We start from the raw sequence: 56,591 nt of genomic DNA on the forward strand, positions 1-56,591 counted from the left end.
GGCTTGTGGGAGCGGGCTTGCCCGCGAAAAGGCCACCACCAATCTTCAGCCCTTGAGGCACTTCAGCTCACTGAAGTCACGACGTACCTTGGCCAGCCGGTCCAGCAGGAACTGCCGCTGCGCCGGGCTGCTCTGCTGCATCAGGTCGACCAGCAGGCTGCGGGCCTGTAGCTCGGTGTTCTCGAAGGCCATGCGGTAGGCCGGTGACCACAGGCTCTCCTTGCGCTGCAGCAACTGCGCCAGGCGGGGCTCGAACGCTGGCGAGTGGCGTTGTTCCATGGCCAGCACCAACTGTTGCTGCCAGGCCTGGCGATTGGCGATCCATTCGCTGTTCTGATCGCCAAGGGCCTGGGACCAGGTCATCACCCGCAGGCGCTGGCGGGCATTGAGCTCGCCCAGCCACGGCGTCAGGCGTTTCTCCATGCGCGTGGCACGGGCCTGGATCTGTTTGGGTAGCGGGATGTCGACGTATTCCTTCTGCCGCTCGGCAATGTCGTCGCTGAATGCCTTGCGCATTTCACCGACCTGCGCGTCGCTCATGCCGCGCAGCAGTTCGGCGGCGGAGTGGGTGATCTCTTCAGCGACCCGGCCGATGGCCTGGCGCGCCTCGGCAGTGCGCTGCTGCAGGGCCTGGTCGGTCACGGCCTGGTTGGCGACCATCAGGCGCACCTTGTCGAGCCAGTCGAGGTAGCCGGGCAGTTGTGTCTTGCAGTGCCAGGCCAGGTGGCCCTTGAGCCGTTCGTCGAGCAGGGCCTTCTGCTGGCGATTCATGTCCAGGTAGTCGCCCAGCGACCAGGGCACCAGCCGGTCGAGGTTGCGATAGGCGAGGTCGATACGGCTGCAGGCCGCGAGCGTAAGGGCAAACGCGAGAATGAGCAGCAGGGCTCTGGGCAGACGGACAGGCATGAGCGAATCCTTGCAGGTTGCTTGCCAGGCAATAGATGCGCGCCGCGCTCGGCGGTTCCCACGGATCGGGCAGCCGGGCAGCTTCAGGTGTAGAATAGCCGCCTTGTCTTGAGGAACATCGGAAATGGCTCTGCTTGGGCGTTACAACAGTTTGCAAATCGTGAAACACGTGGAGTTCGGTCTTTACCTGGACGGCGGCGCCGACGGCGAGATCCTCCTGCCCAGGCGCTACTTTCCCAAGGACGCCGAGCTTGAGCTCGACGACTGGCTGAACGTGTTCATCTACCTCGACAGCGAAGACCAGCTGATCGCCACCACCGAGAAACCCAAGGTGCAGGTCGGTGAGTTCGCCAGTCTCAAGGTCAAGGACATCAACGGCGCCGGCATCTTCCTCGATTGGGGCCTGTCCAAGGACTTGCTGATGCCCTACTCGGAAGAGGCGCAGCAGTTGAAGATCGGCGATTACTGCGTGGTGCACGCCTACCTCGACAAGCGCACCCGGCGCATCACCGCCACCGCGCGCCTGGACCGCTACCTCGACCGTACGCCGGCCGACTACAAGGCGGGCCAGCCGGTCGAGCTGCTGGTGGCGGGCGAGACGCCGATGGGCTTCAAGGCGATCATCAACAACCGCCACTGGGGCCTGATCCACAAGAACGAGGTGTTCAAGTTCCTGCGCTCGGGCATGCACGAGAAGGGCTTCATCAAGGAAGTGCGCCACGACGGCAAGATCGCCCTGAGCCTGCAGCCGGTGGGCGCGGCCTTGGCCGACAGCCTGCAGGAGCAGATCCTCAAGCGCCTGGACGAAGCCGGAGGCGTGCTGCCGGTGTGCGACAAGAGCGCCCCGGAAGTGATCGCCAAGCTGTTCAACGTCAGCAAGGGCAATTTCAAGAAGGCCATCGGCGGGCTGTTCAAGCAAGGGCTGATCGTCATCCATGACGATCGTATCGAGCGGGCCTGATCAGGCCTGCACGAAGGTGCTGAAGTCCAGTTGTTCACCGCCTGGGCGGGTGTCGCGCAGCAGCGAGTCGCGGTCGGCGCTCAGCGCCAGGCTGATGGTCGAGCGACGCTTGCCGGGGTGGCGGACTTCCATCTGTTCCTGATGCGCGCGCAGGAAGTTGACCGGCACTTTCAAGTGCTGCAGTTCGTCGGTTTCCGGGGTGTGCAGCAGCAGGTTGACCCAGTCGGGCTGGCCTTTGCGCAGCAATGCCACTGGTACCTCGAACCACCACAGGTTGCGTTTCTTGTCGAGGATGGCGAACAGGGTGTTGTCGCGGTCGAGCACCGGCCGGTTCAGCGCTTGGTTGCGCCGGGCGATGGCGGTGGGTTTGTCGAGTTTCATGCAGGTTCCTGCGGGTTGACGCCAGAAAGGCCTGACATTGTGCGGGGTGGCGCGGGGCGCGGCAAGGGTTGCGGGGTGGGTTGCGCCGGCCTCCTCACGGGTTTGCCCGCAAAGAGGCCTTGAGCGTCAGCGCCGCAACGGCTGGCTCAACTCCGAGGTCGCGCCATCGGCTGTGGTCACCGTCGCGGTAAAGCTGTTCAGCCCCGCAATGGCATCCAGCGTCTTCTCGAACCGTGCCTTGCCCTGGGCATCGCTGCCCACCATCACCTCGCCCAGATACTGCTCCGCTTCCCGCCCATCCGCTGCCGCATTGCCGAACACTTCGATGCGCAACAGGCTGGATGCCGGCCCTTGCACTTCACCTTGCAGCACATGCCCGGCAAGCCCGGTCAGACGCGGCGCCTGTTGATTGTGATTGGGCAGCGGCTGGCACGGCTGGGGTTGCCCGCTGCCATCGCAGATGATCGCCTGGTCCTTCTTCGCCAGTTCCGCGCCGACACCGCGCGAGCCGACGTACAGCGCGTGGGCCTGGGCTGGCACACCGAAGATGATCGCGCCGGTGCGCTGGTCCGCTACGCACGAGCCACCCGCCTCGCAGCGCCGGATGTCCAGGCCATTGCCCCAGATGCGATTGGCAGTGACGCGTGTGGCGGTGACTTCCGGCTCCGGACGCAGGGCCACGCCGATGCGGTTGCCGTGGATCAGGTTGCCGTCGAGGATGTTGCCCTCGCCGGTCACGCTGATGCCGATGGAGTTGCCGGTGAAGGTATTGGCGCCCAGGTAGTTGCGCTTGCCCCAGTTGATCTGCAGGCCGTCGGAGTAGTTCTCGAAGCGGTTGCGCACCACGCTGTTGTCGTTGCCCAGCAGGATCTCGATGCCCTGGGAGGGCTCGGGGTTGGCGTCGGTGGAGCGGAACAGGTTGTCGGCCACCAGGTTGAAGGCGGCGCCGCGGGTCAGCTCCAGGCCGTCGCCGTTGTCAATCAACTGGTTGCGCAGCACCTTGTTGTTGACCGTGGTGGTGGCCGTCGGGTTGCCCGCGCCGTCATCGCCCGTGAGCATGATCCCGGCCCCGCCCTTGTTGGCGACGATGCGGTTGTCTTCGATGACGTTGCCGCTGGCGCGGTTGACCAGGATGCCGATGCAGAAGTTGCGCACCTCCAGGCCGCTCAAGTGCACGCCCTGGGTGTCGCGCAGCACCAGGCCGGGGTTGGTGGTGGTGCGCACATTGGTGCCGAACTGACCGGGCAGGGCGCCTGGGCAGGTGCGTACCCCCTGGTCCTTGATATAGCCGGCGCCGTCGATGGCGATGTACTGGCCGTCACGTGCCCAGGCCAGGCCGGTGATGCGTAGCGGGCCCTTGATTTCCGGCAGTGGCCGGCTCGGGCGGATCACGTAGGGCGGCTCGCCGACCGCGGCGATGTCGATGCGGTAGTGGCCGGGGTTGCGGTTGCTGGTTTCCAGGGCCCAGCGCAGGGTGCCGGGTTGGTCGTCGTCGGTGTAGCGCTCGACCCGCAAGGTTTGCACGGCGGCCGGGGCGGCGGCGAGGGCGGGCAGGGGAAGTAACGGCAGCATGGCCGCGAATAGGGGCATCAATCGCATGTGCAAGGTTTCCACGAACTGTTGTTTTTATAGATGGCCGGATTCTAGAGCTGCGCCTTCCGAGTGCGCAGCGGCGCTGGGACAATTCGGTGCGGTATTCGCCCGCTGTTTGCCGTTCGGCTTGGTGCCCGAAAAATTGTTGAAACTCTTGCGCAAGCGAACCGGTCCACCTTTTGTCGACACGGTTCACGTGTCTCTTTTTTGCAGGAGATTCGCCATGAGCGGCACTAAAGACAAAGCCAAGGGCCTGGCCAACGAAGCGGTTGGCAACATCAAGCAAGGCGTCGGTAAAGTGACCGGCAACGACAAGCTGCGTGCCGAGGGCAAGGCCCAGGAACTCAAGGGCGAAGGGCAGCAGGCGGTGGGCAAGGTCAAGGATGCGGTGAAAAAGCCTTGAACCGCGGTTGATGCACAGGGCCTTGTGGGCGCGCCGTTTGCGCCCATGAGGCCTTACCGTGTTGCCCCAACGTCCGCCGTAGCCGTTTTCCTGATTTCGCCAGTGAGCAGTACGCGGTGCGCGTGGTCTATTAGACTTGTCTGCACAGTTGCAACCACGACGATCAAGCGGCGAAAGGAGACGCTATGATTTTTCCCGCCCTGCAGGGCCTGCCTCTGCACCGCGTGCTGGTGCGCACCGTCAAGGAATTCCTCGATGACGAGATGTCCACCTATGCCTCGGCACTGGCCTACCAGATGCTGTTCTCGCTGTTCCCTTTCATTCTGTTCCTGATCGCGCTGATCGGTTTCCTGCACCTGCCCGACTTCTTCTCCTGGTTGCGCCTGCAATCGGAACTGGTGCTGCCGCCCCAGGCACTCGAGCAAGTCAATCCGGTGATCGACCAGTTGCAGCAATCGAAGGGCGGATTGCTCTCGGTGGGTATCGTCATCGCCCTGTGGACGGCCTCGGCCGGCGTGCGCCTGATGATGAGCGCCATGAACGCCGCCTACGATGTGCCCGAGGGCCGCCCGGTGTGGAAGCGCATCCCGCTGTCGATCTTCTACACCATCGGCATTGCCGGCATGCTGCTGGCCGCCGCCGCACTCATGGTGCTGGGGCCGCAGGTGATGGAGTGGATCGCGGCCCAAGTCGGCCTGCAGGAAGTGATCGTCACCATCTGGACCGTGCTGCGCTGGCCGGCGATCATCATCCTGATGATGGTGGCGGTGGCGCTGATCTACTACGTGATGCCCGACGTCAAGCAGAAATTCCGCTTCATCACCCCAGGCTCCGTACTGGCGGTGGTGGTATGGATCGTCGCGTCGCTGGGCTTTGCCTACTACGTCAAGACCTTCGCCGACTACAACGCCATGTACGGCAGCATCGGGGCGATCATCGTGCTGTTGCTGTATTTCTATATCTCCGCCGCCGTGCTATTGCTGGGCGCCGAGATGAATGCGGTGATCGAGCACATGTCGGCTGAAGGCAAGAACCCCGGCGAGAAGGAATTCGACCGCGAGCAGCCGAAGGAGACCATCACTGTGCTCGGCCATGAGCATCCCGCGCATGCCGAACCCCAGACCCGTGAGCCGAACCCCTGATGATCCGTGACATCCTCAAGATGGGCGATGAGCGCCTGCTGCGCATCGCACCGCCTGTGCCCGAGCACATGATCGGCAGCCCTGAGCTGCAGCAACTGATCGACGACATGTTCGAGACCATGCGCCACGTCGGTGGTGTCGGCCTGGCCGCCCCGCAGATCGGCATCGACCTGCAGCTGGTGATCTTCGGATTCGAGCGCAGCGGGCGCTATCCGGACGCCGAGCCCGTGCCGCAGACCATCCTGCTCAACCCGCTGATCACGCCGATGTCCACCGAGCTCGAGGAGGGTTGGGAAGGGTGCCTCTCGGTGCCGGGCTTGCGCGGTGTCGTGCCCCGCTACAAGCACATCCGCTATGAGGGCCTTGACCCTCAGGGGGCCCCGATCAATCGCTTCGCCGATGGCTTCCATGCGCGGGTGGTGCAGCACGAATGCGACCACCTTATCGGGCGGCTCTACCCATCGCGGATCCAGGATTTTGCCCGCTTCGGCTACACCGATGTGCTGTTCCCCGGGCTCGACGTTGCCGACGACTGAGCGCACACCATCGCTACCAGCGTTTTGCTGCGCTGGTAGCGGGCCAGCCGCGAGGCCAGTTCGGCGGGCAGGGCGCTCGCCGTTGTGAAAGCCTGCCGCGCATAGAAGCTTTGCAGTTCGGGGTGGCAGAACAGCCAGGTCGGGCCTGTGCTGTTGGCCAGCGCTGCGCTGACCAGCCCTGCGGCAACACCCTGGCCACGCCACTGCGGCGCCACGAACAGGCCGGTCAGCCAGTGGCCGTCGGCGACGGGCGTCAGGTTCAGTGCACCCACCATCGCCTGCGCGCGCGCAACCCACAGTTGGCCCTCTGCACTGGCGCGCATGCGCGAGCCGTGCTGGCGGTAGAAGTGGTCGAGCAGGCGGCGCTGCGAGCGGCAGAGCGGGAGGAATTCGGGCAGGGTCATGGGGGGCTTTTGTCGCAGATTGTTGCAAATCTGGCAAGGGTGAATATCCGACTGCAGGGTTCAAGTATTCGGTGGCGGGCGTAGAATTTCACTCATCCCTTCTGCAGTAGGACGATGCGGGATCGGTGCTTCGTGTCATCGCCGACGATGACAACTTCTCCGCGCCAGTGACGGCATAAGAAGTCAATCGATCAACGTGATTGCTCTCAAGGCCACAGACTCATGAAAACATTACTCATTCTTGCATTGGTCGGGATGTCTTCGCTCGCCCTCGCGGACGAGGCCAAGACCACCCAGACCCAGCCCCCGGTGCAGTACGATTACTCGATGAACCTGGATATCAAGCGGGTGATCAATCTGTCGACCATCCCCGATGTCTGCGAGGTGGTGCCGGCAACCATGACCTATGAAGATCATCAGGGTCAGGTGCACACCATTCAGTACCGAGCCATGGGCGAGGGTTGCCAGCAGGGGTGAGTGCTATCTGCCTGCCAGCTCGCCAAGTACCGCGCGCACGACGTCCAGCCCTTGCTTGAGCTGCGCGCGGCTGGTGGCGGCCGACAGGCTGATCCGCACTGCCCTCACTTCATCGCCCCCCACCGCGAAGACACTGGCCGGCACCACTTCGACCCCCCGTGCCCGGCACGCCCCTACCAAAGCTTCAGCAGGCCCTGGGGTGTTCACCCAGACATGCGGCGAGGGTTCATCCTGAGCACGCATCGCTTCACCGAATACCCGCCGCGCCAGGCGCCAGCGTTCCCCGATTTCCTCCCGTTGCCAAGCCAGTCGCCGCGCGGCTGTGCCATTGGCGATCCATTGGCAGGCAATGCGCAGGTTCAGCGGTGACACCGGCCAGTGCGTGGCCCGGGCATGCGGGTCGATGTGTTCCAGCACCGATGCCGGTGCGGCGATCCAGCCCAGGCGCAGCCCCGCTGCGACCGTCTTGGACAAGCTGCTGACGAGTATCCCCTGGCCGTCGAGCAAGGGGTACAAGGGCGCCCGCTCGCTCAGCGCGCCATAGACATCGTCCTCGATCACCCGCAGGCCGTGGCGCTTCACCACCTCAGCAACGGCCTCGCGACGGCTGTCGCCCATGCACGCCCCGGTGGGGTTGTGCAGGGTGGGTGTGGTCACCAGCACCTTGGCGCCGGTGGCCCGCGTCACCCGGTCGAGCTCATCCGGGCGCAGCCCTTGGTGATCCAGGGCCACGCCATGCACTGGCAGGCGCAACTGGCGACACGCTGCCTTGATTCCTGGTGCGGTCAGGGCTTCGACCATGACCGCCTCGCCGGGCTGGCACAGCGACTGCAGCACACAGGCCAGCCCTTGCTGGGCGCCGCCGCACAGCAGCAGGTCGTCAGCGCCCAGTGTCAGCCCGCGCTGGGCCAGCCAGCGTGCGCCGTGCAGACGAGCGAGCAGCAACTGGTCATGGTCGAGGTAGTGATCGAGCAGGTTGAGGTCGTCCGCCTGCAGCAATGCCTGGAGGCTGTGCTGCAGGTCGTGCGGGTGCGGATCGGCCACGGGTACGTTGGTCGACAGGTCGATCAGCGACGAATGCCGGTCGTGCTGCTTGAGGCGAAACAGCGTTGCTTCCTTGCTACCCGCCAATACGTAGGTACCTCGCCCGACTTCGCCGGCCACCAGATGTCGCGCGGCAGCTTCGCGATAAGCCTGCTGGGTGGTGCTCGGGTTGAGCCCCAGCTTCCAGGCCAGGCGCCGTTGTGGCGGCAGGCGTTCCCCTACCTTGAGCTCACCGCGTTCGATGGCGGCGGCGATGGCATCGACCAGTGCCAGGTAGCGGGGTTGGGCGTCGTCGATCAGTTCCGGGGTCCACACGAAATTGCTACCCATGCAATATAAGGTTTGACCCATACAATGCCCGGCGCTCAGGATCGTCGCAACTGCCCTCGATGAAGGATGATCGCCATGTTCGACCTCACAGCCCTGCGCGAAGCCGCCGATTTCGTTCACCAGCATGTGCCTGCGACGCCACAGCACGTCTGGCCGTTGCTCGCCGAGCGGGCCGGCTGCCAACTGTGGGTCAAGCATGAGAACCATGCGCCGACTGGCGCATTCAAGGTACGCGGCGGGCTGGTCTATGTGCGCTCGCTGCTGGCCAGCGGTGATGTGCCTCCGGGGCTGGTCACCGCCACCCGCGGCAATCACGGTCAGAGCATGGCCCTGGCGGCGCGCCAGGCAGGCTTGCCCCTGGTGATCGTGGTGCCCGAAGGCAACTCGCGGGAGAAGAACGCCGCCATGCGTGCGCTGGGTGCCGAACTCATCGAGCACGGTGTCGATTTCGACGTGGCCCGTGAGTACGCCGCCCATCTGGCCGAACAGCGCGGCTACCGGATGGTGCCCTCGTTCCACCCTGAGCTGGTGCGCGGCGTAGCGACCTATGCGTTGGAGCTGTTCGAGGCCGTGTCGGACCTCGACACCGTGTATGTGCCGATCGGCATGGGTTCGGGCATCTGCGGGCTGATCCAGGCGCGCAACCTGCTGGGGCTGCGGACCGAGATCGTTGGGGTAGTGTCCAGCGCCGCAGATGCCTATGCACAGAGCTTCGAGCTGGGGCGTATCGTCACCACGGCCACCGCCGACACCTTTGCCGACGGCATGGCCTGCCGCGTGCCGCACCCGGACGCCTTCGCCCTGGTGCGCGAGCATGCCGCGCGCATCGTGCGGGTGAGCGATGACGAAATCGCCCAGGCCATGCGCCTCTACCACGAAACCACCCACAACACCGCCGAAGGCGCGGGTGCCGCGGCGCTGGCCGCACTGTTGCAGGAGCGCGAACGCCAGCAGGGCAGGAGGGTTGCGGTGGTGTTGAGCGGGGCCAACGTGGACCGGGCGCGTTATGCGCAGGTGCTGGCTGGGTAGAGAGTGCGCAACGAAAAATCCTGAATCAGTATCGGCGAGAGTGGTGATATCTTAATTTGATAGCACTTTCTATAGGGCGGGAGTTGGGATATGAGTTGCATGCGCTACAAGGGCTATGTTGCCCGCATCGATTACGACGAACGCGACGACCTGTTCGTCGGCCGTGTGCTGGGGATGCGTGACATCATCAGCTTTCACGCAAGCTCGGTGCCTGCGTTGCACGAGGCTTTCGCTCAAGCCTTGGAAGATTATCTGGCGGATTGTGCCGAGCAGGGCATTGCCCCGGAAAAACCGGCCTCCGGCAAAGTGATGCTGCGTATTCGTCCTGAAGTGCACGCTGCCGCAAGTGTCGCAGCGCGAGCTGCAGGCAAGAGTCTCAACCAATGGGCCGACGAAGTGTTCGAGCAGGCGGCGCGGGCTTGAACCTGCGAAGGCCCGTCGGCACAGGCCGATAACGGAAAACCGCAAAAAGTTTTCCAGCGTTGTCGATTCCTCCCATCCCCAGTCGACCATCAGTGAAGGCGCCGCAAACACTCGGCGCCACCCACTGATGACCTGCTGGAGACTTGCCCATGAATACCCCCGCCGAAACCGAAATCCGTCAACTCATCGACGGCTGGATCCAGGCTGTGCGCGAGCGCGACCTGCCGGCCATCGTCGCGCCCTATGCCGATGACATCGTTGCCTTCGACGCCATCCAGGCCCTGCAATTCAAGGGTAAGGCTGCCTACCAGGCGCATTGGGAAATGTGCATGGGCTTTTGCACCGGTCCGATGGTCTTCGAGGTGGCCGAGCTGGACGTTCAGGCCGATGGCGACCTGGCCCTGGCGCATTGGCTCAACCGCTGCGGCCCGGCCGACGATGAAAGCCAGTGCGGCTTCATGCGCGTCACGGTGGGCTATCGTCGTAGTGCAGGGCGCTGGCAGGTGATCCATGAGCACTGGTCGGCACCGTTCGACATGGAAACCCAGAAGGCTCGCTTCGACCTCAAACCCTGAACCGCCCGTCGGCTGGAGACGATCATGAAATACCTGTGCCTGGTCTATTGTGACGAGGGGCTGTTGCACAGCCTGCCCGACAGCCCCGAAGACGCCGAGTGCATGGCTTACGCCGAGTCCCTGCACGGCTCAGGGCGGATGCTTGCGGCCGAGGCGCTCAAGCCGGTGCAGACGGCCACCACCGTGCGCATGCGCGCTGGCAAGATGAGCCTGACCGACGGGCCCTTCGCCGAAACCAAGGAACAACTGGCCGGCTTTTACCTGGTCGATGCCCGCGACCTCAACGAGGCACTGAACATCGCCAAAGGCATTCCGGCGGCGCGGGTCGGCAGTGTCGAAGTGAGGCCGGTGCGCGAACTGCAGCCGTGATGACGGGAGGTCAGCCACGATGACGCCGCGGACCGCAACACGATGACGGGTGATGAGCTGCATGCCCAGGTCGAGGTTATCTACCGGCGCGACTCGCGGCGCATCCTCGCGACCCTGATCCGTCTGTTGGGTGATTTCGACCTCGCCGAGGAGGCCCTGCATGATGCCTTCTTCATTGCCGTCGAACGCTGGCAGCGCGACGGCATGCCGGCCAACCCGCGGGCCTGGCTGGTCTCGGCCGGGCGTTTCAAGGCCATCGATGCCTTGCGCCGCCGCGCCCGTTTCGACCGTTCGCAGGCACAGCTGATCATGCAACTCGAAGACCCGGCGCAGGATCCGAGCGAGGAGGAACTGCTCGCTGACGACCGTTTGCGCTTGATCTTCACCTGTTGCCACCCGGCGTTGTCCGCCGATGCCCAGGTGCCTTTGACCCTGCGTGAGGTGTGCGACCTGACCACCGAGCAGATCGCCCGCGCGTTCCTGCAATCGCCCTCGACCATCGCCCAGCGCATCGTGCGGGCCAAGGCCAAGATCCGCGATGCACGGATTCCCTACCAGGTGCCCGCCATGGGCGAACTGGCCGAGCGCCTGGAAAGTGTGTTGCGGGTGATTTACTTGGTGTTCAACGAAGGCTATTCGGCATCGGCGGGGGAAGACCTGGTGCAGCGCGACCTGTGCGACGAGGCGATCCGGCTGGGGCGGCTGCTGGCGCAATTGCTGCCAGACCCGGAGGTGTTCGGCCTGCTGGCGTTGATGCTGTTGCAGACCTCGCGGCTGCGGGCGCGCATCGATGGCGAAGGCGAGCTGGTGCTGCTCGACCAGCAGGACCGTAGCCTGTGGGACAAGGCACAGATCGAGGAGGGGTGCGCCCTGGTGCGTCATGCGCTGGGCAGCCGTGATATCGGGCCCTACAGCGTGCAGGCGGCGATCGCTGCGGTGCATGCCGAGGCCGCCAGCGCCCAGGAGACCGACTGGGCAGAGATCGTCGGCCTGTATGACGTGCTGCTGCGGCACTGGCCGTCACCTGTGATCGAACTCAACCGCGCAGTGGCGCTGGCCAGTCGTGACGGCGCGGCGACGGGCCTGGCAGAGGTGGAGGCGATTCTGGGGCGGGGCGAGTTGCTCGACTACCATCTGGCCCATGCGGCCCGGGCTCAGTTGCACGGGCAACTGGGCCATGTGCAGCAGGCCCGGGAGGCGTGGGTCAGGGCGCTGGCGCTGGCCCGCCAGGAACCCGAGCGGCGGCATATCGAGCGCTGCCTCAGGGCGTTGGAGCCCTGTCGCAGGTAGATCCGCGACAGGATACTGCTCGGTCAGCCGGCGACAAAGTTCGGCGGCGATACCAGCTCCACCGTCTGCTGCTTGCGGGGTGCCAGGATCTCGGCCTCGCCCTCGACAACCAGTTCGTCGTTCTGGTTGTACACGTTGGTGGCGATGCGCACCTTGAACTTGGGCAGCTTCTCGAGGATTTCCAGGCGTACGGTCAGGGTGTCGCCAATCTTCACCGGCTTCTGGAAGCTCATCTTCTGCCCCAGGTAGATGGTGCCTGGCCCTGGCAGGGTGCAGGCAACCGCAGCGCTGATCAGTGCGCCGCTGAACATGCCGTGGGCGATGCGCTCGCGGAACATGCTCTTGGCCGCGAACTCGGCGTCCAGGTGCACGGGGTTGTGGTCACCGGACATGGCGGCGAACAGCTGGATGTCGCGTTCTTCCACCGATTTTTCATAGCTGGCTTTCTGGCCGACTTCGAGGGCTTCGTAGGGCGTGTTGGTGACCTGGGTCATCAGGGCTTCCTTGGAGGGACGAGGTGGTGCACATCATTCGCTGCGGGCAGGGCGGCCAAGGGCCAGTGCCTGCTCCAGCCAGGCAATGATGTCGTGGGTGACCTCGTCGCGATTGGTTTCGTTGAGCACTTCGTGGCGTGCCTGCGGGTAGACGCGCAATTGTACATGGCGATTGCCGGTCGCGCGCAGGGCGTTGGCCAGGTGGGTGAGACGCTTGCCAGCGCTGACCGGATCACATTCGCCGCCGATCACCAGCATTGGCAGGTTCGGATCGATCTGCGCCAGATGGCGCGGTTGGCTGATCTGTGCCAGGCCTTGCAGCAGGTCGAGCCACAGCTGGTTGCTGCAACGAAAGCCGCACAGCGGGTCGTCGACGTAGGCGTCGACCTCGGCCGGGTCGCGGCTGAGCCAGTCGAACGCCGTGCGGTTGGGTTTGAAGGCCTTGTTGAACGAGCCGAACGACAGCCAGTCGATCAGCGCGCTCTTGCCCTCCACCCCCTGGCGCCAGGCCTCCAGGCGGGCGATCAGGCGTGCTGCGCGATAGAGCGCAGCCGGCTGGAAGTTCGAGCCGCTGAGCACCGCCCCATGCAGGCTGCCACTGTGGTGCAGCAGGTACGCCTGAGCGATGTAGCTGCCCATGCTGTGGCCGAACAGGAACAGCGGCGTGCCGGGGAACTGCTGGCCGATGTGCTGGCTGAGCAGGCCCAGGTCGTTGACCACCGTGTTCCAGCCGTGGTGGTGGGCGAACAGGCCGAGGCTACCTAGCTCTGCGGTGCGGCCGTGGCCACGTAGATCAGGGGCGAACAGGGCAAAGCCGGCATCGTTCAGCGCATGGCCCAGGCGCCGGTAGCGCCCGGCGTGCTCGGCCATGCCATGGGCCAGCAGCACCACGGCCTTGACCGGCGTCTGCGGCAGCCACTGGTGGACGTACAGACTGCAGTGCTCGCTGGCGGGCAGCCAGAAGGCGTCGTGGGCCATGGAAAATCCTTTGTGCACGGGATTGAGCTCAGTGTATGCACAATGACCAGGATTGCAGCAGGGGCACAAATAAGATTCACAATGTTAATGGCAGGCCTTGGCGTATTTGCCACCTCCGGCTTACCTGCTAACGTCGGCTCAACGCCTTTTTGCCGTTGGGCAATCAGGTCATGGACGGTTCAGGCTGAGGAACAACAATAAATGCAAGCCGACTTCTGGAATGACAAGCGCCCGGCGGGCGTGCCGTCCACCATAGACATCACTGCTTACAAATCCGTCGTCGAAGTGTTCGAGCGTTCCTGCAAGCGCTTCGCCGACCGCCCGGCGTTCAGCAACCTCGGCGTCACCCTCAGTTACGCCGAGCTGGAGCGCCATTCGGCGGCCTTTGCGGCCTGGTTGCAACAGCACACCGACCTCAAGCCCGGTGATCGCATCGCCGTGCAGATGCCCAATGTCCTGCAATACCCCATCGCCGTCTTCGGCGCGATGCGCGCCGGGCTGATCGTGGTCAACACCAACCCGCTGTACACCGAGCGCGAGATGCGCCACCAGTTCAAGGATTCCGGCGCCCGTGCGCTGGTGTACCTGAACATGTTCGGCCAGCGCGTGCAGACGGTGCTGCCCGACACCGGCATCGAATACCTGATCGAGGCGAAGATGGGCGACCTGCTGCCGGCCGCCAAGGGCTGGCTGGTCAACACGGTGGTCGACAAGCTGAAGAAGATGGTGCCGGCCTACCGCCTGCCCCAGGCCGTGTCGTTCAAGCAGGTACTGCGCGAGGGCCGTGAACTCACGTACAAGCCGGTGGTGCAGACGCTCGAGGATGTCGCCGTATTGCAATACACCGGCGGCACCACGGGGCTGGCCAAGGGCGCGATGCTCACCCACGGCAACCTGGTCGCCAACATGCTGCAGGTGCTGGCCTGCTTCGCCCAGCACGGGCCCGACGGCCAGCCGCTGATCAAGGAAGGGCAGGAGGTGATGATCGCGCCGCTGCCGCTCTATCACATCTATGCCTTCACTGCGAATTGCATGTGCATGATGGTCACGGGCAATCACAACGTACTGATCACCAATCCGCGCGACATTCCGGGCTTCATCAAGGAGCTGGGCAAGTGGCGCTTTTCGGCATTGCTGGGCTTGAACACCCTGTTCGTCGCGCTGATGGACAACCCGGGCTTCAAGTCGCTGGATTTCTCGGCGCTGAAGGTCACCAACTCCGGCGGCACAGCGTTGGTCAAGGCCACCGCCGAGCGCTGGGAGAGCCTGACCGGCTGTCGCATCGTCGAGGGTTACGGCCTGACCGAAACCTCACCGGTGGCGAGCACCAACCCCTACGGGCAACTGGCGCGGCTGGGTACGGTGGGCATCCCGGTGGTCGGCACCGCGTTCAAGGTCATCGACGACGACGGCAACGAGATGCCGCTGGGCGAACGCGGCGAGCTGTGCATCAAGGGGCCGCAGGTCATGAAGGGCTATTGGCAACAGCCGGAGGCGACAGCCCAGGCGCTGGATGCCGACGGCTGGTTCAAGACCGGTGACATCGCGGTGATCGACCCGGACGGCTTCACCCGCATCGTCGACCGCAAGAAGGACATGATCATCGTCTCGGGCTTCAACGTGTATCCCAACGAGATCGAGGACGTGGTCATGGGCCACCCGCAGGTGGCCAGTTGCGCGGTGATCGGCGTGCCCGACGAACGCTCCGGCGAAGCGGTAAAACTGTTCGTGGTTCCTCGGGCGGGCGGTGTCAGCGTCGAGGAGCTCAAGACCTTCTGCAAGGCCAACTTCACCGGCTACAAGGTGCCCAAGCACATCGTGCTGCGCGATTCACTGCCCATGACGCCGGTAGGCAAGATCCTGCGTCGGGAGTTGCGCGACATCGCCTGAAATCCAGCGCATCTGTGGGAGCAATTGTCTTGCTCAGAATTTAAAGTCCAGCCCAATCCCTGTGGGAGCGGGTTTGTCCCGCGATCGGGCGCGAAGCGGCCGTAGAACCTGGCACCGAGATTTATCAGGACGATCTCGACTGCCTGGCTTGCGGCCGCTTCGCGCCCGATCGCGGGACAAGCCCGCTCCTACAGGGACCGAGTCGACTGCCGCACGCACCGCAATGCGACATTTTGATTAAATACTCTAGAAATGACTTATAGAGTTCATTGAGTCACTTTGGTGACTATTGAGGCTTGCTAAGCCCTCTAGGCGACCCCAGGCAAAGCTGTTACTCTCGGCGCGCTTTCAGATGATGCGGTTTGCAATGAATCCCTTCATCTCATATCAATAATAAACGCATCGACGCGTGAAGAATTCGCTGTTGCTAAAGGAGTGGGCTTCCATGATCGAACATTTTTGGAAGGATAAATACCCAGCCGGAATTACGGCGGAAATCAATCCTGACGAATTCCCCAACATCCAGGCCGTACTGAAGCAATCCTGCCATCGCTTCGCCGACAAACCGGCGTTCAGCAACCTCGGCAAGACCCTCACCTACGGCGAGCTGTATACCCTGTCCGGCGCTTTCGCGGCCTGGCTGCAACAGCACACCGACCTCAAGCCCGGCGATCGCATCGCCGTGCAACTGCCCAATGTACTGCAATATCCCGTCGCTGTGTTCGGTGCCATGCGCGCCGGCCTAGTCGTGGTCAACACCAACCCGCTGTACACCGCGCGTGAACTCGAGCATCAGTTCACCGACTCCGGTGCCAAGGCCGTGGTGTGCCTGGCCAACATGGCGCACCTGGTCGAGAAGGTCCTGCCCAAGACCCAGGTCAAGCATGTCATCGTCACCGAGGTGGCCGACCTGCTGCCACCGCTCAAGCGCGTGCTGATCAACAGCGTCATCAAGTATGTGAAGAAGATGGTGCCGGCCTACAGCCTGCCCCAGGCGGTGCGCTTCAACGACGCACTGGCCAAGGGCCGCGGCCAGCCGGTCATCGAGGCCAGCCCGCAAGCCAATGACGTGGCTGTGCTGCAATACACCGGCGGCACTACGGGTGTGGCCAAGGGCGCGATGCTGACCCACCGCAATCTGGTCTCCAACATGCTGCAGTGCCGCGCCTTGATGGGCTCGAACCTGCAGGAAGGCTCCGAGATCATCATCACGCCGCTGCCGCTGTACCACATCTATGCGTTCACCTTCCATTGCATGGCCATGATGCTGATCGGCAACCACAACGTGCTGATCAGCAACCCGCGCGACCTGCCGGCGATGGTCAAGGAACTGGGCAAGTGGAAGTTCAGCGGTTTCGTCGGGCTGAACACCCTGTTCGTCGCCCTGTGCAACAACGAAACCTTCCGCAGCCTGGACTTCTCGGCGCTGAAGGTGACGCTTTCCGGTGGCATGGCCCTGCAACTGAGCGTGGCCGAGCGCTGGAAGGCGGTCACCGGCTGCGCCATCTGCGAAGGCTACGGCATGACCGAGACCAGCCCGGTGGCGGCGGTCAACCCGTCCGAAGCCAACCAGATCGGCACCATCGGTATCCCGGTGCCGTCCACCCTGTGCAAGGTCATCGACGACAGCGGCCAGGAACTGCCGCTGGGAGAAGTCGGTGAGCTGTGCATCAAGGGCCCGCAGGTGATGAAGGGCTACTGGCAGCGCGAAGACGCCACCGCCGAGATCCTCGACAGCGAAGGCTGGCTGAAGACCGGCGACATCGCGGTGATTCAGCCCGACGGCTACATGCGCATCGTCGACCGCAAGAAGGACATGATCCTGGTCTCGGGCTTCAACGTGTACCCCAACGAGCTGGAAGACGTGCTGGTCGCCCTGCCGGGCGTGCTGCAGTGTGCCGCGATCGGCGTGCCGGACGAGAAGTCGGGCGAGGTGATCAAGATGTTCATCGTCGCCAAGCCGGGTGTCACGCTGACCAAGGAGCAGGTGATGGAGCACATGCGTGCCAATGTCACCGGCTACAAGGTGCCGCGTTTCATCGAATTCCGCGATGCCCTGCCGACCACCAACGTCGGCAAGATCCTGCGTCGTGAGCTGCGCGACGAAGAGATGAAGAAGCTGGGGCTGAAGAAGATCGCCTGATTCACACCGGCCCGCTCCTGCAAGAGCGGGCCGGTGTTGGTTTCAGCGCAACTTTTCCAGCATCTGGTAGTACCACATCCCCACCGATAGCAGCGGATTGCCCAGCAAATCCCCCATCGGCACCTTGATGTGCTTGCATGCGGCGAACGTGTCGAACTTCTCCAGCGTCCCGGTCAATGCCTCGGCCATGATCTCGCCCATGATGTGGCTGGTCGCGATGCCATGCCCGGAGTAACCCTGGCAGTACCAGACGTTGTCCGACAGCTTGCCCAGCTGTGGGATGCGGTTGACCACGATGCCCATGGCGCAGCTCCACTTGAATTCGATCGGCACGCCCTTGAGCGCCGGAAAGGTGCGCTCGATGCAAGGGCGCAGCTCGGCTTCGATGTCCCGCGAATCACGCCCCGAATAGTTGGCGCCACCTCCGAACAGCAGGCGCTTGTCTGCGGTCAGGCGGTAGTAGTCGAGCACGAAGCGACAGTCGTACACCGCCAGGTCCTCGGGGTTGATCTGCTCGGCCAGCTCGCCCAGCGGCGCGGTGGTGACGATTCCGCCCATGGCCGGGAAGATCTTGCCCTTGAGCTGGCGCTGCTCGAGCTTGTGGTACACATCGCCCGCCAACAGGATCTGGCGCGCCTCGATCCGGCCATTGGCGGTGACCACTGCCGGGCTCGGGCCGTGGACGATATCCAGCACTTCCGAATTTTCGAAGACCAGCGCGCCGAGGCTGTGCGCAGCCCGCGCCTCGCCCAGGCACAGATTGAGCGGATGCAGGTGCAGGTTGCGCGTGTTCTTCAGTGCCCCGAGATACAGCGGGCTCTGCAGATGGCGCGAGATGCCCTGGCGGTCGAGCAGTTGCACCTGGTCGCCCATGCCACGGCGCTGGGCCTCGGCTTCGAAGGCGCGCAGTTCCTCCAGGTGCGACGGCTTCATTGCGGCATGCAGGTGGCCGCGCTTGAGGTCGCACTGGATGCCGTAACGCGCCACGCGCTGCTCGATGATCTGGTGCCCGCGCCAGCGCAGGTGCCAGATGAAATCGTCCACCTCCCTGCCGAGCCGGTCACGCATCTGCGTGCGCATGGCCTCGTCGCCGGACAGGCTGCCAGTCACCTGGCCACCATTGCGCCCGCTGGCGCCCCAGCCGATGCGGTTGGTCTCGACGATGGCGACCTTCAGGCCGCGCTCGGCCAGCTCCACGGCGGTGGCGACGCCGGTGAAGCCGCCACCGATGATCGCCACATCAACCTGCTCGGTGCCGTTGAGCGTCGGGTACTCGGTCCGATCGTTGAGGGTGGCGCTGTAGTAGGACGGTGCGCGCTGGGCCGGGCCGTTGTTCAGTGCTGCGTTCATGGGATGTTCCTTGTTCTGAATAGGGTAGGGCTCAGGCCTGGTGCAGGTACCAGCGCCAGTCCTGTTCGCTGACTTCGGCCATGAACTGGCGGTATTCGGCGCGTTTGACCTTCAGGTATACCCCGAGGAACGCATCGCCCAGCGCTTCGCGAGCCCAAACCGAGTGCTCCAGTGCATCGAGGGCGGTGAGCCAGTCGGTGGGCAGGTGCTCGGTGGCCTGGGCATAGCCGTTGCCCTCGACCGGAGCGCCAGGGTCCAGTTGTTCGCGAATGCCTTGGTGCGTGGCGGCGAGAATGGCCGCGGCAGCCAGATAAGGGTTGGCATCGGCGCCGCAGATACGGTGCTCGATGTGTCGGCTGGGTGCCGGGCCGCCGGGTACGCGCAGGCTCACGGTGCGGTTGTCGACACCCCAGGTCGGCGCCAGCGGCGCATAACTGTTGGCCTGGAAGCGGCGGAACGAGTTGGCGTTGGGGCAGAACAGCAGCAGCGAATCGCGCAGGTGGCGCAGCATGCCCGCCACGGCCTGGCGCAGCAGCGGCGTACCGGCCGGGTCTTCGCTGGCGAACAGGTTGCGGCCTTCGCTGTCAGCCAGGCTCAGGTGCATGTGCATGCCGGTGCCGGCGATCTGGGCGAAGGGCTTGGCCATGAAGCAGGCCTGCATGCCGTGGGCATGGGCCACGCCCTTGACCAGGCGCTTGTAGCGCACGGCCTGGTCCATCGCTGCCAGCGCATCGCCGTGTTCCAGGGTGATTTCCACCTGGCCGGGGGCATACTCGGAAATCGCCGTGCGTGCCGGAATACCCTGGGCCTTGCAGGCGGCATACAGGTCGGCGAGGAAGGGCTCGATCTGTTCCAGCTCACGCAGGCCATAAACCTGTGTGCTGCGTGGTCGGCCGCCGTCGCTGTCGAGCGCCGGTTGCGGGCGGCCCTGGGCATCGCGCTGCTGGTCGAGCAGGTAGAACTCCAGCTCGCAGGCCATCACCGGGTGATAACCGTCGGCCTTCAGGGCCTCGATGGTGCGCAGCAGGACATGGCGCGGGTCGGCAATGCTGGCGGGCAGGCCTTCGCTGGGGTGCATGCTGACCTGCACCGCGGCGGTCGGCACCCGGCGCCAGGGCAGGCGTACCAGGCTGCCGTCCAGGGGGTAGGCGCGGCAGTCGATGTCACCGACATCCCAGACCAGGCCCGAGTTTTCCACATCGTCGCCATTGAGGGTCAGGCCAAGGATGGTGCTGGGCAGCGGCCGGCCGCTTTCATACACCGCCATCAGCTCGTCACGGTGCAGCAGCTTGCCGCGCGGCACGCCGTTGGCGTCGAGGATGAACAGTTCGATCAGGTCGATGTCGGGGTTTTCGGCCAGGAAACGGCGGGCTTGCTCGGGGTTGGCAAAGTGCATGGGGGCTCGCTCGCGCCCCTGTCGTTCAGGGGCGCACAAGACCACCGCGGGTTGGCGCGGTGCGTCGGACGGATTCAGGCAGCCGCAGGGCTGCGGTAGGCGTCAATGGACAGCGAGCGAGGTATCCGGCGGGCGAGCATGGCGGCAGTGCCACAGGGCCCAGAAGGCGAGGATGACGTGGACCAGCGGATTTTCACCGGCGCGGGCCCTGACCTTCGGCAGCGAAGGGCGTGACAGCGGGGGCGCGGTGATCGGGTCGGGAATCATGCCCTGGATACTCACATGGTGGGTAAGGTTGATTAAAGCAGTGAATGGCGACGTTCACTCCAGAGCTGGCTAAACATTTGCGCCGATTGGGGAGTGGATTTCAGAGTAGTCCTACGAGGTGTTCAGACCGTAATGGATAGGGGGCCACAGTCCAGAAGCCTGATGCTGATCATTTAATCCGGGGTAGTGATGGCTGACTTCTTTGCAATTGGCTTCATCTGCATTCTCGCGGTAGGCGTCGACTGGCTATTCCGGTCTAGCAGGCTCCGAGTGTTCATGTATCTGGTTTTCATGGCAGCAGCGATTACGAGTTGCACGAAACTGGGTGAGCACGAAAACCTGTTGTTCGACGGTTTGGTCTGGACCGTCTTTTTCACAGTGGCTGGCACACGACTGCTGTTCAAGCGTTCGCGGTATTTCGAACGGGATCGGGGCTGATCGGAAATTGCCGGGGTGCACGCTCGCGTAGGGGGTAACTGTCTTGTTCAAAATCTGACAGCCAGCTCAGTCCTTGTAGGAGCGGGCTCGCCCGCGAAGAGACCGGTACAGGCAGCAGAGAACCGGCAAATCTGCGACAATCGCGCATCCTCAAGAATGCCGATCATGCAAAAGCAGGCTCACCTGCATCATCAGAAAGCCCCATGACTGACCACGCCATCGACAAACTGCTGCAAAACCTCGACCACGCCATGATCGCCGACCGCCATCGCCTGCGGCGGCAACTGCACGAGCTGCGCAAGCGCCCCGACGAGGGCAAGCTGGCGCAGTGGGTGGAGAAGGTCCAGGCGTCCTGCGCCCAGGTCACCGCGCGCCAGCAGAGCGTGCCGAGCATCCGCTACGACGACAGCCTGCCCATCGCCGCCAAGCGCGACGAGATCAAGAAAGCCCTGGCCGAGCACCAGGTGCTGGTGATCGCCGGCGAAACCGGTTCGGGCAAGACCACCCAGTTGCCGAAGATCTGCCTGGAACTGGGCCGCGGCAGTCATGGCCTGATCGCCCATACCCAGCCACGCCGGATCGCCGCGCGCAGCGTGGCGACGCGGGTTGCCGAAGAGCTCGGCACACCCCTTGGGGCGCTGGTCGGTTACCAGGTGCGCTTCGAGGACCAGAGCGACTCCAACACCCTGGTCAAGCTGATGACCGACGGTATCCTGCTGGCCGAAACCCAGCACGACCGCTTCCTCGAACGCTACGACACGATCATCGTCGACGAAGCCCACGAGCGCAGCCTGAACATCGATTTCCTGCTCGGCTACCTCAAGACCCTGCTGCACCGGCGCCCCGACCTCAAGCTGATCATCACCTCGGCGACCATCGACCTGGAGCGTTTCTCCAAGCACTTCGATGGCGCGCCGATCATCGAGGTATCCGGCCGTACCTACCCGGTGGACACCTGGTACCGCCCGCTGACCAGCGAGCAGGACGAGGAGGGCAACCAGGTCGAGGACGACCTCACGGTCGACCAGGCGATCCTCGCCACGCTGGATGAAATCGCCCAGCACGAGCGCAGCCAGGGCAAGGGCCCGGGCGATGTGCTGGTGTTCCTGCCCGGCGAGCGTGAGATTCGCGATGCCGCCGAGATCCTGCGCAAGGCGCAGCTGCGCCACACCGAGATCCTGCCGTTGTACGCGCGCCTGACCCCGGCCGAGCAGCAGAAAATCTTCCAGTCCCACAGTGGCCGACGCGTGGTGCTGGCGACCAACGTTGCCGAAACCTCGCTGACCGTGCCGGGCATCCGCTACGTGATCGACAGCGGTACCGCGCGCATCAGCCGCTACAGCTACCGCGCCAAGGTCCAGCGCCTGCCCATCGAGGCGGTGTCGCAGGCCAGCGCCAACCAGCGTAAAGGCCGTTGCGGGCGGGTCGAGCCGGGTATCTGCATCCGTCTCTACAGCGAAGATGATTTCAACGGCCGCCCAGCGTTCACCGACCCCGAGATCCTGCGCACCAACCTGGCGGCGGTGATCCTGCAGATGCTGCACCTGCGCCTGGGCGAGATCGACGCGTTTCCGTTCATCGAGCCGCCGGATGGCAAGGCCATCAGCGACGGCTTCAACCTGTTGCAGGAGCTCTCGGCGGTCAACCGCGAGAACCAGCTCACCCCGCTGGGCCGCCAGTTGGCGCGCCTGCCGATCGACCCGCGGTTGGGCCGCATGCTGCTCGAAGGTGCCCGCCAGGGCAGCCTGCAGGAAGTGCTGATCGTCGCCAGTGCGCTGTCGGTACAAGACCCGCGCGAGCGTCCGCCGGAGCGCCAGCAGGCCGCTGACCAGGCGCACGCGCAGTGGAAAGATGTCGATTCGGACTTCGCCGCGCTGGTCAACCTGTGGCGCGGCTTCGAGGAGCAGCGCCAGGCGCTGACCGCCAACCCGCTGCGCAACTGGTGCCGCAAGAACTTCCTCAGCTACCTGCGCCTGCGCGAGTGGCGTGATGCGCATCGCCAGCTGTCGCTGATCTGCCGTGACCTGCAGCTGGCGGTGAACAAGGATGCCTCCGATTACCAGCGCATGCACAAGGCGATCCTCAGCGGCCTGCTCAGCCAGATCGGCCACAAGACCGAAGAGGGTGATTACCAGGGCGCGCGCCAGCGGCGCTTCTGGGTGCACCCTTCGTCCGGCATCGGCCGCAAGCGCCCGCAGTGGGTGATGGCGGCCGAGCTGGTGGAAACCACCAAGCTGTATGCGCGCATGGTCGCCAAGATCGAGCCGGACTGGATCGAGCCGCTGGCCGGGCACCTGATCAAGAAGAACCATTTCGAGCCGCACTGGGAGAAGAAGCGCGGGCAGGTGGTCGCCTATGAACAGATCACGCTGTATGGGTTGATCCTGGTCGGTCGACGCCCGGTGCACTTCGGTCCGATTGATCCGGTGACCTCGCGCGAGCTGTTCATCCGCGAGGGGCTGGTCGGTGGCGAGATCCAGTCCAGGGCCAAGTGCCTGTCGGCCAACAAGCGCCTGCTCGAGCAGCTCGATGAGCTGGAAGCCAAGGCCCGCCGTCGTGACATCCTGGCCGACGAAGAGACGCTGTACGCCTTCTACGAGGCGCGCCTGCCGGAAGAGATCCACCAGACCGCGACCTTCGACAGCTGGTATCGGATGAACAGCCAGAAGGACGCCAACCTGCTGATCATGCGCGAAGAGGACGTGCTCGCCCGTGAGGCCAGCGAAGTCACCGCCGCGCAGTACCCGGACCACCTGCAGGTGGGCGACCTGCGCCTGCCGTTGAGCTATCACTTCGAACCCAATCACCCGCGCGACGGTGTCACCGTCCGGGTGCCAGCGCCCTTGTTGCCGAACCTGCCGGGCGAACGCCTGGAGTGGCTGGTGCCGGGGCTGCTGGAGGCCAAGTGCGTGGCCCTGGTGCGCAATCTGCCCAAGGCCTTGCGCAAGAACTTCGTGCCGGTGCCGGACTTCGTCAAGGCGGCGTTGTCGCGCATGACCTTCGGCCAGGGCGCCTTGCCGCAGGCCCTGGGCCAGGAACTGTTGCGCATGACCGGCGCGCGCGTCTCGGACGAGGCGTGGGCCGAATCGGCGGGGCAGGTCGAAGGACACCTGCGCATGAACATCGAGGTGGTCGACGGCCAGGGCAAGTTCCTCGGCGAAGGCCGCGACCTGGCCGAGCTGACCGCGCGGTTCGCCGCTGCCAGCCAGGCCGCGCTGGCGTTGCCACGTAGCGAGAAAACCGAACAGCCGGTGCAGGCCAAGGCCTTCGCCCAGGTGGCGCAGACTGCCCAGCAGAAGATCGCCGGCCTTTCGCTGACGGTGTATCCAGCACTGGTGGAAGACAACGGCGCGGTGCGCGAGGGGCGTTTCTCGACCCAGGCCGAAGCCGAATTCCAGCACCGCCGCGCGCTGCAGCGCCTGTTGCTGCAACAGCTGGCCGAGCCTGCCAAGTTCCTGCGCGGCAAGCTGCCGGGGCTGACCGAGCTGGGGCTGCTGTACCGCGAGCTGGGCCGGGTCGAATCGCTGGTCGAGGATATCCTGCTGGCCAGCCTCGACAGCTGTGTGCTCGAAGGCGAGACGCCACTGCCGCGCGACGGCGCCGCGCTGGCCTCGCTCGCTGAACGCAAGCGTGGCGACTGGACCGAGCATGCCGAGCGGCTGGCACGCCAGACCCTGGAAGTGCTCAAGCTGTGGCATGGCCTGCAGAAGCGCTTCAAGGGCAAGATCGACCTGAGCCAGGCCGTGGCACTGAACGATATCAAGCAGCAACTGGGCAACCTGGTGTATCCAGGCTTCGTGCGCGAGACGCCGGCGCAGTGGTTCAAGGAACTGCCGCGCTATCTGAAGGCCATCGAGCTGCGCCTGGAGAAGCTGGGTTCGCAGGTGCAGAAGGACCGGGTCTGGAGCGGCGAGCTCGGCAACCTGTGGACGCAGTACACGACCCGCGCCGACAAGCATGCCCAGGAGGGCAAGCGTGACGCCGAACTGACCCTGTATCGCTGGTTGCTGGAGGAATACCGGGTGTCGCTGTTCGCGCAGCAGTTGGGGACGAAAGTGGCGGTTTCCGATAAGCGATTGAGCAAGCAGTGGAGTTTGGTGGAAGCCTAAATTCCCTGAGTTGTGGCAATATTGGTGCAATTTGGGCCGCGTTGCGGCCCATCGCATGACAACTCCGCTCTCACTTTGTGGGAGCGGGCTTGCCCCGCGATCGAGGGCGCAGCCCTCGCTGACGATCTCAAGTTGGCACTAAAGTGCCATTAATCACAGCCCATCCCGGCCAACGCCCGCCAGGCGCAGGCCACAGACCAGAGGAACGACCGTGCACAACGTCGTGATCAGCGGCACCGGCCTGTATACCCCGGCCCAGAGCATCTCCAACGAAGAACTGGTGGAATCCTTCAACACCTGGTCGCAACAGTTCAACGCAGACAACGCCGCCGCCATCGAGCGTGGCGAGGTCGAGCCGGCGCCGCTGTCCGACGCGGCGTTCATCGAAAAGGCGTCGGGCATCAAGAGCCGCTTCGTCATGGACAAGGTCGGCATCCTCGACCCGCAGCGCATGAAGCCACGCCTGCCCGAGCGCTCCAATGACGAGTACTCCATTCTTTGCGAAATGGCCGTGGCTGCAGCCCGCCAGGCGCTGGAGCGCGCCGGTCGTACCGCTGCCGACGTCGATGGGGTGATCGTCGCCTGTTCCAACCTGCAGCGCGCCTATCCTGCGATCGCCATCGAGGTGCAGCAGGCCTTGGGCATCCAGGGCTTTGGTTTCGACATGAACGTGGCCTGCTCCTCGGCCACCTTCGGCATCCAGAACGCCGCCAACAGCATCCAGCTCGGCCAGGCCCGGGCGATCCTGATGGTCAACCCGGAGATCTGCACCGGCCACCTGAACTTCCGTGACCGCGACAGCCACTTCATCTTTGGTGATGCCGCCACTGCCGTGTTGCTTGAGCGCGCCGACCAGGCGACATCGAAGCATCAGTTCGACATCGTCAGCACCAAGCTGCTGACCTCGTTCTCCAACAACATCCGCAACAACTTCGGCTTCCTCAACCGTGCGGCGGAGGAGGGTGAAGGCACCCGCGACAAGCTGTTCGTGCAGGAAGGACGCAAGGTGTTCAAGGAAGTCTGCCCGATGGTCGCCGAGCTGATCGGCAAGCACCTGGCCGAGAACGACCTGCAGCCTTCCGACGTCAAGCGCTTCTGGCTGCACCAGGCCAACCTGAGCATGAACCACCTGATCGTCAAGAAGCTGCTGGGGCGTGAGGTGAGCGAGCAGGAGGCACCGGTGATTCTCGACCGTTATGCCAACACCAGTTCGGCCGGCTCGGTGATTGCCTTCCACCTGTACCAGGATGACCTGGAGAGAGGATCGGTGGCGGTGCTGAGCTCGTTCGGGGCGGGGTATTCGATTGGTAGTGTGATTCTGCGCAAGCGCTGATAACGGCTGCGGCCTTTTCGCGGGCAAGCCCGCTCCCACAGGTACACTACTGCCCTTAAGGGCTGTCGTATATCTGTGGGAGCGGGCTTGCCCGCGAAAAGGCCGCCGTCGTTATCAGCAGACGAAAAAAAGCGGGAAGCGCCGGATGGGGTCGGCACTTCCCGCTGAGCTACGCAGGGGAGCGTTCTTTTAGAACTTGGCTTCCAGGTCGACCTGCAGGGTGTCGACGTCCGCGTCGGTGTTCGGCAGCTGCGAACGGTCGGTCTTGGCCATCAGGTAAGCCGCGCCGACAGCGAAGTTCTTGTCGATTTCGTAACCGACCTTGAACTTGTGACCACGGTTACCGGTGAAGCCGTTGCCGAAGTCGGAGTCGGTGAAGGCGCTGACCACAGCGTTGCGCTGTACGTCGCGGTAGTTGTAGTCCAGGCTCCAGGCGCCGAGCTTGGTCTTCACACCCGCCAGCCAGGCCTTGTCTTCGCCGTCAGTGCTGTCGGTGTTCTTCACGTACTGACCGTAGGCGGCCAGCGGGATGGCGAAGCCGGTGAAGTCGATCTGACCGAAGCCTTCCACCAGGTTGAACTCGGTGGTGGTGTTGCCGAACTGACGCAGAGCGGCAGATTCCTTGTCGTTGTCGTAGCCGTAGATGCTGCCGCCAACGGTGACCTTGAGGGTATCAGCCGGTGCGAAGCGAGCACCCAACTGGCCGTGGTACAGCTGGGCGTCGTGCTTGAACTGCACGCCGTCGCCGTCGACGTTGTCCTTGAGGGTGTACTGACCGGCGCTACCGAACAGCTCGGCGCCGCCCAGGTTGGTCTTGTAGGTGACAGCCACACCTTCAGGGTTCAGGTCGCTATCCCAGATGATGTCGCCCATGCTCACCCAAGGCTGTTGCATCTTGCCGCCGATCAGGTGCAGGTTCGGGATGGCGGTCGGGTGCCAGTCGAGGTAGGCCAGGTCGACCCACAGCGATTTCTTTTCGAAGTAGTTGTCCAGGCTCTGGTTGGTCGAACGGCCATCGGCGCTGCTGCCGGTGGCGATACGCACGCCAGCGTCGACCTGCGGGTTGATTTCGCTGTAGAAGCCGACGCGGGCACGGACGCGCTCGCGGTCCTGGTTGCCGCTGCCGCTGCGTGGGTTGTCGACGTTGACGTCTTCGTAACGCAGGCGCACGTCACCCTTGATCTGGGTCTTGGCGGCCCATGCCACTTTCTGTTCGAAGGAGCTCAGGCGCTCGGACTGTGCCTTCTGGTCGGCCTTTTCCTTGGTTTCTTTTGCCAGATCGGCCTGCAGTTCGCTGTACTGCGCCTGGTTGATCGAGCCGTTGGCGCGGAGCATTTCGAGCAGCTTGGCGTCGACTGCAGCACTGGCCGGGGCGCTCAGGGCCAGCATCATGCCGGTGAGGCTAACTCCGGTAAGTGTAGAAACAAGACGCATAAGGTTCTCCCTATTGGAAAAGTATGGGGAGGCTTTTGTGCGCCCACCCCCAAGTTGGCATGTCTCCGGAAAAGGCCTGACTAGACAGGTTCTCGGCATCCGAAAAACAGGCGCAAGTATTGCGAGGGGGGATTACAGAATAATGTCTATTTAGTGGCACTGCTGTTAAGTAATTACTCACATGGTTATAAGAACAGTCATCGTCATTTGAGCGATCCGGCGCCTTTGGCGATACTGGCGACCTGTGTTCAGGGAGCCGACGTCGTGACCAGCCTCTACAGCCTTGCCCACCTGCGTGATCTGCCGGCACTGTCCTGGGACGCGCTGGTGCCTGCCGGCCAACCGTTCCTTAGCCATGCTTTTCTCAGTGCGCTGGAAGACAGCGGTAGCGTCAGCCGCCAGACCGGCTGGGCCGCCGAGCACCTGGTGCTGGAGCGTGACGGCGAGGTGCGGGCGTTACTGCCGGCCTACCGTAAATGGCATTCGTTTGGTGAATACGTGTTCGACCATGGCTGGGCCGACGCCTGTGAGCGTGCGGGTATCGCCTATTACCCCAAGCTGCTCGGGGCAGTGCCGTTCAGCCCGGTCAGCGGGCCGCGCCTGCTGAGCGCGGATCCCGCCGACGCCCTGCTGCTGTTGCAGGCATTGCCGGAGTACCTGGTCAAGGGTGAGCTGTCCGGTGCGCACATCAACTTCACCGACAGCAGCCTGGACGAGCAGATGCTCGCCCAGCCGGGCTGGATGGAGCGCCTGGGCTGCCAGTTCCACTGGCGCAACCGTGGTTACCGGGACTTTCAGGACTTTCTCGACACCCTCAGTTCGCGCAAGCGCAAGCAGATGCGCAAGGAGCGCGAACAGGTGGCCGGGCAGGGCATCGACTTCCAGTGGCTGCGTGGCGATGAGCTTGACCAGGCGCGTTGGGATTTCGTCTACCGCTGCTATGCCAACACCTATGCGGTGCGGCGACGTGCGCCCTACCTGACCCGCGAGTTCTTCAGCCTGTTGGCCGAGCGCATGCCCGAGGCGCTGCGGGTGGTGGTCGCACGGCAGAACGGCCGCGACGTGGCCATGGCCTTGAGCCTGGTCGGAGGCGACAGTTTCTATGGTCGCTACTGGGGCTGCCTGGACGAATTCGACCGCCTGCATTTCGAGACCTGCTTCTACCAGGGCATGGATTATGCGATTGCCGAAGGGTTGCAGCGGTTCGACGCCGGGGCCCAGGGGGAGCACAAGCTGATTCGCGGATTCGAGCCGGTGCTGACGCGCTCGTGGCACTACTTGCGCCATCCGGGGCTGCGGCGGGCGGTGGATGAGTTCCTGGCCCAGGAGCGAGACGGGGTAAAGGAGTATGCGCTGCAGGCGCGGGAGATGCTGCCGTATCGGCGGGGTTGAGTGGGGTTTGTGCCGGCCCTATCGCGGGGCAAGCCCGCTCCCACAGGTACCGCGTTGCACTGACGGACAGCGCGGTACCTGTGGGAGCGGGTTTACCCGCGAAAAGACCCTTGAGGCGATATCAATCGACTCCGACGAACCCGCCCGTCTGGTGATGCCACAACCGGGCGTACAACCCCTGCTGAGCCAGCAGCTCGGCATGGCTGCCGCTCTCGACGATACGCCCCTTCTCCAGCACCACCAGCCGATCCATCCGGGCGATGGTCGACAGGCGGTGTGCGATGGCGATCACAGTCTTGCCCTGCATCAGGGTTTCCAGGCTCTCCTGGATCGCCGCCTCGACTTCCGAGTCCAGCGCCGAGGTTGCCTCATCCATGATCAGGATCGGCGCATTCTTCAGCAGCACGCGGGCAATGGCGATGCGCTGGCGCTGGCCGCCGGAGAGCTTGACCCCACGCTCGCCCACATGGGCGTCGAAGCCGGTGCGGCCCTGGGCGTCGGACAACTGCGGGATGAACTCGTCAGCCCGGGCGCGGCGCACCGCCTCCCAGACTTCCTCGTCGCTTGCGTCCGGCCGGCCATACAGCAGGTTGTCGCGGATCGAGCGGTGCAGCAGCGAGGTGTCCTGGGTGATCATGCCGATCTGCGCACGCAGGCTGGCCTGGTTGACCTGGGCGATATCCTGGCCATCGATGAGGATGCGTCCGCCCTGCACGTCGTACAGGCGCAGCAGCAGGTTGACGAGCGTGGACTTGCCCGCGCCGGACGGGCCGATCAGGCCGATCTTCTCGCCCGGGCGAATATCCAGGTTCAGCCCATCGATGACCTTGCCACCCTTGCCGTAGTGGAAGTCCACATCGTCGAAGCGCACACCACCACGGCTTACTTTCAATGCTGGGGCATTGGGCGTGTCGGTGACCGAAACCGGCTGGGCGATGGTCTGCAGGCCATCCTGGACCATGCCGATGTTCTCGAAGATGCCGTTGACCACCCACATGATCCAACCGGACATGTTGACGATACGGATCACCAGGCCCGTGGCCAGGGCTATGGCGCCGACGCTGATCAGCGACTGGCTCCACAACCACAGTGCCAGGCCAGTGGTGGCGACCACCAGCAGGCCGTTGAGGGTGGTGATGACCACATCCATGCTGGTGATGACCCGTGAAGCCAGTTGCGTCTTCTCGGTCTGCTCGCTGATCGCTTCGCGGGCGTACTGCTGTTCGTAGTCGGTGTGGGCGAACAGCTTGAGGGTGGCGATGTTGGTGTAGCCATCGACGATCCGCCCCATGAGCTTGGAGCGTGCGTCAGACGACACCACCGAGCGTTCCTTGACCCGTGGCACGAAGTAGTAGAGCGCGGCGATATAGCCGACGATCCATACCAGCAGCGGAATCATCAGGCGCCAGTCGGCCTCGGCGAACAGCACCAACGAGCTGATCGCGTAGATCAGCACGTGCCATAGCGCATCCACCGCCTGCACCGCCGAGTCGCGCAGCGAGTTGCCGGTCTGCATGATGCGCTGGGCGATGCGCCCGGCGAAGTCGCTCTGGAAGAAGTTCAGGCTCTGCTTGAGCACATAGGTGTGGTTCTGCCAGCGGATCAGGCTGGTCATCCCCGGGTTGATGGTCTGGTGCACCAGCAGGTCGTGCAGGCCGAAGAACACCGGCCGCAGCACCAGCACGACCACCAGCATCCAGATCAGCTCGGTGCTGTGCTCGCTGAAGAAGTTGATGTTGGGCGTGCCCTGGGCCAGGTCGATGATCCGGCTCAGGTAGCTGAACAACGCCACCTCGATCAGCGAGGCGACCAGGCCGACCACCAGCAAGGCGAGAAAGCTCGGCCAGACCTGACGCAGGTAGTACAGGTAGAACGGCCAGACCGTGCTCGGCGGCGCCTCGCTGGGCGCCTCACGGAAAATGTCGATCAGTTGCTCGAAGCGACGGTACAGCATGGAAACTCCTGTTGATCCCGCTCGCGGGCGGCTTCACATCCTGTGAGACCCGCGATCAGTCGATACGTTTGGCCGACTTGATGTAGACCGGATCGGCCGGTACATCGCGCATGCCTTTCTTGACGGTGGTGGGGGAGTTGACGATCTGGTCGACCACCTCCATGCCCTTGGTCACCTTGCCGAACACCGCGTAGCCACGGTCACGACCGGGGTTGAGGAAATCGTTGTCGGCCACGTTGATGAAGAACTGGCTGGTGGCCGAGTTCGGATCCGAGGTGCGCGCCATCGACAGCGTGCCACGGGTATTCTGCAGGCCGTTGCTGGCTTCGTTGCGAATCGGGTCCTTGGTGCTCTTCTGCACCATCTGATCGGTGAAGCCGCCGCCCTGGACCATGAAGCCCGGAATCACGCGGTGGAAGATGGTGTTGTTGTAGAAGCCGCTGTCGACGTACGCCAGGAAGTTCTTCGTGCTGATCGGCGCTTTTTCGGCGTTCAGTTCGATCTCCACCTGGCCGAAGCTGGTGTCCAGCAGCACGTGAGGGGTCTTGTCGGAGGCCATGACACTGGCGGCGAAGGCGAACGAGCAGGCGGTGAGCAGGAGTTTCTTCAGCATGGGCTCAATGATCCTTGAGAGGTGGATGCGGCTGCGAGAAAGCGCAGCAGGGTCTGGTTGAAGACCTCGGGTTGGTCCAGGGGCGTAGCGTGCCGCGAATCCTCGATGACCGCCAGTGTCGCGTGGGGCATCAGGGCAACGTAGCGTTCTTTCTGCTGTATCGGGGTGTAGTCGTGGTCGGCGGCGATCACCAGCGTCGGACACTGGATCTGCCCGATGCGTTCCTGCACGCCCCAGTCGACGATGGCGTCGAAACTTTTGAGATAAGCGCGCTTGTCATTGCGCGCCCAGCGCTCGGCCATCTTGCGGCGCAGTTCGCCTTGCTCGGGCTTGGGAAACAGGCGCGCGGCCAGGCCCTGGCCGACCGTCTCGACGCTGAGCAGGCGTGCCAGGCTCCAGCGCTTGGCCCACCAGATCCAGTGTTCGAGATTGTGGCGCTTGACCTCGGGGGCGCTGTTGACGATGCACAGGCTGCGCAGCCACTGCGGATGGTCGACGGCAAACTGAAAGCCGACCATGCCGCCCATGGACAAGCCCACGAAGTGCACCGGGCCGGTGTCCAGATGGTCGAGCAAGGCCAGTAAGTCTTCGCTGAAGGTCTTGATCTGGTAGCCGTGGCGAGGCTTGGCCGACTGGCCGTGGCCGCGGATGTCCATCAGGATCACCCGATAGTGACGGCTCAGCTCGGGGACCTGCAGTTCCCAGTCCTGGCTGCTCGAACCGAGGCCGTGCAGCAGTACCAAGGGCTCGCCCTGGCCATGTTCCTCATAGTGCAGCAGGCATCCGTCACGTTTGAAACAGGCCATGGGCGCGGTCCTCTCAGGCTTGCGGGGGGGCTGCGAAGGGCACGTCCAGTGGCGCGGTGTCGAAATTGCGCAGCAGCTCGATGAGGATCTGCGTGGCCGGACCCAAGGTCTTTTCCTTGCTCGAGTAAAGGTAGAACAGCGGGTGGCGACTGCCACCCTGATCGAGCGGCAGAGGCTTTAGCAGGCCCTCGCGCAGCTCGCGTTCGATCATGTGCCGGGGCAGCCAGGCAAAGCCCAGGCCACTGCCGACGAAGGTCGCCGCGGTGCCCAGGCTGCCGACGGTCCAGCGTTGTTCGGCGCCTAGCCAACCGACGTCGCGTGGCTGGCTGCGGCCAGAGTCGCGGATCACCACCTGCAACTGGCTTTCCAGGTCCTGGAACGTGATCTCTCGGCCCAGGCGGTGCAGGCTGTGCTCGGGGTGGGCGACGGCGACGAACTCCACCGCGCTCAGCTCGGCGCCCAGATAGCCGGGAATGTTGAAGCTGCTGATGGCAAGGTCGGCGATGCCTTCGTGCAGTACTTCCTCGACCCCGGACAGCACTTCTTCACGCAGGCGCACCCGGCAGCCGCGGCTTTGCGGCATGAAGGCGCTGAGCGCACGCACCAGGCGGGCGCTGGGGTAGGCGGCGTCGACCACCAGGCGCACTTCGGCCTCCCAGCCCTGTTCCATGTGGTGAGCCAGGTCTTCGAGCTGGCTGGCTTGCTTCACCAGTTGCCGCGAGCGACGCAGCAGCACGCTGCCGGCCTCGGTCAGTACTGCCTTGCGCCCGTCTATACGCAGCAGCGGCACACCCAGTTGCTCCTGCATGCGTGCCACGGTGTAGCTCACCGAGGATTGCGAGCGGTGCAGGGCTTCGGCGGCCTGGGCGAAGCCGCCGTGATCGACGACCGCCTGCAGGGTCCGCCACTGATCCAGGGTCACGCGCGGCGCTTTCATCTTCGGCTCCTGTTGTCCTAAGCTGCGCTCACTACAAGGAGAGCGCGAAATGAAGAAATGGTTTGCGGTACTGCTGACGTTCCTGCCCCTGAGCGCCATGGCCTATCCGATCGATGTGCAAAAGGAGATCGAAGGGGTCAAGCTCGACTACACCGCGTACGACACCGCCTACGACATCGGCAGCATCAGCCTGAACAACTATGGGCAGGTGCCGGCTGCCTGCAAGGTCACGATGCGCAACGGCCCGGAAGCGCCCAGGGTGCGTCGGGTCAATGTTCCGGCCGGCAAGAGCGTCGACGTCACTGCCAAGTTCAACCGGCAGATCATCAAGCTGCGCATCGACCTGAACTGCAAACCTGAATAAAACAGATTAATCGATAGATTGAACCCACTTTTTACGCTTTTTTATCGATAGGTCAAGCCTTAATCTCACCTCCATCGAATCGCAACCCTTTTTGCCGATGGAGGCACCCCATGTCCCGCGTACTGATCATCGAAAGCAGCGCCCGCCAGCAGGATTCCGTTTCCCGTCAACTGACCCGCGACTTCATCCAGCAGTGGCAAGCGGCGCATCCTGCCGACGAGATCAAGGTCCGCGACCTGGCGGTCAACCCGGTGCCGCACCTGGACGCCAACCTGCTCGGTGGCTGGATGAAGCCCGAAGAGCAGCGCAGCGCGGCTGAAATCGAAGCGCTGGCCCGTTCCAACGAGCTGACCGATGAGTTGCTGGCCGCCGACGTACTGGTGATGGCCGCGCCCATGTACAACTTCGCCATCCCCAGCACCCTCAAGGCCTGGCTCGACCATGTGCTGCGTGCCGGCATCACCTTCAAGTACACCCCGACCGGGCCGCAGGGGCTGCTCAACGGCAAGCGTGCGATCGTCCTGACCGCCCGTGGCGGCATCCATACCGGCGCTACCAGCGATCACCAGGAACCCTACCTGCGCCAGGTGATGGCCTTCATCGGTATCCACGAGGTGAACTTCATTCACGCCGAGGGCCTGAACATGAGTGGCGATTTCCACGAGAAAGGCCTGAACCAGGCCAAGGCGAAGCTGGCCGCAGTGGCTTGAAGCGCGAGGCATCCACGAATTCCCAACCCTGACACCTGTTGCTCCTTTGGGTGTATGTGCCCGGTCATGCGAATGACCGGGCTTTTTTTTGCGCGCAAGGCTCAGTGCAGATCCGCAACTTCCCTGCGCTGCTGCGCCATCTCCATGAAGGCGCTCATCGCCGAAGTCGGCAGCGAATCCTGGCGACGGATGAATACCGTGGACACGCGGGAGAATTCCGCTGGCAGTTCATGGCAGCGAATTGCATGGCGCACGCTGCAGTTCTGCGTCACCGACCTGGGCAACAGGGTCACGCCCATTCCGGCCGACACGCAGGTAAGGATGCCATCCAGGGTGCCCATCTCCATGATCTGGTTGGGCACCAGGCCAACCCGGTAGAACCAGTTCTCCAAGGTAGAGCGGTAGAAGCAGCCGCTGCGAAACACCAGCACTGTCTGCGAGGGCATTCGCGCCATCAAGCTGTCGAGCGAATCGAACTGGTCGCTGCTGACCAGCACCAGTTCCTCGCAGAACACCTCTTGCTGGGCAAGCATCGGATTCTGGTGAAACCCTCCGACGAAAGCGCCATCGATCCGGTGGGACTCGATGGCCTTGATCAGTTCGGCAGTGGTGCCGGTAAGCAGCGACAGTTGCACATCGGGATGCTGCTCGCGGTAGCGGGTGAGGATGTTCGGCAGGCGAATGGCGGCGGTGGTCTCCATCGAGCCCAGGCGCAGCGGGCCGTTGGGGACACCGGTATCGAGCATGGCGCTGCGGCTTTCTTCGGTCAGTTGCAGGATGCGCCGGGCATACCCGAGAAACGTCTCGCCCGCGGCCGTGAGCACGACGCCGGACTTTCTGCGGATGAACAGCTCGCGGTTGAGCTCCGCCTCGAGCTCCTTGATGCGCATGGTCACGTTGGATTGCACGGTGTTGATCCTGACCGCAGCCGCAGTAAAACTGCCCAGGTCGGCCACGGCGCAGAAAATCTTCAACTGGCGCATTTCCATGAGGTCTACCTATCACTGATTATGATTGATGGCATGTTTATGCATCATTTCATGCACGGTTATCCAGTGGCTTGGAGGCAACCGGTCCCGTCTGCTGCTTCACGATCAGTGATGGAACTCATCATTTATCATCATTTGTGAAAATCCATGGGTGCGCTTAAGGTCAACCCTGGGCTCGCTCCACGCCAACGGACACGCGCGCCCGCCATGAGCCCCCGCCGTCGCCTGCGCTGCGATGAGCAATCCATGATGAGCAACCTCCATGACCACTGACATCCAGGCTTTGCTGAACATCCGTTTCCCCATCATCCAGGCGCCCATGGCGGGCGTTTCTACGCCAGCGCTGGCGGCGGCGGTATCGAATGCGGGTGGTTTGGGGTCGATCGCGATGGGCGCGTGCTCGGTCGACCAGGCTCGCCAGTCCATACGCGAAACCTTCGCGCTGACCCGAGCATCGTTCAACGTGAATCTGTTCTGCCACCGCCCTGCACTGCGAGATGACGTGCGCGAGGATGCCTGGCTGCAAGCGCTCGAAGCGCGCTTTGCCGAGTTTCACGCCCAGCCGCCGAAGGGCCTGCGGGAAATCTATCGCTCGTTCGTCGAAGACCCCGAGATGCTGCAGATGCTGCTGGAAGAAAAGCCGGCAGTGGTGAGCTTTCATTTCGGCCTGCCGCCGCAGTCGTTCATCGAGGCGCTCAAGGCGGCCGGTATCGTGCTGCTGGCCTGCGTGACCAATGTGGAAGAGGCGCTGCAGGTACAGCGAGCCGGGGTCGATGCACTGATCGCCCAGGGTTACGAAGCGGGCGGCCACCGGGGGATCTTCGACCAAGATCATGATGATCGATTGAGCACCCTGGCACTCGTACGCCTGCTGGCTGATCACGTTCAACTGCCGATCATCGCGGCCGGCGGGATCATGGACGGCGCAGACATCGCCAACGCGTTCGCGCAGGGCGCCTGTGCGGCGCAGTTGGGTACAGCGTTCTTGCTATGCCCGGAGTCGGCGACCAACGCGGCCTATCGTGAGGCGCTGACCGGGCCACGGGCGCGGCAGACGCAGATCACCAGTGCAATTTCCGGACGGCCTGCGCGGGGTATGGTCAACCGCGCGTTCGAGGTGAAGAGCGCTGCGGGCGTGCCGGATTATCCCCGCGCCTACGATGCCAACAAGGCGCTCAATAGCGCGGCGACTGCCCAGGGTTGCAGCGACTTCGCCGCACAATGGGCCGGTACCGGCGCCTATCGGGCGCGGGCCATGCCGGCAGCGCAGCTGGTCGAAGTGCTGATGGCCGAGCTCGACGCGCAGCGCTGACAGGCAAGATCTTGCCAAAAGGCTGTGGTGGAACTGTCTTGTTCAAAATCTAAAGACCAGCCCAATCCCTGTAGGAGCGGGCTTGCCCGCGAAAAGGTCGCCGCGGTGGATGGCACCGGCTCCGCCGGTGTTCGCGGGCAAGCCCGCTCCTACAAAGGCGCTGTGGCACTCACGGATGTGAGTTGTGGGAGCGGGCTGGTCCCGCGAACACCGGCACAGCCGGTGCCATCCACCGCCGCATCTTCATCTTCCCCCTGGTTGCCCAGAACACCCCGTACCCGCTAAGGTCGCCGCCTTGATCCACGAGAGGCAACCATGGGCTACCTGATTATCGTCGCGCTGATCCAGGCGTTTTCCTTCAGCCTGATCGGCGAATACCTGGCCGGCCATGTCGACAGCTACTTCGCCGTGCTGGCGCGGGTACTGCTGGCAGGGCTGGTGTTCCTGCCGCTGACCCGCTGGCGCCAGGTCGAACCGCGCTTCATGCGCTCGATGCTGCTGATCGGCGCGCTGCAGTACGGCATCACCTATGTCTGCCTGTACCTGAGCTTTCGCGTGCTCACCGTGCCTGAAGTGCTGCTGTTCACCATCCTCACCCCGTTGCACGTCACCCTCATCGAAGATGCACTGAACCGCCGCTTCAACCCTTGGGCGCTGCTCGCGGCGCTGGTCGCGGTGGCCGGCGCAGCGGTGATCCGCTTCGACAGCATCAGCGGCGAGTTCTTCATGGGCTTCCTGCTCCTGCAACTGGCCAACTTCACTTACGCCGCCGGGCAGGTCCTCTACCGTCACCTGATCGCCCGCCACCCCAGCGACCTGCCGCACTACAAGCGCTTTGGCTACTTCTACCTGGGCGCGCTGGTCGTCGTGCTGCCGGCCTTCCTGCTGTTCGGCAACGCCCAGCACCTGCCCAGCACCGACGTGCAATGGCTGGTGCTGCTGTTCCTCGGCCTGTGCCCGACCGCGTTGGGGTTGTATTGGTGGAACAAGGGCGCCTGCCTGGTTTCAGGCGGCACCCTGGCGGTGATGAACAACCTGCACGTGCCGGTGGGCTTGCTGCTCAACCTGCTGATCTGGAACCAGCATGAGCCGCTGGGGCGGTTGTTCATCGGCGGTGCGGTGATCCTCGCCTCCGTGTGGCTGAGCCGCCTGGGCGACCGCCGCAGCCCGGCGCTGGCCGGCAAGGCCTGAGGCGCCCATGCATACCATCCTGGTCATCGTCGCGCCGATCTTCGCCCTGATCCTGGTCGGCTACCTGTGCCGCAAGACTGGCAAGCTTGGCGAACAGGCCGCCGCCGAAATCAACCGCATGGTGGTCTGGCTGTGCCTGCCGGCGCTGCTGTTCAAGGTGACCGCCACCGCGACCTGGAGCGAAATCTGGCACCCCGGCTTCATTGTCGCTTTCGGTGCCGGCGCGCTGGCAATGTTCTTCGTCACCCTCGCCTGGCGCCTGTTCAGCGGCCACAGCCTGGTGGCTTCGAGCATCGATGGCCTGAGCGCAGGCTATGCCAACACCGGCTACATCGGCATCCCGCTGTGCCTGTTGCTGTTCGGTCAGCCAGGGTTGCAACCGGCATTGATCTCGTCGCTGATCGTGGTCTGCCTGGTGTTCGCGATCTCCCTGACCCTGATCGAGATCGGCCTGCAGGAAGAACGCCAGATCGGCCGCGCCGTAATGCTGGTGGCCAAGGCACTGGCGAAGAACCCGCTGGTGATTTCGCCACTGGCCGGCGCCGCATGGGCCATGTCCGGCCTGGGCCTGGCCGAGCCGGTGATGCACTTTCTCGACATGCTTGCCCTGGCCACCACGCCTTGCGCGCTGGTGTCGCTGGGGGCATTCCTGGCGCAGAAACGCAGCGGTGCGCAGGCCAGCCCCTGGCCGTTGGTGGGGCTCAAGCTGATCGGGCAACCGGCACTGACCTGGGTGCTGGCCTTCAAGGTGTTCAGCCTGCCGACCATGTGGGCGACCTCGGCGGTGCTGCTGGCGGCGCTGCCGACCGGGACCGGGCCGTTCATGCTGGCGGAGTACTACAACCGCGAGGCGGGGCTCATTTCGCGCACCATCCTGCTGTCGACGGTGGCTTCGCTGCTGACTCTGACCGGGCTCATGTACCTGCTTGGGGTGGCGGGCTGACAGGCACGAAAAAGGCGCCCCTCGTCTCGCTCCTGTTAATGGCTGCCATTCATGAAATGGAAGCGCTGAGGATTTTGCTGGAGTCGGCTTTGATACAGATTCAGATGCCGACAGAGCCGCAGACGGCTCACCGAGTTGAATTGGCTGTGGCGGGGCTGGCCTCTTCGCGGGCAAGTCGGAGCGCCGAACAATCGCGGGACAAGCCCGCTCCTACAGAGGCCGGCGCAGGATGCGGGGATTTAGAGAGTCTGAACAGGCTTGGAGGCGAGCGGCAGCTTCGGAGGGGTAGTGGCTCGTGACTGACAGCTTTCGATCCTGTTCAGCACGCTCGATGTATACCATTGCTTTTGGATAAATCTCGTTTAATGTAGAGATAAGTACAACTTACGTTGATATCTCTACATGATTTTATGGTCATTACTGATCCTTGGGCTGCCAACGGCCAACGCCACCGAGCGTATGCGTGCCTGGAGAACCCTGAAGGCCTCTGGTGCAGCTGTGCTGCGTGATGGTGTGTACCTGCTGCCCGAACAAAGCGCGGGCCGCGAAACATTCGAAGCCGTGGAGCGAGATGTGCTGGCCATCAACGGCACGGCATTTCTGCTGTCGTTGTCTGAACGCGAAGAGCGCTTCAGCGGGCTATTCGACCGAAGCGACGAGTACGCCAAGCTGTTGGAGGAGATCGCAGGCTGCCGGGCTAACCTCTCACCGGACAATGCGCTGCAGATAGCCCGGCAGGTGCGCAAGCTCAGGAAGGCCTTCAGCCAGCTGGCGGCGATCGACTTCTTCCCAGGCGCGCTCAAGGCTCAAGCTGATTCGGCCCTGCAGGAGCTTGAAACCGCGATTAGCAGGGCACTGTCCTCCGATGAACCGAGTGCGCACTATGAGGCCATCAACCAGCTGGAGCGCAGCGAATACCAGGGTCGCCGATGGGCAACGCGAAAACGCCCGTGGGTGGACCGGTTGGCCTGTGCCTGGCTGATCCGTCGCTTCATCGATGCCGACGCTCAATTCATTTGGTTGGACAGTCCCAGCGACTGCCCAAGCGAAGCGCTCGGCTTTGATTTTGACGGGGCCAGGTTCAGCCACGTTGGCAAGCGGGTTTCATTCGAAACCCTCATCGAGAGCTTTGCCGTTCAGCAGCCAGGTCTGACACGCCTGGCAGGCGTCGTCCACTACCTGGATGTGGGAGGCAACCAACCTGCCGAGGCACCGGGTATCGAGCGTGTCCTCGCCGGCCTGAGAGCGAGCATTGGCGATGACGATCAACTGACAACCGTCGCCGGGGGCATCTTCGATGGCCTGCTGACGGCTTTCGCGAGTGAGGAAGCGCAAAATGGTTGAGACCACCTCCGCAGTGGGCGAACAGCCGCCATCGCAATCGGCTCAGCAGCCGATCAGCTTGTATGAAGCCTTCCTGTTCTGGCTCAAGTTGGGCTTCATCAGCTTTGGTGGGCCCGCCGGGCAGATCTCCATCATGCACCAGGAACTGGTTGAGCGCCGGCGATGGATCAGCGAGAAGCGCTTCCTGCACGCGCTGAACTACTGCATGTTGCTGCCAGGGCCTGAGGCGCAGCAGCTCGCCACCTACATCGGTTGGCTCATGCACCGAACCTGGGGCGGGGTGATTGCCGGTGCATTGTTCGTGCTGCCTTCGCTGTTCATCCTGATTGGTTTGTCCTGGATCTACGTCGCCTTTGGCGAGGTTCCGATCGTCGCGGGGATATTTTATGGCATCAAGCCGGCGGTCACGGCCATTGTCGTCCACGCAGCCCATCGGATTGGATCGCGAGCCCTGAAGAATGGTTGGCTGTGGGCCATGGCCGGTGCTTCGTTCGTGGCCATCTTCGCCCTCAACGTGCCGTTCCCGTTGATCGTGCTGGCGGCAGCCCTCATCGGCTATGCAGGTGGTCGCTTCGCCCCAGGTAAATTCGTGATCGGTGGCGGTCATGGGGGGGCGAAGAACAGCTATGGCCCTGCCTTGATCGATGACGATACCCCGACACCTGAACATGCCCGTTTCAGCTTGGGGCATCTGTTACGCCTGCTGCTCATAGGTGCTGGGCTATGGGTCCTGCCCATGGGACTGCTGACGCTGTCGTTTGGCTGGGATGGCACTCTGACGCAGATGGGCTGGTTCTTCACCAAGGCTGCACTGATGACCTTTGGCGGTGCGTACGCTGTGCTGCCTTATGTCTACCAAGGTGCTGTCGGGCACTACGGTTGGCTGACACCAACCCAGATGATCGATGGCCTCGCCTTGGGAGAAACCACGCCTGGGCCACTGATTATGGTTGTTGCCTTCGTCGGCTTCGTCGGAGGCTACGTGCATCCGATGTTCGGTGCGCAACACCCCTTCGTTGCCGGCGCAGTCGCCGCGAGCCTCGTCACCTGGTTCACCTTCCTGCCGTCGTTCATCTTCATCCTTGCTGGCGGCCCGGTGGTGGAGTCAACTCACAACGAGATGAAATTCACCGCACCGCTGACGGGGATAACGGCCGCAGTAGTGGGGGTGATCCTGAATCTCGCCATGTTTTTCGGTTATCACGTGCTTTGGCCGAAGGGCTTCAGCGGGGTGTTCGACTGGCCATCTGCGGTGATCGCGGTTGCTGCAGCAGTTGCCTTGTTTCGCTTCAAGCGCGGTGTGATACAGGTGCTGTTTGCCTGCGCACTGGCGGGTCTGGCAGTGCACATGTTGCGAGTATGAAGCCAGAGGGAGCCGTAAGGCCGGCGCTTCGGGTCGGTCGCGGTTTCTTCTAACGACGTTCACAGGAGCAGAACGACCGACGAATGGTGCCTGCAACGACGTTACATGCAGTTGGAGGCCTTTGAATCAGCCAGCGATAATCCACTCCTGGGACACGATCGGTCAGGAGTTTTTACAAATTGGTACGACAGGGATCCAGAAGTGATCCGCATCGTAAGTCGGCTGACAGCAGGCGGAGTGTGTGGGGCGGTGTTTGGTGGAGGCCTTGGGCTTCATCAGAAGCGTGTTTCATTGTTCGAAAATCAGAAAATGCGCCTTTCGTGTAGTCCATTTCCCAAAGATACTCCTACCGCCTTTTTTCCGTTGCGGCCCCTCGGGCAGCGCTCTAGTCTCAGCGCGTCGTTCACATCAACGACACAGCTTTGACAGGCTGTGATGGTACATGGCTTGCAGCTTCCCTTTATGGCGGCTGTACGTGCGGGCACGCTTGCGTGCGCCGGAACTTGCTATGTCCGCCGGTCTGTCAACCCACGTACAGCTGCCACCCTTCTGTTTGACAGCAGGCAGGTGACCGCATCTCTGAAAGGACGTAGTCATGCTGAAGGTTGTTCCCGACCCACCTCACAACAATCACTCCCTCGAAGACACCATAATCCAAGCCACCGAGTACGCACTCTGCGCACAAACCGTAGCCCATCAAGCGATCCTCCTCCAACCCAAGTCCCCCGTCTCGCTCCTGGTAATGGCTGCCATTCATGAAATGGAAGCGCTGAGGATTTTGCTGGAGTCGGCTTTGATACAGATTCAGATGCCGGCAGAGCCGCAGACGGCTCACTGAGTTGAATGGGATGTGGTGGGGCTGGCCTCTTCGCGGGCAAGTCGGAGCGCCGAACCGCCACTTTCACAACAGAATTGTTCAGCGAGCATCGAGGTTTTCAGGGAGAGGAAGAGATGGATAGAAACGACACCACACCGAACACCACCGTCGGCACAACACGGTTCTACCAAGGCAAGGGCATGACCCAGCCGCTGTTCTGCATCGAGCCGGGCATCCCGTGCGAGCGCGCGCGTGAGCAGGCCTCGGAGTTGATGGGGTATGTGCGCGACATGACCTTGAGCGGGGTGATGGATGAGAACCCGCAACTGGTCTGGGCTTCGTATTACCTGAGTGCCTTGGCCAAGGCATTGATGGACGATGCGGAGCTGGGGATGCGCCGGTAAAAGCGGGTTTATCGGACCTGGAGTTGGGTTGGGTTGGTTGTGGGAGCGGGCTGGTCCCGCGATGGCAGCACCGCGGTGCATGGCACCGGCTATGCCGGTGATCGCGGGGCCTGCGCGGGATGCGGGGGAGTTAGGGCGTCTGAAATAGGCTTGGACGCGCGCGGTGGCTTTGGATGAATAGCGGTTGCTCGTAAGTGACTGCTCTCGACCCAGAGCGACCTTTCGTCCTTAAGTTAGTTTGATGTTCACTCAGTATTCTCGAGGAGCGTAATTAGGATCGGGATACGGTAGCCGGCCGTTTATAAACCTCACAAACTCAAGGAGTTTCTCTAATGCAGTGTGTAGCTCTTCGGTAGTGCCGATAGTTTTTGCCTTGAAAGCGTGAATTGCATTTCTACGTTGTTGAACCATCCGAATCCATGGCTCCCAATCTTCCTCCGGTGACCAGATTTTTTGCCTGAAAAAGAGAATTAGCGGCTCCAGCGTTACTCCGTCTGGATCTTCGATAGCTCCATTTTTCTTTTTTATGGCACAAGCATCCGACAGGTACTCCTTGTAGTACACAGACAAAAATAGCTTCATCTGACCTTCGACTAAAGCACCTAGGTTGACCCAGGCAAGAATGAGCTGGCCATCGCTCAAGCTACCGCACCATGTTGACAATTCCTCTGCCAGCGAACTCTGCCATTCGAGCATCGATTTATTCAGCAGTTCTGCTGCCTCGATTGGGGCCCAACCGTAAGCCTCCTTCCAAAAGCCCATCATGCTTTGAATCAGGTGCGTGGTGCGCTTTATCGTCTCGGGAAGGGGCAGTTGCATTTTCTTTCCATCTCAAAAGGCGGGTGACTGGATGATCTTAAATCAAAATGAATTAGCTATGGCTAGATTTGGCATCGTGAGTGGCAGGTTGCGTTCGGTAGAATTAAGAGCGGCACGTCCTATACTGCATGCCCGGGCTCTCAATATCTTTTTTGGGCAGTTTTTCTCGCCTAAAAAATTACTGTCGTTATTGTGCTCTGACGCAAAGCAGCAGCAGAGCGTTGCTTTGCCCGCGCGACGCTCGTTCGCCTTCATGATTATATCCGATTTAAATTTTAGAAATTAGAGGTCCTTGGAAATCAATTACATTAACAGGCAATCCTTCAATCATTTTCTTCAAGTCGTCATGTTTTTCGCTAGTTGCAATTATGACCTGTCGCTCCATACTACGCGTTTCAGATGCTCTCTCAATAAAAGTTTTGAAATTGACTTCTTTTGTCTCTTGCTGGCGCGGTTCGTCCAGCATTAGCACCCCTAAGTGATTTGTGGTAAGCCCATTCAGATGAAAATCTAACGTCAGCAAGGAGTACAAATATGCCCAAATAACTCGAATGTTATCACTCGCAGATGCCTCTGATCCCAGATCAACGTCGTCAATAGCAGGCTTATAGGTCCGCTTTGAGATCTCAAAGTCTTCTATAGATGTACTTTTGTATTCAAAGTCGCTTAGATTTTCCTTAAATTGCTCAGTTAGCACACTGAGTTTTATATAGTCATTTCGGCTAAACCCATCCCAGGGTAATTTAGAAATTGCACCCGCTACATTTGACCATTCTAACTTTGTGGATATCAATTTTTCTTTGATTTCGGACTCAATATTCAGGGTTCTCTCGATAGCCTCTACTTTTGCCTCTAGTAAAATTTCCTTTCTGAGCTGCGCCCTTGATGGAGCACCTTTAACATCGATAAGGCTTTCTTTTAATGAACGGATTTCAGATCTGGTGAAATTGACCCTGTCTTGCGCCCTGAGTATTAAAGTTCTCTTAGCTAAGGCCTTGTTCTCTTCGCCCTTCCTAAGAGACTCGAAGACAGATACTTGCTTTTCCAAATATTTAATATTGTCGTCTATCCCTAGCGCTGACTGATTGTGCATGTGAGGAAGCAACGAGTCTTGAATAGGTTGATTGCAAGTGGGGCACTGGCCTTCCAAAAACTTGAAGCTCTCAGTAGATCCGTACTCTTGTATCTTCTTTATATCTCGATACTTTCGTAGCCCTTCTTTAACTGACGAGATGCGTTTTTCTATCGAACGTACATAGTCCTCGCTGATATCAATATCTGATAGCAATATTGAGATGGCGGACTCCTCTTCTGAGAGTCTATTCATTAAAAGGCCAAGTTCTTTTTCTTGTGTTTGAACTCTCAAACCGTGCCCTTCACTTGAGGTGGACTCTTTCTTAAGGGCTAATAGTTCCGACTTCAGAGCAATAAGATGATCAAAAAGATTAATCTTTTGTAACTGAGGGTCTAATACATAGAGATTAGTCGTGCTGTTTACTGAATCTTGCTTTCCTATTTCATCACTTATAGACGAGTCAGCGAATGCATATACCTGCTTCGCTGCGGATACTAGCCTCTCGACAGATAGTGCCCAAGTAGCCTCAAGATCATTTTTCTTGACAGCTAACAGCTGTCTCTTTCGATTGTTTTCTTGAATATCTAAGGCTAGATTGTATTCTAGAACCCGACTTGCCAGATCTTTAATGCCAAGATAAGTTGGAAGCACGTTGAGGATCCCTCCCCACCCCCTAGTTTGCTCGACATAATTTACCGAAAATATCGATTCCAGATAAAGTGGACAAGTGCTTCCATCGTACTTGACAACTTGGGGGTCTTCTATATCAAGAAATTTCTCAAGAAAATTATGAAACCCGCGCTCTCTAGCAGCCGAGCCTGGATCTCTAACAAAAAAATCAGAGAAGGTAGAGTCGGAAAGGAAATTTATTTCGTTAATCGATTTTTCATATACCGATATAATTCTGTTTTTCTCTTCTATACTACTCCTGGCGACTGTGATTACCTTGCCGTTAATATTGGAGATTTCTAGATAGATTTTTGATTCTGTTACTAGCGCATAGCATCCGTCCGCTTTTTTTAGTCTCGTAGTCAAAGCTGACTTTAAAGGGCTCTTTCTACTCGGGCCTAAGTTGCCCTCTAATCCTAGTGCGTATACAATACTCTGAACGCAGGTGGATTTGCCGAGGGTGTTGTCAGCTCTAATAATATTCAGGCCGTATGAAAAAGGGATGTCCGCACCAAAATTCCCTTCGTTTGTTCTGGATATTATTTTCAGCCTATTTATCTTAAGCTTGCTCACGGAAATCACCAGATATGAGTTTGTCTACGACAGCGTCGGTAAAGAAAGATTTGCTGAAATTTTTCATAAACTCCTTTTCCTTTATAAAAACGTCCTTGTCTGTATCGATTGCCTTTGCAAAAGCCATGCCCTTATCCGACAGTTTTACACTTTTCGACGGCTCCAGCTCGAAAATCCCCTCACCCAACCCTATATCAATAGCTCGGTCTACAAGCGGGTCAAACCTAACATTAACACTAGTGAATAGATCTTGGACCTCAGAGGAATAGTTCTTGCGCTTTTCATTGGATGAAATTATGGAACTAAGAGCTTGTATTTTTTTGGCGCCAGCCTTGTTTCCGGAGCTCAGCTTAAGCAAAATTAGCGCAATTAAAGAAAGCCTCCATAGCGGCCTGAATTCCGGCTCTACTGGAGTTCCGCTCTGGCGAAAGACAACTTTGCTTGGTACGGTGTCGAGAATATCCATCATTCAAAGTCCAAATTACAGCGCATAAGCCAGTCAGCCACCGTTCCAGCAGCAATACAGTCTAAGTTGTCTTCGTGGAGCTTACTCTTTTTTGCTAAAACTTCTTTGAGGGCAGTTATTTGCTGGGCCGGACTTTTCTGTTGGCTTTCAAAATATTCGATATGTAACCTTTCCTCTCTCTCTATAACCCCGGAGGCAATTTGAGAGTGATACTCTGGGTATTCTTGCTTTAAGTTTCCAAGCATATTTTGAGCGTAGATCGCCTGTTTAAGCATAACATCTCTCGCTTTCTCAATTTGAGCAGGAGATGCTGGCTTTAGCTTGGTTAGCTTTACCTCTACGTTATTTACAAAATCTGACTTATCCGTCTGGAACGCATTGACCTCAATATCAGACACCGTCTCTCGCTCTAACCTAAGAACCCTAACTCCCTGCTCGAGCAGCTCTGCCTCTTCACTCTTAAATGTATTTCTATCCCAAACCAATACATGAAAATCGTTATTGTCAACGTAAGCCAATTTAGCCTTGATAACTTCGGCAGTTTTAGCGGATGCATGGGCATTCAGATGTTTCGAGAGGTGATTAGGTACGACCAGAATCCAACGTTTGATTTTCGTTCCGCCCAGTATGCTTGACAAGGTTCCTTTTTTATTTTCTATAAATTTGCTTATATCGGTTGTCATTTTATCGCGCTGCTTATCATAAAGCTGCTCCATGGTGCAGAGCTCTTCCGGGCAAAAAGCTTGATAAGCATTGCCACAAAAGGAAAAACCTTCAATCCCAGCATCGCCATTATGCCGGTCTGGTATGGGGACATAGTTTTCTTGACCATGCTTTATTCTGAGCAGATCATTTATATGCTCTTCCCATTCCTTTCTTTCCCAGACTTTGTTAGGACTAATTTCCATAAATTACCCGTCATGCCGACTACATAGGTCTGTAAAATGGCACGCCTCAAAAGAGGAGCTAGAGATTTTTATTTGATAGAAAGTATTTTGGCGTTTGGAAGAATCCATTCTCTATAACTCATGATTTCATTAACTGGAACAGGCTCAATGCCATTATGCAAGATTAGTCGAGAAGGGCCGTATGCGACAAGCTCTTTGACTAAGCTGCTGACAGGCAGCTATGGGTCGAAAACTGTCGTTCAAGATTGACCGGTTTTGGGGGCTTTCATACCTCAATGCGCCAGAGGGTAGCTTTCTCATATGAGGTAAAGCCCTTTGAGCATCCTCCATCATTCTGCAAGGCCCTTTTAATGGGGTCGAAACTTGGAGATGAATGGGAGCGATGGGGGGCTCTAAAGCAGCCCAACCATTGAATCCAATCACTTTCGTATCGATACGCCTCTCTCCCTCACCATTCCCAACTTGCACCATCCCCCACACCCAGCTAAATTCCCCCAGTCGCCGAAGCATCGGCGATTCGACCTTGGCCGGTCGGAATCGAAAGGCGCATCAGCGCCACATCGTCATCGCAGGCGCTTTTTTTGTGCCCGTGATGTCGAGTCATGGCAGTGGTGCGCGGGACACCTTCGGGTGTGCCGGGCTCCTTTCGTCCCGGTCGGCCAACCCGCGTACTGCTGCCACCTCAACTTGCTTGGCCGCGAGCGGTGGCAGTTCCACAACGAAAGGAACTCATGCATGACCACTGCACATCCGTCGAAGATCCTCGCATTCGCGCTCCGCCACTGCTTACCGGTTTCGGTATCGCGATCCCATCGTTTCTCCCTCCATCACAGCCCGTTCATCCGCGAAGCGAAGCAGGTGCCTCATGACTGACCATGAACGGCTTTCCACAATCCAATCTTACGCGTGGACCCTGGAGCTACTGAGCGAGGCCCTGGCTCAGCAGGATGAGCTGCTGGAGTGCGAGCACAATCCGCAATTGGGTGTTCGAGGTACGGCGGGAATTCATCAGGCGATCCGCATCATCAGTCGGTTGACGGCGGAGGAGTGTGGGAGGGTGATTGAATTGGTGGGAGAGCCTGGCGAGTGATGCTTGGCTTTTGATTGCAGGGGGCGCTTTGCGGCCCTTTCGCGGGACAAGTCGGGGCGCCGAACCGCCGCCCCTACAGGGATTGGGCCGGAACAAGCCAGTTGATCCCGCAAAGTTCGCTACAGGGGCTTCAGACCTCGCTCATTCGCTCGACCCGCGCTGCCAGCCCTGAGCGCATATCACTACCGCTAGGCTGCTGATACAGACTGAACCCAAACTCCGGCAACACCGCCGGCAGGTAATCGAAGCTATCCCCCTGGATCCGTTCGTACTCGGCCAACACCGTGGTGCGGGTAAAGCAGCCGATCTCCAGCGGCACACCCTCGGCGCTGGTCTGCATCTGGCGGACCATGCAGGACGCGGGAGCACGTGCGCACTGACTCACACCCAAAGCGCCAGCAGTGCTGCTGCAAGTGCAGGAGGCATCACCAGCAGCCCTAGGCGCAAAAAGTGCCAGGCGCTGACATGCGCCCCTTCGCGACGGATCGCCACCAACCACAAAAGGGTGGCCAGTGATCCGGTAATCGACAGGTTCGGCCCCAGGTCGACGCCGATCAGCAGCGCAGCGGTCACCTGCTGCGGCAGGGGCACCAGCGAACCCATGGACCCGGCTATCAGTCCAGTCGGCAAGTTGTTCATCAGGTTGCTGGCGATGGCCACGCCCACGCCTCCCACCCAACTCGCCCCGATCGTCGAGTCTGCGGCCAGAGCAGCCAGCCCCTGGGCAAGCTGCACTATCAGGCCGGTCTGGGCGACAGCTTCGACCAGTATGAACAAGCCCGCCACCAACGGCAGCACACCCCACGCTACATGGCGTAGCACCGGCATCGGGCTGCGCCGCTGGCGTAAGTGGATCAGTGCTGTGGTGGCCACGCCGGCACAGAAGGTCGGCAGGCCTAGTGCCCGGTCCAGCGCTGAGGCTCCCAGCAGCAGAATTGCCGTGAGCACGATGCCCACTGCGCATAGACGGGCGCCCAGAGACAGCGGCTGGTTATCCACATTCAGGGTCAGCGGTTGGCGGATCTGCCGGCGTTGGGTCAGGCGCAGCACCAGATAGGTCACAGCGATTGCCGCAAGCGATGGCAAGCTGAACTGCCTCAGCCACTCCAGTAGCGGGGGCATCTGGCTGCCGAAGACTACCAGATTGGCCGGATTGGAAATCGGCAGCACGAAACTGGCGGCGTTGGCGATGAAGGCGCAGATCAACAGGTAGGGCAAAGGCTCGGCCTTGGCAGCCTTGCACGCCGCATACACCGCGGGAGTCAATACCACCGCCGTTGCATCGTTGGACAGGAACACGGTGACCAGCGTACCCACCAGAAATACCAGGTCGAACAGCCTTTGCCCCGAACCTCGGGCGTGGCGGACCGCGTAGCGGGCCAGCCAGTCGAACAGCCCCTCCTGGCGTGCAAGCTCGGCCAGTACCATCATGCCGATCAGGAAGAGGTACACGTCGCCGCCTTCGGCCACTGCCGCCAGAGCGCTGCGCGGTGTGATCAGGCCCAGGCCTGTCAGTAGCAGCGCACCGCCCATGGCCCAGACGTATTCCGGGATCCGCCAGGGGCGCAGGATGACACCGCAGGTTGCCAGAGCGGCTATCGTCCAGATGATCGGGGCGTTTTCGCTGTAAGGCATGAGGCGTCTAGTTTCCGGCAGGGGTAGGCAGGGGCGATGGCGCGACGCCCGGATGAGTCTCCGGCAGCGCCATCAGCACTATTGCGAAGGCGACCGCGGCAATGCCGGCCAAGGTCAGGAATGCCGCATCGTAGCCGGCTGCTTGAACAACCAGCCCGGCAATCCCAGGGCTGAGCGCAGCGCCCAGTCCGAACACCGCCGTCAGCGCGCCAAGGCTGAAATTGAAGCGCCCGGTGCCTTCGGTCAAATCCTTGATCACGATCGGGAACAATGCTCCGAAGATGCCTGCGCCGATTCCATCGAGCAATTGCACGCCAACCAGCCAGAATGGGTTGTCGGACGCCACGTACAGGGCTCCGCGCAGCGGTAGGATGAAAAAGCCGGCCAGAAGGAACGGCCTGCGCCCCCAGGTCTCGGCCTTTGCCCCTACCAGCAGCGCCATCGGCACCATCACCAACTGCGCTGCGACGATGCAAGCGGATGTGAGTGGAGTGGCCAAGCGCAGGTCGACTTGCGATAGCTTCTGGCTCACCAGCGGCAGCATCGCCGCGTTGGCCAAGTGGAACAACGCGCAGCACACAGCGAATACCAAGAGCGTGCGGTTGTGCAGGAGGACCCTGAACCTGGCAAGGTTTTCAGCACAACCCGGACCATGGACAAGGCCGCGAGCCACCTGGTGGTCGATGGCGGCTGCTGGCACACGCCACATCGCCACGATGCTGGCTACGGTCATGACCGCCATGAGATAGAACACCACCACCGGGCCGAACAGGTACGCCAAGCCACCGGCCAGCAATGCTGAGCAGGCATTGCCCGCATGGTTGAACGTCTCGTTGCGACCCACCCTTCGCGTAAAGGCCTTGGGGCCTGTGATGCCCAGCGAGATGGCGGCAATCGCCGGAGCGAACAGCGAGCCTGCTATGGCACCGATCGTCTGGGTCAAGGCCACCCCGGCGAACGACGAAATCCACGGCAGCAGCAGGCAGCTGCCGGTCACCAGCACGGCGGCGATCACGACCACCGCGTGTTTGGCTGTCGTGCGGTCAATCAAGGCTCCAGCCGGAGTTTGCGCCACCAGTGCAGCGATGCCTGCCAGGCTCATCACCAGGCCAATGCTCGCCGGCTGCCACTGGTGCACGGCAAGCAGATAGATGGCGAGGTAGGGGCCGAGTCCGTCACGCACGTCCGCCAGGAAGAAGTTCAGCCAGTCAAGGGCACGGTCGTGCGAAGCGGCGCAGCTTGAGTGTTCCATGGACGCAGTCTCTAAAAACAAGGGGGGAGCGCGATGGGCAGTTACTGGACGCGCGCAGGCCTGATAAAGCAGCTGTCTGATGCCCATCAGTCCAACGCACTTCCTGCACTGTAGGCCAGCGCGCCCCTATCTGTACGCGGCTCTGTCGTTGACATAGGACTTGCTCAAATGGTTCGGCACACGATCGCTCAGCACGCAGATCATTTGCGGCTTAAACGGGGCAACCGATAAGTGCGGCTACGCGTTGCGCAAGCGAGGTACTGGCAGGGAGGCGCGAGCTGCTATGCGGCTTTTAGGTGGAAACCCAAGAGTTTGAGCTTCCATTGGCTATCGGATGCGGCTTTTCATTGCAGAGGGCCGCTTTGCGCCCCCTTCGCGGGGCAAGTCGGGGCGCCGAACCGCCGCATCCATAGGGGGAGCGCTTTTTAGGCCTCGCTCATCCGCTCAACCCGCGCCGCCAGCCCCGAGCGCATATCACTACCGCTAGGCTGCTGATACAGACTCAACCCAAACTCCGGCAACACCGCCAGCAGGTAATCGAAGATATCCCCCTGAATCCGCTCGTACTCGGCCCACACCGTGGTGCGGGTAAAGCAGTAGATCTCCAGCGGCACACCCTCGGCGCTGGTCTGCATCTGGCGGACCATGCAGGTCATGTTGGGGTGCACGTCGGGGTGGTTCTTCAGGTACGCCAGGGCGAATGCGCGGAAGGTGCCGATGTTGGTCAGCTTGCGGCGGTTGGCCGAGAGTTCGGCGACCAGGCCCTGGGCTTCGTTCCAGTCGTGCAGCTCCTTGCGCTTGGTCGCGAGGTAGTCGCCGAGCAGGCGCACGCCGCCCAGGCGCTGTTCTTCTTCGAGGGTGAGAAAGCGCACGCCGGTGGCGTCGATGAACAGGCTGCGCTTGATGCGACGGCCGCCGGACTGCTGCATGCCGCGGTAGTTGCGGAACGACTCGCTCATCAGGCGCCAGGTGGGGATGGAGACGATGGTCTTGTCGAAGTTCTGCACCTTGACCGTATGCAGGGTGATGTCGATCACATCACCGTCGGCGCCGACCTGGGGCATTTCGATCCAGTCGCCGACGTGGAGCATGTCGTTGCTGGTCAACTGCACGCTGGCAACGAACGACAGCAGGGTGTCCTTGTACACCAACAACAGCACGGCCGACATCGCACCCAGGCCCGACAGCAGCAACAGCGGCGAGCGGTCGATCAGGGTGGCGACGATGACGATGGCGCTGAACACCCACAGCACCATCTTCGCCAGTTGCACATAGCCCTTGATCGAGCGGGTGCGGGCGTGTTCGGTGCGGGCGTAGATGTCCAGCAGGCCGTCGAGCAGGCACGACAGGGCGCGGGTGAGGAACAGCAGGGTGACGGCCAGGGCCAGGTTGCCAAGAAAATGCTGGGCGGTGGCCGAGAGCTCCGGCACCAGTTTCAGGCCGAACTGCAGAATCAGTGACGGCGTGGTCTGCGCCAGGCGGTGGAAGACCTTGTTGTGGCGCAGGTCGTCGAGCCAGCGCAGCGGTGGCTGGCGGGCCAGCAGGCGGGTGCTGTGCAGCAGCAGGAAGCGCGCCAGGCGGCCGACCAGCAGCGAGACCAGCAGCAGGACCAGCACACCGAGGGAGGCGTGCAGCATTGGGTGTTGGTCGAGGGTGCCCCAGAGGTCCAGGGTGTCGTGCCAGATTCGTTGGATATCCATGTAATCAATGCATTCAGTGGGTCGAACGGAGCGCCATTAGAGCGCGGAAACCGCGAATGTTGCCAAAAGATATTCGGCTACAGCCGCGGAAAACGTTACCCTATGCAACCGAATTGTCCGCATCTGTCTGAGGTACACCCGTGTTTTCCCAATTCGCCCTGCACGAACGCCTGCTCAAAGCCGTGGCCGAGCTGAAATTTGTCGAGCCGACCCCGGTGCAGGCGGCGGCCATTCCCCTGGCCCTGCAAGGGCGTGACCTGCGGGTCACGGCGCAGACCGGCAGCGGCAAGACCGCAGCTTTCGTGCTGCCGCTGCTCAACCGCCTGGTCGACCTGAGCGGGCCACGGGTCGAGATCCGTGCGCTGATCCTGCTGCCGACCCGCGAGCTGGCGCAGCAGACCCTCAAGCAGGTGCAACTGTTCTCGCAGTTCACCTACATCAAGTCTGGCCTGGTCACCGGCGGTGAAGACTTCAAGGAACAGGCGGCGATGCTGCGCAAGGTGCCGGACGTGCTGATCGGCACTCCAGGTCGCCTGCTCGAGCAGCTCAATGCCGGCAACCTCGACCTCTCTCACGTGCAGGTGATGATCCTCGACGAAGCCGACCGGATGCTCGACATGGGCTTTGCCGAAGATATGGAGCGCCTGTGCAAGGAGTGCGAGAACCGCGAGCAGACCCTGCTGTTCTCCGCCACCACCGGCGGTGCGGCGCTGCGCGACATCATCGGCAAGGTATTGAAAGACCCTGAGCACCTGATGCTCAACAGCGTCTCGCAACTGGCCGAAGGCACTCGCCAGCAGATCATCACCGCCGACCACGACCAGCACAAGGAAGCGATCGTGCAGTGGTTGCTGGCCAACGAGACCTTCGACAAGGCGATCATCTTCACCAACACCCGCGCCTTGGCCGACCGCATTTACGGTCACCTGGTGGCCAAGGATGTGAAGGCGTTCGTCCTGCACGGCGAGAAAGACCAGAAGGACCGCAAGCTGGCCATCGAGCGCTTCAAGCAGGGCAGCTCCAAGGTGCTGGTGGCCACCGACGTGGCGGCCCGTGGCCTGGACATCGACGGCCTGGACCTGGTGATCAACTTCGACATGCCGCGCAGTGGTGACGAGTACGTGCACCGCGTGGGCCGTACCGGCCGTGCCGGTGGCGAAGGCCTGGCGATCTCGCTGATCACCCACAACGACTGGAACCTGATGTCGAGCATCGAGCGCTACCTCAAGCAGCAGTTCGAGCGCCGCGTCATCAAGGAGGTCAAGGGCACCTACAGCGGGCCGAAGAAGGTCAAGGCTTCGGGCAAGGCAGTGGGCGCGAAGAAGAAAAAGGTCGACAAGAAGACCGGCGAGAAGAAGACCGCCGCCAAGCGCAAGCCGACCGCCAAGCCGCGCCCGAACGCGCCGCTGGCCAGCTCCGATGGCCTGGCACCGCTGAAGAAGCGTACGCCGAAGGCAGAATAACGCCCCCCACCCCTGTGGGAGCGGCCTTGTGCCGCGATCGGGCGCGAAGCGGCCGTAACCCAGTCACCGTGGTGTTCCAGAAACATCCCGGCTGCCTGGTTTGCGGCCGTGTCGCGTCCGATCGCGGGACAAGTCGGGGCGCCGAACCCCGCTCCCACAAAGGCTGTCAGGCTGCTTGATTCAGCCCGCCTTTTGCTCCGCCTCTTTCAACTCCTTCACCCGCTTGTCGATCAGCTGGCATTTGTCCGGCAAGTCCTTGCTCGCCGTCCCTAGCTCCATACCCTGGAGCTCATCATTTATCTCCTTGGCCTTCTGCGGGTTCTGCTCGGTCAGCTGAGTCACCAGCTTGGCCAGTTCCTCGCGCTTTTGCGTGGCTTCTTCCGGTGTGCAGGCCCAGGCGGGCAGGGCGCAGGACAGGGTGGCGAGCAGGGTGATGCGGCATATAACGTTCATGGCGCTTGCTCCTTGTGCAGTCTATCGGTGGAGTCTGGTCGGCCAGCAAAGGTTCAGCATGTAGGCGTTTGCCATTGATGTGATGGCAAATTGACGTCAAAAGGCCATCTCTGTATCCTCCGTCCCCACTTTTTCACCGCCCAGGGACTGGAACATGGCGACAGGGTTTCGCACACGCCTTTTCAGCGCGATCCTCATGCTGACTGCAAGCATGCCTGCCCTGGCGGCCTCGCCGCTGGAGCAGGAACTGATACGTGACCGCCAGGATCGCCTGCTGCAAGAGCAGCAGCGGCGCATCGAAGAGCTGCGCAATCTGCCCGGCAGCACGGCGCCGCCGAGTGCCGTACCGGCGCCTGATGACAGCCGCTGCTTCACCATTCGCACCATCACCCTCAAGGGTGCCGACAGCCTCACCGAGACCGAGCGCGAGCGCCTGCTCAAGCCGTTCATTGGTCAGTGCCTGGGTGTCAGCCAGCTCAACGAGCTCCTCAAGGTCATCACCAACCATTATCTGGATCGTGGCCAAGTGACCAGCCGCGCCTACTTGCCGCAGCAGGACCTGTCCACCGGGCACCTGCAGGTGTTGGTGGTAGAGGGGCGCCTGGAGAGTTTGCGCGCAGCTCCCGACAGCAGGCTGAGCGATCGGGAGCTGGCCATGGCTTTTCCCGGCGCGCCCGGTGAGCGTCTGAACCTGCGTGAGATCGAGCAGATGGTCGACCAGCTCAACCGTCTGCCTTCGAACAAGGCGCAGATGGAGCTGGTCCCTGGCGAGGCGGTGGGTGGCAGCCAGGTGCTCGTACGCAATCAGGCGCAGAAGCCCTGGCGGGCTTCGCTGTCGCGCAACAACGAAGGCCAACGCAGCACCGGCGAGCAGCAGGTCAACCTAGGCTTCGAGTGGGACAGCCCGCTGGGCCTGGCCGACCAGTTGGTGCTACGCGGTGCCCACGATGTGGTCAGCGATCACACCAAGGGGGCGAAGAACGGGGTACTGGCCTACAGCCTGCCCTGGGGCTGGTGGAACTTCTCGTACAGCTACAGCGCGTCCGACTACCGCTCCGTAGGCCAGGCCAACGGCTTCGACTTCAAACAGACCGGCGATAGCCAGAATCATCAATTGCGCGTCGATCGTGTACTGCATCGCGACGCCACGAGCAAGACCTCGGTCAACCTGGGCGTTGCCCATCTGCGCACCCGCAACTACATCGAAGACAGCCTGCTGCGAGCCAGCAGCAACCGTCTGAGCGAAGCGCAGTTTGGCATCAACTACGGTCGGCGCCTGGGCACGGCCTTCGTCAACCTCGACCTGGGCACGCAGGAGGGCATAGGTGCCTTCGATGCCCAGGGCAACGGCAATCCGCGACCTGGCGAGCCGGTGGCGCGCTATCGCAAGTACACCGCGACGGTCAGTTACGTGCAGGGCTTTGAGGTATTCGGCGAGCAGTTGAGCGTTACCAGCCTGGCTACTGCCCAGCGCAGCGAGGACGTGTTGTTCAGCCCGCAGCGCATAAGCCTGGGCGGGTTGTCGTCTGTGCGTGGTTTCAAGGACCAGTCGCTGTCCGGCGACAGCGGCGCCTACTGGCGCAGCGACCTGCGCTGGACGCGCCCGGTGACCTGGTCCGTCGCACAGCCGGTGATTGCCGAATACGGGATGGGC

Annotated in this window: 50 protein-coding genes and 1 pseudogene (1 of these 51 running past the window's edge); 27 read left to right on the plus strand and 24 right to left on the minus strand. The window is 61.7% G+C overall.

All coding sequences use genetic code 11. The annotated features are described in order from the left end of the window. Nucleotides 1-45: 45 nt before the first annotated feature. On the minus strand, nt 46-906 hold the full coding sequence (locus F6X62_RS00005) for a DUF6279 family lipoprotein (RefSeq protein WP_153772339.1): 861 nt from the start codon (nt 904-906) through the stop codon (nt 46-48). A 124-nt stretch (nt 907-1,030) separates the two neighbouring features. Here F6X62_RS00005 and F6X62_RS00010 point away from each other — a divergent pair, with 124 nt between their 5' ends. Further along, nucleotides 1,031-1,867, plus strand: a complete 837-nt coding sequence (locus F6X62_RS00010; RefSeq protein ID WP_054925508.1) for a S1 RNA-binding domain-containing protein — start codon at nt 1,031-1,033, stop codon at nt 1,865-1,867. Here F6X62_RS00010 and F6X62_RS00015 read toward each other — a convergent pair whose 3' ends face one another. After that, entirely contained in the window at nt 1,868-2,248 is a 381-nt protein-coding gene (locus tag F6X62_RS00015) for a hypothetical protein (RefSeq protein WP_054893320.1), read from the minus strand. A gap of 126 nt (nt 2,249-2,374) precedes the next feature. Then, complete coding sequence (locus tag F6X62_RS00020; RefSeq protein WP_153772340.1) at nt 2,375-3,847, minus strand: nitrous oxide reductase family maturation protein NosD; 1,473 nt, start codon at nt 3,845-3,847, stop codon at nt 2,375-2,377. A gap of 217 nt (nt 3,848-4,064) precedes the next feature. On the opposite strand from F6X62_RS00020, the gene F6X62_RS00025 reads away from it, so the two are divergent. The 3 genes from F6X62_RS00025 to def all read left to right on the plus strand — a co-directional run bounded on the left by F6X62_RS00025 (nt 4,065) and on the right by def (nt 5,922). Next, the gene (locus F6X62_RS00025; RefSeq protein ID WP_063543694.1) at nt 4,065-4,244 is read left to right on the plus strand and encodes a CsbD family protein; all 180 of its coding nucleotides are present in this window, start codon (nt 4,065-4,067) and stop codon (nt 4,242-4,244) included. A 185-nt stretch (nt 4,245-4,429) separates the two neighbouring features. Continuing rightward, nucleotides 4,430-5,386, plus strand: coding sequence for a YihY/virulence factor BrkB family protein (locus F6X62_RS00030; protein WP_153772341.1), 957 nt, complete (start codon nt 4,430-4,432; stop codon nt 5,384-5,386). After that, a complete protein-coding gene (gene def / locus F6X62_RS00035; RefSeq protein WP_153772342.1) occupies nt 5,386-5,922 on the plus strand; it encodes a peptide deformylase in 537 nt (178 codons plus the stop codon). Before F6X62_RS00030 ends, def begins: the two co-directional genes overlap by 1 nt. Here the strand turns inward: def and F6X62_RS00040 are convergent. Next, complete coding sequence (locus tag F6X62_RS00040) at nt 5,877-6,326, minus strand: GNAT family N-acetyltransferase (RefSeq protein ID WP_125930483.1); 450 nt, start codon at nt 6,324-6,326, stop codon at nt 5,877-5,879. The two genes, def and F6X62_RS00040, sit on opposite strands and share 46 nt — an antisense overlap. Nucleotides 6,327-6,548: 222 nt before the next feature. Between F6X62_RS00040 and F6X62_RS00045 the strand changes: the two genes are divergently transcribed. Further along, nucleotides 6,549-6,803: a DUF2790 domain-containing protein gene (locus F6X62_RS00045; protein WP_054893315.1), complete on the plus strand. Its 255-nt coding sequence runs from the start codon at nt 6,549-6,551 to the stop codon at nt 6,801-6,803. 3 nt (nt 6,804-6,806) lie between these two features. Here F6X62_RS00045 and F6X62_RS00050 read toward each other — a convergent pair whose 3' ends face one another. After that, complete coding sequence (locus F6X62_RS00050; RefSeq protein ID WP_153772343.1) at nt 6,807-8,177, minus strand: PLP-dependent aminotransferase family protein; 1,371 nt, start codon at nt 8,175-8,177, stop codon at nt 6,807-6,809. A gap of 75 nt (nt 8,178-8,252) precedes the next feature. Between F6X62_RS00050 and F6X62_RS00055 the strand changes: the two genes are divergently transcribed. The 5 genes from F6X62_RS00055 (at nt 8,253) to F6X62_RS00075 (ending at nt 11,863) form a co-directional block, all read left to right on the plus strand. Continuing rightward, entirely contained in the window at nt 8,253-9,206 is a 954-nt protein-coding gene (locus tag F6X62_RS00055; RefSeq protein WP_153772344.1) for a threonine dehydratase, read from the plus strand. Between the two features lie 90 nt (nt 9,207-9,296). Further along, nucleotides 9,297-9,629, plus strand: coding sequence for a type II toxin-antitoxin system HicB family antitoxin (locus F6X62_RS00060; protein ID WP_151924220.1), 333 nt, complete (start codon nt 9,297-9,299; stop codon nt 9,627-9,629). Nucleotides 9,630-9,778: 149 nt separating this feature from the next. Beyond that, nucleotides 9,779-10,204 (plus strand): nuclear transport factor 2 family protein, encoded by a 426-nt coding sequence (locus F6X62_RS00065; protein WP_054893314.1) that lies wholly within the window; start codon nt 9,779-9,781, stop codon nt 10,202-10,204. A 24-nt stretch (nt 10,205-10,228) separates the two neighbouring features. Further along, nucleotides 10,229-10,573: a YciI family protein gene (locus F6X62_RS00070; protein ID WP_063543704.1), complete on the plus strand. Its 345-nt coding sequence runs from the start codon at nt 10,229-10,231 to the stop codon at nt 10,571-10,573. A gap of 42 nt (nt 10,574-10,615) precedes the next feature. Continuing rightward, a complete protein-coding gene (locus tag F6X62_RS00075; protein WP_153772345.1) occupies nt 10,616-11,863 on the plus strand; it encodes an RNA polymerase sigma factor in 1,248 nt (415 codons plus the stop codon). 23 nt (nt 11,864-11,886) lie between these two features. On the opposite strand, the gene F6X62_RS00080 is transcribed toward F6X62_RS00075, so the two are convergent. Together F6X62_RS00080 and F6X62_RS00085 are read right to left on the minus strand one after the other, a co-directional pair. Further along, nucleotides 11,887-12,357: a MaoC family dehydratase gene (locus tag F6X62_RS00080; protein ID WP_054893311.1), complete on the minus strand. Its 471-nt coding sequence runs from the start codon at nt 12,355-12,357 to the stop codon at nt 11,887-11,889. A gap of 33 nt (nt 12,358-12,390) precedes the next feature. Further along, on the minus strand, nt 12,391-13,335 hold the full coding sequence (locus F6X62_RS00085; protein WP_054893310.1) for an alpha/beta hydrolase: 945 nt from the start codon (nt 13,333-13,335) through the stop codon (nt 12,391-12,393). A gap of 201 nt (nt 13,336-13,536) precedes the next feature. Here F6X62_RS00085 and fadD2 point away from each other — a divergent pair, with 201 nt between their 5' ends. Together fadD2 and fadD1 are read left to right on the plus strand one after the other, a co-directional pair. Beyond that, entirely contained in the window at nt 13,537-15,225 is a 1,689-nt protein-coding gene (fadD2, locus tag F6X62_RS00090) for a long-chain-fatty-acid--CoA ligase FadD2 (protein ID WP_063543708.1), read from the plus strand. Between the two features lie 445 nt (nt 15,226-15,670). Continuing rightward, nucleotides 15,671-17,368 (plus strand): long-chain-fatty-acid--CoA ligase FadD1, encoded by a 1,698-nt coding sequence (fadD1, locus tag F6X62_RS00095; RefSeq protein ID WP_153772346.1) that lies wholly within the window; start codon nt 15,671-15,673, stop codon nt 17,366-17,368. 42 nt (nt 17,369-17,410) lie between these two features. Here the strand turns inward: fadD1 and F6X62_RS00100 are convergent, their stop codons facing one another. Next, nucleotides 17,411-18,718, minus strand: coding sequence for an FAD-binding oxidoreductase (locus F6X62_RS00100; protein ID WP_153772347.1), 1,308 nt, complete (start codon nt 18,716-18,718; stop codon nt 17,411-17,413). A 31-nt stretch (nt 18,719-18,749) separates the two neighbouring features. Continuing rightward, nucleotides 18,750-20,114 (minus strand): glutamine synthetase family protein, encoded by a 1,365-nt coding sequence (locus F6X62_RS00105; protein WP_054893306.1) that lies wholly within the window; start codon nt 20,112-20,114, stop codon nt 18,750-18,752. A gap of 908 nt (nt 20,115-21,022) precedes the next feature. Between F6X62_RS00105 and hrpA the strand changes: the two genes are divergently transcribed. Both hrpA and F6X62_RS00115 read left to right on the plus strand, forming a co-directional pair. Further along, on the plus strand, nt 21,023-24,928 hold the full coding sequence (gene hrpA / locus F6X62_RS00110; protein WP_153772348.1) for an ATP-dependent RNA helicase HrpA: 3,906 nt from the start codon (nt 21,023-21,025) through the stop codon (nt 24,926-24,928). A 211-nt stretch (nt 24,929-25,139) separates the two neighbouring features. Further along, nucleotides 25,140-26,261 carry a beta-ketoacyl-ACP synthase III gene (locus F6X62_RS00115; protein WP_153772349.1) on the plus strand — a complete coding sequence of 374 codons (1,122 nt, stop codon included), beginning with the start codon at nt 25,140-25,142 and terminating at the stop codon, nt 26,259-26,261. 189 nt (nt 26,262-26,450) lie between these two features. Here the strand turns inward: F6X62_RS00115 and F6X62_RS00120 are convergent, their stop codons facing one another. Then, the gene (locus tag F6X62_RS00120) at nt 26,451-27,695 is read right to left on the minus strand and encodes a putative porin (RefSeq protein ID WP_054893302.1); all 1,245 of its coding nucleotides are present in this window, start codon (nt 27,693-27,695) and stop codon (nt 26,451-26,453) included. Nucleotides 27,696-27,959: 264 nt separating this feature from the next. Between F6X62_RS00120 and F6X62_RS00125 the strand changes: the two genes are divergently transcribed. Then, nucleotides 27,960-29,087, plus strand: coding sequence for a GNAT family N-acetyltransferase (locus tag F6X62_RS00125; protein ID WP_153772350.1), 1,128 nt, complete (start codon nt 27,960-27,962; stop codon nt 29,085-29,087). 121 nt (nt 29,088-29,208) lie between these two features. Here the strand turns inward: F6X62_RS00125 and F6X62_RS00130 are convergent, their stop codons facing one another. From F6X62_RS00130 to F6X62_RS00145, 4 genes are read right to left on the minus strand one after another with little or no spacing between them, the layout of a single operon-like run. After that, on the minus strand, nt 29,209-31,041 hold the full coding sequence (locus tag F6X62_RS00130; protein ID WP_153772351.1) for an ABC transporter ATP-binding protein: 1,833 nt from the start codon (nt 31,039-31,041) through the stop codon (nt 29,209-29,211). Between the two features lie 55 nt (nt 31,042-31,096). Then, complete coding sequence (locus F6X62_RS00135) at nt 31,097-31,654, minus strand: peptidylprolyl isomerase (RefSeq protein ID WP_153772352.1); 558 nt, start codon at nt 31,652-31,654, stop codon at nt 31,097-31,099. After that, nucleotides 31,648-32,460, minus strand: a complete 813-nt coding sequence (locus tag F6X62_RS00140) for an alpha/beta fold hydrolase (RefSeq protein ID WP_153772353.1) — start codon at nt 32,458-32,460, stop codon at nt 31,648-31,650. Before F6X62_RS00140 ends, F6X62_RS00135 begins: the two co-directional genes overlap by 7 nt. 13 nt (nt 32,461-32,473) lie before the next feature. Then, nucleotides 32,474-33,397: a LysR family transcriptional regulator gene (locus tag F6X62_RS00145; protein WP_054893297.1), complete on the minus strand. Its 924-nt coding sequence runs from the start codon at nt 33,395-33,397 to the stop codon at nt 32,474-32,476. 49 nt (nt 33,398-33,446) lie between these two features. Here F6X62_RS00145 and F6X62_RS00150 point away from each other — a divergent pair, with 49 nt between their 5' ends. Together F6X62_RS00150 and F6X62_RS00155 are read left to right on the plus strand one after the other, a co-directional pair. Next, nucleotides 33,447-33,761, plus strand: a complete 315-nt coding sequence (locus F6X62_RS00150; RefSeq protein WP_153772354.1) for a 3-phosphoglycerate kinase — start codon at nt 33,447-33,449, stop codon at nt 33,759-33,761. 110 nt (nt 33,762-33,871) lie between these two features. After that, a complete protein-coding gene (locus F6X62_RS00155; RefSeq protein WP_153772355.1) occupies nt 33,872-34,471 on the plus strand; it encodes an FMN-dependent NADH-azoreductase in 600 nt (199 codons plus the stop codon). 101 nt (nt 34,472-34,572) lie between these two features. Here the strand turns inward: F6X62_RS00155 and F6X62_RS00160 are convergent, their stop codons facing one another. Beyond that, entirely contained in the window at nt 34,573-35,460 is an 888-nt protein-coding gene (locus F6X62_RS00160) for a LysR family transcriptional regulator (RefSeq protein ID WP_153772356.1), read from the minus strand. A gap of 262 nt (nt 35,461-35,722) precedes the next feature. Here F6X62_RS00160 and F6X62_RS00165 point away from each other — a divergent pair, with 262 nt between their 5' ends. The 7 genes from F6X62_RS00165 (at nt 35,723) to F6X62_RS00195 (ending at nt 42,834) form a co-directional block, all read left to right on the plus strand. Further along, nucleotides 35,723-36,772, plus strand: a complete 1,050-nt coding sequence (locus tag F6X62_RS00165) for a nitronate monooxygenase family protein (protein ID WP_153772357.1) — start codon at nt 35,723-35,725, stop codon at nt 36,770-36,772. A gap of 315 nt (nt 36,773-37,087) precedes the next feature. Next, on the plus strand, nt 37,088-37,963 hold the full coding sequence (locus tag F6X62_RS00170) for a carboxylate/amino acid/amine transporter (RefSeq protein WP_153772358.1): 876 nt from the start codon (nt 37,088-37,090) through the stop codon (nt 37,961-37,963). A gap of 7 nt (nt 37,964-37,970) precedes the next feature. Then, nucleotides 37,971-38,906, plus strand: coding sequence for an AEC family transporter (locus F6X62_RS00175; RefSeq protein ID WP_153772359.1), 936 nt, complete (start codon nt 37,971-37,973; stop codon nt 38,904-38,906). A gap of 402 nt (nt 38,907-39,308) precedes the next feature. Beyond that, nucleotides 39,309-40,250, plus strand: a complete 942-nt coding sequence (locus F6X62_RS00180; RefSeq protein ID WP_153772360.1) for a chromate resistance protein ChrB domain-containing protein — start codon at nt 39,309-39,311, stop codon at nt 40,248-40,250. After that, entirely contained in the window at nt 40,243-41,613 is a 1,371-nt protein-coding gene (chrA, locus tag F6X62_RS00185) for a chromate efflux transporter (protein ID WP_153772361.1), read from the plus strand. Before F6X62_RS00180 ends, chrA begins: the two co-directional genes overlap by 8 nt. Before the next feature lie 595 nt (nt 41,614-42,208). Beyond that, the gene (locus F6X62_RS00190; RefSeq protein ID WP_153772362.1) at nt 42,209-42,451 is read left to right on the plus strand and encodes a hypothetical protein; all 243 of its coding nucleotides are present in this window, start codon (nt 42,209-42,211) and stop codon (nt 42,449-42,451) included. Between the two features lie 113 nt (nt 42,452-42,564). After that, nucleotides 42,565-42,834 carry a DUF3077 domain-containing protein gene (locus tag F6X62_RS00195; protein WP_153772363.1) on the plus strand — a complete coding sequence of 90 codons (270 nt, stop codon included), beginning with the start codon at nt 42,565-42,567 and terminating at the stop codon, nt 42,832-42,834. 249 nt (nt 42,835-43,083) lie between these two features. Here the strand turns inward: F6X62_RS00195 and F6X62_RS00200 are convergent, their stop codons facing one another. The 4 genes from F6X62_RS00200 to F6X62_RS00215 all read right to left on the minus strand — a co-directional run bounded on the left by F6X62_RS00200 (nt 43,084) and on the right by F6X62_RS00215 (nt 47,344). Then, the gene (locus F6X62_RS00200) at nt 43,084-43,653 is read right to left on the minus strand and encodes a hypothetical protein (RefSeq protein WP_234465147.1); all 570 of its coding nucleotides are present in this window, start codon (nt 43,651-43,653) and stop codon (nt 43,084-43,086) included. Nucleotides 43,654-43,921: 268 nt separating this feature from the next. Then, a complete protein-coding gene (locus F6X62_RS00205) occupies nt 43,922-45,970 on the minus strand; it encodes a hypothetical protein (RefSeq protein ID WP_153772364.1) in 2,049 nt (682 codons plus the stop codon). After that, nucleotides 45,957-46,439 carry a hypothetical protein gene (locus F6X62_RS00210; RefSeq protein WP_153772365.1) on the minus strand — a complete coding sequence of 161 codons (483 nt, stop codon included), beginning with the start codon at nt 46,437-46,439 and terminating at the stop codon, nt 45,957-45,959. Before F6X62_RS00210 ends, F6X62_RS00205 begins: the two co-directional genes overlap by 14 nt. Further along, nucleotides 46,436-47,344 carry a hypothetical protein gene (locus F6X62_RS00215; RefSeq protein WP_153772366.1) on the minus strand — a complete coding sequence of 303 codons (909 nt, stop codon included), beginning with the start codon at nt 47,342-47,344 and terminating at the stop codon, nt 46,436-46,438. Before F6X62_RS00215 ends, F6X62_RS00210 begins: the two co-directional genes overlap by 4 nt. Before the next feature lie 865 nt (nt 47,345-48,209). Here F6X62_RS00215 and F6X62_RS00220 point away from each other — a divergent pair. Next, nucleotides 48,210-48,434, plus strand: a complete 225-nt coding sequence (locus F6X62_RS00220; RefSeq protein WP_153772367.1) for a hypothetical protein — start codon at nt 48,210-48,212, stop codon at nt 48,432-48,434. Between the two features lie 130 nt (nt 48,435-48,564). Here the strand turns inward: F6X62_RS00220 and F6X62_RS00225 are convergent. The 4 genes and pseudogenes from F6X62_RS00225 to F6X62_RS00240 form a co-directional block, all read right to left on the minus strand. Next, nucleotides 48,565-48,792 (minus strand): annotated as a pseudogene (locus tag F6X62_RS00225) (mechanosensitive ion channel family protein); the annotation flags it as partial. A gap of 23 nt (nt 48,793-48,815) precedes the next feature. Beyond that, the gene (locus F6X62_RS00230; RefSeq protein ID WP_153772368.1) at nt 48,816-50,069 is read right to left on the minus strand and encodes an arsenic transporter; all 1,254 of its coding nucleotides are present in this window, start codon (nt 50,067-50,069) and stop codon (nt 48,816-48,818) included. A gap of 7 nt (nt 50,070-50,076) precedes the next feature. Continuing rightward, entirely contained in the window at nt 50,077-51,321 is a 1,245-nt protein-coding gene (locus tag F6X62_RS00235; RefSeq protein WP_153772373.1) for an MFS transporter, read from the minus strand. 425 nt (nt 51,322-51,746) lie between these two features. Further along, nucleotides 51,747-53,021, minus strand: coding sequence for a mechanosensitive ion channel family protein (locus tag F6X62_RS00240; RefSeq protein WP_054893287.1), 1,275 nt, complete (start codon nt 53,019-53,021; stop codon nt 51,747-51,749). A 140-nt stretch (nt 53,022-53,161) separates the two neighbouring features. Here F6X62_RS00240 and F6X62_RS00245 point away from each other — a divergent pair, with 140 nt between their 5' ends. Further along, the gene (locus F6X62_RS00245) at nt 53,162-54,484 is read left to right on the plus strand and encodes a DEAD/DEAH box helicase (RefSeq protein WP_065861475.1); all 1,323 of its coding nucleotides are present in this window, start codon (nt 53,162-53,164) and stop codon (nt 54,482-54,484) included. Nucleotides 54,485-54,664: 180 nt separating this feature from the next. Here F6X62_RS00245 and F6X62_RS00250 read toward each other — a convergent pair whose 3' ends face one another. Next, entirely contained in the window at nt 54,665-54,937 is a 273-nt protein-coding gene (locus tag F6X62_RS00250) for a hypothetical protein (protein WP_065861476.1), read from the minus strand. Nucleotides 54,938-55,133: 196 nt separating this feature from the next. Between F6X62_RS00250 and F6X62_RS00255 the strand changes: the two genes are divergently transcribed. Continuing rightward, nucleotides 55,134-56,591, plus strand: partial view of a ShlB/FhaC/HecB family hemolysin secretion/activation protein gene (locus F6X62_RS00255; protein ID WP_256673803.1) — the 5' portion only. It continues 201 nt past the right edge of the window; the window shows 1,458 of its 1,659 coding nt (coding positions 1-1,458); the start codon lies at nt 55,134-55,136; its stop codon lies off the right edge, out of view.

The organism is Pseudomonas sp. MNR3A (assembly GCF_009650575.1).
GTDB lineage: Bacteria > Pseudomonadota > Gammaproteobacteria > Pseudomonadales > Pseudomonadaceae > Aquipseudomonas > Aquipseudomonas machongensis.

What these genes read in the sequence shown, in the direction of transcription:
- F6X62_RS00065 (WP_054893314.1), top strand. Translation starts at nt 9,779, where the DNA reads ATGAATACCCCCGCCGAAACCGAAATCCGTCAACTCATCGACGGCTGG.
- F6X62_RS00150 (WP_153772354.1), top strand. Translation starts at nt 33,447, where the DNA reads ATGAAGAAATGGTTTGCGGTACTGCTGACGTTCCTGCCCCTGAGCGCC.
- F6X62_RS00240 (WP_054893287.1), bottom strand. Translation starts at nt 53,021, where the DNA reads ATGGATATCCAACGAATCTGGCACGACACCCTGGACCTCTGGGGCACC.
- F6X62_RS00055 (WP_153772344.1), top strand. Translation starts at nt 8,253, where the DNA reads ATGTTCGACCTCACAGCCCTGCGCGAAGCCGCCGATTTCGTTCACCAG.
- F6X62_RS00180 (WP_153772360.1), top strand. Translation starts at nt 39,309, where the DNA reads ATGATTTTATGGTCATTACTGATCCTTGGGCTGCCAACGGCCAACGCC.
- F6X62_RS00085 (WP_054893310.1), bottom strand. Translation starts at nt 13,335, where the DNA reads ATGGCCCACGACGCCTTCTGGCTGCCCGCCAGCGAGCACTGCAGTCTG.
- F6X62_RS00120 (WP_054893302.1), bottom strand. Translation starts at nt 27,695, where the DNA reads ATGCGTCTTGTTTCTACACTTACCGGAGTTAGCCTCACCGGCATGATG.
- fadD2 (WP_063543708.1), top strand. Translation starts at nt 13,537, where the DNA reads ATGCAAGCCGACTTCTGGAATGACAAGCGCCCGGCGGGCGTGCCGTCC.
- F6X62_RS00025 (WP_063543694.1), top strand. Translation starts at nt 4,065, where the DNA reads ATGAGCGGCACTAAAGACAAAGCCAAGGGCCTGGCCAACGAAGCGGTT.
- F6X62_RS00135 (WP_153772352.1), bottom strand. Translation starts at nt 31,654, where the DNA reads ATGCTGAAGAAACTCCTGCTCACCGCCTGCTCGTTCGCCTTCGCCGCC.
- F6X62_RS00130 (WP_153772351.1), bottom strand. Translation starts at nt 31,041, where the DNA reads ATGCTGTACCGTCGCTTCGAGCAACTGATCGACATTTTCCGTGAGGCG.
- F6X62_RS00040 (WP_125930483.1), bottom strand. Translation starts at nt 6,326, where the DNA reads ATGACCCTGCCCGAATTCCTCCCGCTCTGCCGCTCGCAGCGCCGCCTG.
- def (WP_153772342.1), top strand. Translation starts at nt 5,386, where the DNA reads ATGATCCGTGACATCCTCAAGATGGGCGATGAGCGCCTGCTGCGCATC.
- F6X62_RS00010 (WP_054925508.1), top strand. Translation starts at nt 1,031, where the DNA reads ATGGCTCTGCTTGGGCGTTACAACAGTTTGCAAATCGTGAAACACGTG.
- F6X62_RS00190 (WP_153772362.1), top strand. Translation starts at nt 42,209, where the DNA reads ATGCTGAAGGTTGTTCCCGACCCACCTCACAACAATCACTCCCTCGAA.
- hrpA (WP_153772348.1), top strand. Translation starts at nt 21,023, where the DNA reads ATGACTGACCACGCCATCGACAAACTGCTGCAAAACCTCGACCACGCC.
- F6X62_RS00070 (WP_063543704.1), top strand. Translation starts at nt 10,229, where the DNA reads ATGAAATACCTGTGCCTGGTCTATTGTGACGAGGGGCTGTTGCACAGC.
- F6X62_RS00210 (WP_153772365.1), bottom strand. Translation starts at nt 46,439, where the DNA reads ATGATGGATATTCTCGACACCGTACCAAGCAAAGTTGTCTTTCGCCAG.
- F6X62_RS00175 (WP_153772359.1), top strand. Translation starts at nt 37,971, where the DNA reads ATGCATACCATCCTGGTCATCGTCGCGCCGATCTTCGCCCTGATCCTG.
- F6X62_RS00060 (WP_151924220.1), top strand. Translation starts at nt 9,297, where the DNA reads ATGAGTTGCATGCGCTACAAGGGCTATGTTGCCCGCATCGATTACGAC.
- F6X62_RS00140 (WP_153772353.1), bottom strand. Translation starts at nt 32,460, where the DNA reads ATGGCCTGTTTCAAACGTGACGGATGCCTGCTGCACTATGAGGAACAT.
- F6X62_RS00050 (WP_153772343.1), bottom strand. Translation starts at nt 8,177, where the DNA reads ATGGGTAGCAATTTCGTGTGGACCCCGGAACTGATCGACGACGCCCAA.
- F6X62_RS00200 (WP_234465147.1), bottom strand. Translation starts at nt 43,653, where the DNA reads ATGCAACTGCCCCTTCCCGAGACGATAAAGCGCACCACGCACCTGATT.
- F6X62_RS00075 (WP_153772345.1), top strand. Translation starts at nt 10,616, where the DNA reads ATGACGGGTGATGAGCTGCATGCCCAGGTCGAGGTTATCTACCGGCGC.
- F6X62_RS00105 (WP_054893306.1), bottom strand. Translation starts at nt 20,114, where the DNA reads ATGCACTTTGCCAACCCCGAGCAAGCCCGCCGTTTCCTGGCCGAAAAC.
- F6X62_RS00020 (WP_153772340.1), bottom strand. Translation starts at nt 3,847, where the DNA reads ATGCGATTGATGCCCCTATTCGCGGCCATGCTGCCGTTACTTCCCCTG.
- F6X62_RS00145 (WP_054893297.1), bottom strand. Translation starts at nt 33,397, where the DNA reads ATGAAAGCGCCGCGCGTGACCCTGGATCAGTGGCGGACCCTGCAGGCG.
- fadD1 (WP_153772346.1), top strand. Translation starts at nt 15,671, where the DNA reads ATGATCGAACATTTTTGGAAGGATAAATACCCAGCCGGAATTACGGCG.
- F6X62_RS00160 (WP_153772356.1), bottom strand. Translation starts at nt 35,460, where the DNA reads ATGGAAATGCGCCAGTTGAAGATTTTCTGCGCCGTGGCCGACCTGGGC.
- F6X62_RS00045 (WP_054893315.1), top strand. Translation starts at nt 6,549, where the DNA reads ATGAAAACATTACTCATTCTTGCATTGGTCGGGATGTCTTCGCTCGCC.
- F6X62_RS00230 (WP_153772368.1), bottom strand. Translation starts at nt 50,069, where the DNA reads ATGCCTTACAGCGAAAACGCCCCGATCATCTGGACGATAGCCGCTCTG.
- F6X62_RS00250 (WP_065861476.1), bottom strand. Translation starts at nt 54,937, where the DNA reads ATGAACGTTATATGCCGCATCACCCTGCTCGCCACCCTGTCCTGCGCC.
- F6X62_RS00220 (WP_153772367.1), top strand. Translation starts at nt 48,210, where the DNA reads ATGACTGACCATGAACGGCTTTCCACAATCCAATCTTACGCGTGGACC.
- F6X62_RS00080 (WP_054893311.1), bottom strand. Translation starts at nt 12,357, where the DNA reads ATGACCCAGGTCACCAACACGCCCTACGAAGCCCTCGAAGTCGGCCAG.
- F6X62_RS00015 (WP_054893320.1), bottom strand. Translation starts at nt 2,248, where the DNA reads ATGAAACTCGACAAACCCACCGCCATCGCCCGGCGCAACCAAGCGCTG.
- chrA (WP_153772361.1), top strand. Translation starts at nt 40,243, where the DNA reads ATGGTTGAGACCACCTCCGCAGTGGGCGAACAGCCGCCATCGCAATCG.
- F6X62_RS00235 (WP_153772373.1), bottom strand. Translation starts at nt 51,321, where the DNA reads ATGGAACACTCAAGCTGCGCCGCTTCGCACGACCGTGCCCTTGACTGG.
- F6X62_RS00155 (WP_153772355.1), top strand. Translation starts at nt 33,872, where the DNA reads ATGTCCCGCGTACTGATCATCGAAAGCAGCGCCCGCCAGCAGGATTCC.
- F6X62_RS00170 (WP_153772358.1), top strand. Translation starts at nt 37,088, where the DNA reads ATGGGCTACCTGATTATCGTCGCGCTGATCCAGGCGTTTTCCTTCAGC.
- F6X62_RS00100 (WP_153772347.1), bottom strand. Translation starts at nt 18,718, where the DNA reads ATGAACGCAGCACTGAACAACGGCCCGGCCCAGCGCGCACCGTCCTAC.
- F6X62_RS00005 (WP_153772339.1), bottom strand. Translation starts at nt 906, where the DNA reads ATGCCTGTCCGTCTGCCCAGAGCCCTGCTGCTCATTCTCGCGTTTGCC.
- F6X62_RS00165 (WP_153772357.1), top strand. Translation starts at nt 35,723, where the DNA reads ATGACCACTGACATCCAGGCTTTGCTGAACATCCGTTTCCCCATCATC.
- F6X62_RS00030 (WP_153772341.1), top strand. Translation starts at nt 4,430, where the DNA reads ATGATTTTTCCCGCCCTGCAGGGCCTGCCTCTGCACCGCGTGCTGGTG.
- F6X62_RS00215 (WP_153772366.1), bottom strand. Translation starts at nt 47,344, where the DNA reads ATGGAAATTAGTCCTAACAAAGTCTGGGAAAGAAAGGAATGGGAAGAG.
- F6X62_RS00195 (WP_153772363.1), top strand. Translation starts at nt 42,565, where the DNA reads ATGGATAGAAACGACACCACACCGAACACCACCGTCGGCACAACACGG.